General features: G+C 55.8%; 46 protein-coding genes and 1 pseudogene (1 of these 47 running past the window's edge). 23 read left to right on the plus strand and 24 right to left on the minus strand.

The window, feature by feature from the left end:
* The 6 genes and pseudogenes from repA to AC2FFA_RS19755 form a co-directional block, all read left to right on the plus strand.
* Positions 1-551, plus strand: partial view of a plasmid partitioning protein RepA gene (gene repA, locus AC2FFA_RS19730; RefSeq protein ID WP_170724940.1) — the end only. Its footprint begins 634 nt before the window's first position; the window shows 551 of its 1,185 coding nt (coding positions 635-1,185); the start codon falls outside the window, past its left edge; its stop codon occupies positions 549-551.
* Positions 536-1,519 (plus strand): plasmid partitioning protein RepB, encoded by a 984-nt coding sequence (gene repB, locus AC2FFA_RS19735; protein ID WP_496852925.1) that lies wholly within the window; start codon positions 536-538, stop codon positions 1,517-1,519. Before repA ends, repB begins: the two co-directional genes overlap by 16 nt.
* Before the next feature lie 177 nt (positions 1,520-1,696).
* Positions 1,697-2,746: a helix-turn-helix domain-containing protein gene (locus AC2FFA_RS19740; protein WP_170724938.1), complete on the plus strand. Its 1,050-nt coding sequence runs from the start codon at positions 1,697-1,699 to the stop codon at positions 2,744-2,746.
* Positions 2,747-2,887: 141 nt separating this feature from the next.
* Positions 2,888-3,172 (plus strand): CopG family ribbon-helix-helix protein, encoded by a 285-nt coding sequence (locus tag AC2FFA_RS19745; protein WP_480472954.1) that lies wholly within the window; start codon positions 2,888-2,890, stop codon positions 3,170-3,172.
* Positions 3,169-3,450: a type II toxin-antitoxin system RelE/ParE family toxin gene (locus AC2FFA_RS19750; protein ID WP_170724935.1), complete on the plus strand. Its 282-nt coding sequence runs from the start codon at positions 3,169-3,171 to the stop codon at positions 3,448-3,450. Before AC2FFA_RS19745 ends, AC2FFA_RS19750 begins: the two co-directional genes overlap by 4 nt.
* Before the next feature lie 261 nt (positions 3,451-3,711).
* Positions 3,712-3,858: pseudogene (locus AC2FFA_RS19755) on the plus strand (IS481 family transposase); the annotation flags it as partial.
* A 327-nt stretch (positions 3,859-4,185) separates the two neighbouring features.
* On the opposite strand, the gene AC2FFA_RS19760 reads toward AC2FFA_RS19755, so the two are convergent.
* The 7 genes from AC2FFA_RS19760 to AC2FFA_RS19790 form a co-directional block, all read right to left on the minus strand.
* Positions 4,186-4,758 (minus strand): hypothetical protein, encoded by a 573-nt coding sequence (locus AC2FFA_RS19760; RefSeq protein WP_496852927.1) that lies wholly within the window; start codon positions 4,756-4,758, stop codon positions 4,186-4,188.
* A 379-nt stretch (positions 4,759-5,137) separates the two neighbouring features.
* Entirely contained in the window at positions 5,138-6,259 is a 1,122-nt protein-coding gene (locus AC2FFA_RS19765) for an alanine/ornithine racemase family PLP-dependent enzyme (protein ID WP_170407663.1), read from the minus strand.
* Positions 6,256-7,455 carry an N-acetyltransferase DgcN family protein gene (locus tag AC2FFA_RS19770; RefSeq protein WP_496852928.1) on the minus strand — a complete coding sequence of 400 codons (1,200 nt, stop codon included), beginning with the start codon at positions 7,453-7,455 and terminating at the stop codon, positions 6,256-6,258. Before AC2FFA_RS19770 ends, AC2FFA_RS19765 begins: the two co-directional genes overlap by 4 nt.
* Before the next feature lie 92 nt (positions 7,456-7,547).
* A complete protein-coding gene (locus tag AC2FFA_RS19775) occupies positions 7,548-7,853 on the minus strand; it encodes a hypothetical protein (protein ID WP_496852930.1) in 306 nt (101 codons plus the stop codon).
* 538 nt (positions 7,854-8,391) lie between these two features.
* Entirely contained in the window at positions 8,392-8,745 is a 354-nt protein-coding gene (locus AC2FFA_RS19780; RefSeq protein WP_170329075.1) for a hypothetical protein, read from the minus strand.
* Positions 8,746-8,748: 3 nt separating this feature from the next.
* The gene (locus tag AC2FFA_RS19785) at positions 8,749-9,057 is read right to left on the minus strand and encodes a hypothetical protein (RefSeq protein WP_170329073.1); all 309 of its coding nucleotides are present in this window, start codon (positions 9,055-9,057) and stop codon (positions 8,749-8,751) included.
* Positions 9,058-9,503: 446 nt separating this feature from the next.
* Complete coding sequence (locus tag AC2FFA_RS19790; RefSeq protein ID WP_496852932.1) at positions 9,504-10,241, minus strand: Crp/Fnr family transcriptional regulator; 738 nt, start codon at positions 10,239-10,241, stop codon at positions 9,504-9,506.
* A gap of 149 nt (positions 10,242-10,390) precedes the next feature.
* On the opposite strand from AC2FFA_RS19790, the gene AC2FFA_RS19795 reads away from it, so the two are divergent.
* The gene (locus AC2FFA_RS19795) at positions 10,391-10,624 is read left to right on the plus strand and encodes a hypothetical protein (RefSeq protein WP_496852934.1); all 234 of its coding nucleotides are present in this window, start codon (positions 10,391-10,393) and stop codon (positions 10,622-10,624) included.
* A gap of 479 nt (positions 10,625-11,103) precedes the next feature.
* Here AC2FFA_RS19795 and AC2FFA_RS19800 read toward each other — a convergent pair whose 3' ends face one another.
* Together AC2FFA_RS19800 and AC2FFA_RS19805 are read right to left on the minus strand one after the other, a co-directional pair.
* Entirely contained in the window at positions 11,104-11,613 is a 510-nt protein-coding gene (locus AC2FFA_RS19800) for a nucleoside deaminase (RefSeq protein ID WP_496852936.1), read from the minus strand.
* A gap of 137 nt (positions 11,614-11,750) precedes the next feature.
* On the minus strand, positions 11,751-12,428 hold the full coding sequence (locus AC2FFA_RS19805) for an ankyrin repeat domain-containing protein (protein ID WP_496852938.1): 678 nt from the start codon (positions 12,426-12,428) through the stop codon (positions 11,751-11,753).
* Between the two features lie 54 nt (positions 12,429-12,482).
* Between AC2FFA_RS19805 and AC2FFA_RS19810 the strand changes: the two genes are divergently transcribed.
* The 3 genes from AC2FFA_RS19810 (at position 12,483) to AC2FFA_RS19820 (ending at position 15,239) form a co-directional block, all read left to right on the plus strand.
* Entirely contained in the window at positions 12,483-12,827 is a 345-nt protein-coding gene (locus tag AC2FFA_RS19810) for a WGR domain-containing protein (RefSeq protein WP_496852940.1), read from the plus strand.
* Positions 12,828-13,354: 527 nt separating this feature from the next.
* A complete protein-coding gene (locus tag AC2FFA_RS19815; RefSeq protein WP_496852942.1) occupies positions 13,355-13,759 on the plus strand; it encodes a DUF3768 domain-containing protein in 405 nt (134 codons plus the stop codon).
* Positions 13,760-13,979: 220 nt separating this feature from the next.
* A complete protein-coding gene (locus AC2FFA_RS19820; RefSeq protein WP_496852944.1) occupies positions 13,980-15,239 on the plus strand; it encodes a ParB/RepB/Spo0J family partition protein in 1,260 nt (419 codons plus the stop codon).
* Positions 15,240-15,487: 248 nt separating this feature from the next.
* Here the strand turns inward: AC2FFA_RS19820 and hflC are convergent, their stop codons facing one another.
* From hflC to AC2FFA_RS19850, 6 genes are all read right to left on the minus strand, one after another.
* Positions 15,488-16,507, minus strand: a complete 1,020-nt coding sequence (hflC, locus tag AC2FFA_RS19825; protein WP_010442286.1) for a protease modulator HflC — start codon at positions 16,505-16,507, stop codon at positions 15,488-15,490.
* Positions 16,504-17,571 (minus strand): FtsH protease activity modulator HflK, encoded by a 1,068-nt coding sequence (gene hflK, locus AC2FFA_RS19830; protein ID WP_496852946.1) that lies wholly within the window; start codon positions 17,569-17,571, stop codon positions 16,504-16,506. The genes hflC and hflK overlap by 4 nt, the downstream gene beginning before the upstream one ends.
* 75 nt (positions 17,572-17,646) lie before the next feature.
* Positions 17,647-18,138 (minus strand): BTB/POZ domain-containing protein, encoded by a 492-nt coding sequence (locus tag AC2FFA_RS19835; protein WP_481669115.1) that lies wholly within the window; start codon positions 18,136-18,138, stop codon positions 17,647-17,649.
* 16 nt (positions 18,139-18,154) lie between these two features.
* Positions 18,155-18,613, minus strand: a complete 459-nt coding sequence (locus AC2FFA_RS19840; protein WP_120981224.1) for a hypothetical protein — start codon at positions 18,611-18,613, stop codon at positions 18,155-18,157.
* An 8-nt stretch (positions 18,614-18,621) separates the two neighbouring features.
* Positions 18,622-19,008 carry a hypothetical protein gene (locus tag AC2FFA_RS19845; protein WP_010442282.1) on the minus strand — a complete coding sequence of 129 codons (387 nt, stop codon included), beginning with the start codon at positions 19,006-19,008 and terminating at the stop codon, positions 18,622-18,624.
* Positions 19,009-19,046: 38 nt separating this feature from the next.
* Positions 19,047-19,313: a hypothetical protein gene (locus AC2FFA_RS19850; protein WP_010442281.1), complete on the minus strand. Its 267-nt coding sequence runs from the start codon at positions 19,311-19,313 to the stop codon at positions 19,047-19,049.
* A 350-nt stretch (positions 19,314-19,663) separates the two neighbouring features.
* Here AC2FFA_RS19850 and AC2FFA_RS19855 point away from each other — a divergent pair, with 350 nt between their 5' ends.
* The 3 genes from AC2FFA_RS19855 to AC2FFA_RS19865 all read left to right on the plus strand — a co-directional run bounded on the left by AC2FFA_RS19855 (position 19,664) and on the right by AC2FFA_RS19865 (position 20,991).
* A complete protein-coding gene (locus tag AC2FFA_RS19855; protein ID WP_496852948.1) occupies positions 19,664-20,083 on the plus strand; it encodes a hypothetical protein in 420 nt (139 codons plus the stop codon).
* The gene (locus tag AC2FFA_RS19860) at positions 20,080-20,478 is read left to right on the plus strand and encodes a hypothetical protein (protein ID WP_496852950.1); all 399 of its coding nucleotides are present in this window, start codon (positions 20,080-20,082) and stop codon (positions 20,476-20,478) included. The genes AC2FFA_RS19855 and AC2FFA_RS19860 overlap by 4 nt, the downstream gene beginning before the upstream one ends.
* Positions 20,479-20,802: 324 nt before the next feature.
* Positions 20,803-20,991 (plus strand): hypothetical protein, encoded by a 189-nt coding sequence (locus AC2FFA_RS19865; protein WP_496809060.1) that lies wholly within the window; start codon positions 20,803-20,805, stop codon positions 20,989-20,991.
* 58 nt (positions 20,992-21,049) lie between these two features.
* On the opposite strand, the gene AC2FFA_RS19870 is transcribed toward AC2FFA_RS19865, so the two are convergent.
* Positions 21,050-21,784, minus strand: coding sequence for a Crp/Fnr family transcriptional regulator (locus AC2FFA_RS19870; protein ID WP_299900794.1), 735 nt, complete (start codon positions 21,782-21,784; stop codon positions 21,050-21,052).
* A 154-nt stretch (positions 21,785-21,938) separates the two neighbouring features.
* Here AC2FFA_RS19870 and AC2FFA_RS19875 point away from each other — a divergent pair, with 154 nt between their 5' ends.
* The 3 genes from AC2FFA_RS19875 (at position 21,939) to AC2FFA_RS19885 (ending at position 25,441) form a co-directional block, all read left to right on the plus strand.
* Positions 21,939-22,181 (plus strand): hypothetical protein, encoded by a 243-nt coding sequence (locus tag AC2FFA_RS19875; protein ID WP_496809062.1) that lies wholly within the window; start codon positions 21,939-21,941, stop codon positions 22,179-22,181.
* A gap of 273 nt (positions 22,182-22,454) precedes the next feature.
* Positions 22,455-23,420, plus strand: coding sequence for a fatty acid desaturase (locus AC2FFA_RS19880; RefSeq protein WP_037321711.1), 966 nt, complete (start codon positions 22,455-22,457; stop codon positions 23,418-23,420).
* A 221-nt stretch (positions 23,421-23,641) separates the two neighbouring features.
* The gene (locus AC2FFA_RS19885; RefSeq protein ID WP_496852953.1) at positions 23,642-25,441 is read left to right on the plus strand and encodes an SLC13 family permease; all 1,800 of its coding nucleotides are present in this window, start codon (positions 23,642-23,644) and stop codon (positions 25,439-25,441) included.
* On the opposite strand, the gene nhaA is transcribed toward AC2FFA_RS19885, so the two are convergent.
* The 4 genes from nhaA to AC2FFA_RS19905 form a co-directional block, all read right to left on the minus strand.
* Positions 25,438-26,793 carry a Na+/H+ antiporter NhaA gene (gene nhaA / locus AC2FFA_RS19890; RefSeq protein WP_496852955.1) on the minus strand — a complete coding sequence of 452 codons (1,356 nt, stop codon included), beginning with the start codon at positions 26,791-26,793 and terminating at the stop codon, positions 25,438-25,440. The genes AC2FFA_RS19885 and nhaA overlap by 4 nt on opposite strands.
* 351 nt (positions 26,794-27,144) lie before the next feature.
* A complete protein-coding gene (locus tag AC2FFA_RS19895; RefSeq protein WP_496852957.1) occupies positions 27,145-27,501 on the minus strand; it encodes a class I SAM-dependent methyltransferase in 357 nt (118 codons plus the stop codon).
* 60 nt (positions 27,502-27,561) lie between these two features.
* Positions 27,562-28,113 (minus strand): recombinase family protein, encoded by a 552-nt coding sequence (locus AC2FFA_RS19900; protein ID WP_496852959.1) that lies wholly within the window; start codon positions 28,111-28,113, stop codon positions 27,562-27,564.
* A 130-nt stretch (positions 28,114-28,243) separates the two neighbouring features.
* The gene (locus AC2FFA_RS19905; protein WP_496852961.1) at positions 28,244-31,135 is read right to left on the minus strand and encodes a Tn3 family transposase; all 2,892 of its coding nucleotides are present in this window, start codon (positions 31,133-31,135) and stop codon (positions 28,244-28,246) included.
* A gap of 95 nt (positions 31,136-31,230) precedes the next feature.
* On the opposite strand from AC2FFA_RS19905, the gene AC2FFA_RS19910 reads away from it, so the two are divergent.
* From AC2FFA_RS19910 to AC2FFA_RS19940, 7 genes are all read left to right on the plus strand, one after another.
* Positions 31,231-31,749 (plus strand): hypothetical protein, encoded by a 519-nt coding sequence (locus AC2FFA_RS19910; protein ID WP_496852963.1) that lies wholly within the window; start codon positions 31,231-31,233, stop codon positions 31,747-31,749.
* A 177-nt stretch (positions 31,750-31,926) separates the two neighbouring features.
* A complete protein-coding gene (locus AC2FFA_RS19915; protein WP_496852964.1) occupies positions 31,927-32,463 on the plus strand; it encodes a hypothetical protein in 537 nt (178 codons plus the stop codon).
* Positions 32,464-32,711: 248 nt separating this feature from the next.
* Complete coding sequence (locus AC2FFA_RS19920) at positions 32,712-33,320, plus strand: class I SAM-dependent DNA methyltransferase (protein WP_496852966.1); 609 nt, start codon at positions 32,712-32,714, stop codon at positions 33,318-33,320.
* 720 nt (positions 33,321-34,040) lie between these two features.
* A complete protein-coding gene (locus AC2FFA_RS19925) occupies positions 34,041-34,241 on the plus strand; it encodes a hypothetical protein (protein ID WP_170591530.1) in 201 nt (66 codons plus the stop codon).
* 470 nt (positions 34,242-34,711) lie between these two features.
* Positions 34,712-35,131 carry a ubiquitin-activating E1 family protein gene (locus AC2FFA_RS19930; protein ID WP_170510945.1) on the plus strand — a complete coding sequence of 140 codons (420 nt, stop codon included), beginning with the start codon at positions 34,712-34,714 and terminating at the stop codon, positions 35,129-35,131.
* A complete protein-coding gene (locus tag AC2FFA_RS19935) occupies positions 35,128-36,963 on the plus strand; it encodes a relaxase/mobilization nuclease domain-containing protein (RefSeq protein ID WP_496852967.1) in 1,836 nt (611 codons plus the stop codon). Before AC2FFA_RS19930 ends, AC2FFA_RS19935 begins: the two co-directional genes overlap by 4 nt.
* Positions 36,964-37,050: 87 nt before the next feature.
* Entirely contained in the window at positions 37,051-38,088 is a 1,038-nt protein-coding gene (locus tag AC2FFA_RS19940) for a hypothetical protein (RefSeq protein WP_496852968.1), read from the plus strand.
* A gap of 302 nt (positions 38,089-38,390) precedes the next feature.
* Here AC2FFA_RS19940 and AC2FFA_RS19945 read toward each other — a convergent pair whose 3' ends face one another.
* The 4 genes from AC2FFA_RS19945 to AC2FFA_RS19960 form a co-directional block, all read right to left on the minus strand.
* A complete protein-coding gene (locus tag AC2FFA_RS19945; RefSeq protein ID WP_496852969.1) occupies positions 38,391-39,569 on the minus strand; it encodes an acyl-CoA dehydrogenase family protein in 1,179 nt (392 codons plus the stop codon).
* A 192-nt stretch (positions 39,570-39,761) separates the two neighbouring features.
* A complete protein-coding gene (locus AC2FFA_RS19950; RefSeq protein WP_170520204.1) occupies positions 39,762-40,781 on the minus strand; it encodes an AraC family transcriptional regulator in 1,020 nt (339 codons plus the stop codon).
* A gap of 128 nt (positions 40,782-40,909) precedes the next feature.
* A complete protein-coding gene (locus AC2FFA_RS19955) occupies positions 40,910-42,094 on the minus strand; it encodes an acetyl-CoA C-acyltransferase (protein WP_209509591.1) in 1,185 nt (394 codons plus the stop codon).
* A partial coding sequence (locus tag AC2FFA_RS19960) for a 3-hydroxyacyl-CoA dehydrogenase NAD-binding domain-containing protein (RefSeq protein WP_496852971.1) occupies positions 42,091-43,787 on the minus strand: 1,697 nt, incomplete at its 5' end. The genes AC2FFA_RS19955 and AC2FFA_RS19960, both read right to left, overlap by 4 nt.

Below are 43,787 nucleotides of genomic sequence, written 5' to 3' on the forward strand. Positions count from 1 at the left end.
TTGAGACAGAATCTGCCGTTCACTCCAACCCGGACCATCCGTTCTTTACGAGAATACGGAATGCCTTGGCCCAGGTAGAAGGCGATTTTGACCTAGTTCTGATTGATAGCCCACCTCAACTCGGATTCTTGACAATAGCCGGGATGGCCGCCGCTAGTTCATTGCTTGTGCCACTGACACCTTCGATGCTGGACGTGTCTTCGACGGCTCAATTCCTCGAACTCGCTGGTGCTTACATGGCAGTCATTGAAGATGCTGGCGCTACGCTCGAATACGATAACTTCAAGTTCCTGATAACGCGTGACGAGCCGACAGACGTGCCGTCTCAACAACTGGCTTCGTTCATGCGAGCACTGTTTCAGGATCGCGTTATGTCAGCTACGGCCCTCAAAAGCACTGCAATCAGTGACGCCACAATGCTCAAACAATCAATTTACGAGGTCGTGCGGTCGGAAATGACACGCGCAACTTATGATCGGGCAAAGAACTCAATGGATGCGATCGGCTCCGAGGTAGAGCAAATGATCCATCAAGCGTGGGGACGCAGCTAATGGCTAGAAAATCGCTTCAGGAGATGTCAGGGATCGCAAACACCATCGCGCGCTCTAGCCCCAAGGCCATCGACAAAACCCCAAAACCCAATGCCCCTGCACTTGGTGCGCTTCAAGGCTCTCTGGCTGCAATCAGGGAAATTGACCCTGCCCTGATCGACGATTGGGGGCCAGCCGATAGGCTTGGTGAGTTTACAGCTGTAAACACTGACGAAGAAGACGATAGCTTTGAAAGCTTGATATCGAGTATCCGAGACGGCGGCCAACAAGTTCCCATTCTTGTCAGAAAATCGAAATCCGACGGTCGATACGAGGCAATTTATGGGAGGAGGCGGCTGAAAGCCTGTCGTGAACTTGGCATTAAGGTCCGCGCCAATGTTCAGGATATCGACGATGCCTCGGCGCTACTCGCCAAGGGGCTTGAGAATGCTGCGAGGCGCAATCTTTCCTTCTACGAGAAAGCACGTTTCGCCGAGGCGATCCTGACTTCCGGGCATGACTCTGCAACGGTGCGGCAAGTATTGAACCTTTCGAAATCAGGGCTGTCTCACCTGACAAAAGTTACGCAACATGTTCCTGCAAAGATTGGTGACATGATCGGCGCAGCCCCAAAATCAGGCCGCCCAAAATGGACCATGCTTGCAGAACACTTCGTTGCAGGCAAGCTGGCGGGAGATGAAGCGGCAAACCTGCTTGCAACCATTGAGCCATCAATGTCGTCAGATGATCGGCTGGAAATGCTCCTAAAAGCAGCTGCCAAACGTGGTGCACGACAAAGAGAAAGTGCAGCCGAAGTCAGCCCAATTGAAGGAGTTACAATCAAATCCACCAACGGATCACTAACTGTTTCGGTCAAAAGGACCGGAGCTAACGCTGACTTCGCTAGCTGGTTGGACAAAAACATGGCTGAAATCATCAAGCGCTCACACGCTGAGTTTACAGCTGTAAACGCCGAGAAAAAGAACTGAGGACGAGCAGAAAGGAGGAAGGCAAACAAACAAAACCCCCGAAACCGGAGCTTCGAGGGCTGCTGCGCAAAGCGCAATTCTTAGATTAGACACCTAGAATCTAGCAGCACCCGAATCGCCACACAAGAAAAAACGCTCTTGAGCGAACGGGTAATTTTTGTCTGCCGATAGATAATCATGAAAACAGTAGCAGCATTGGCTCCAAATGGAGCAAACTTGTCGGGGACGGCAGGGCAGGGGAGTAGTACGCCCAAAAAATGGATACTTCTTCGCGCCGTTGAAGAGGCCAGAGAACCTCTTGGGTTGAAATCCACAACTCTCAATGTCCTGAGAGCCATGATTTCTTTTGTGGGCGGTGATCAGATTACTGCGGACCAAGATGATCATCACATCTGCTTCGCTTCCAACGCGGCGATCGCCAAACGAACCCATGTCAGCGTGCAGACAGTTGAGCGTCATATCTCGACGCTGGTTGAGCTTGGACTTATCCGCCGCGTAATGAGCGCAAACGGCAAGAGATGGGCGCGCCGGGATCGACAGGGCAGGGTGGTCACTGCAACTGGGCTCTCCTTAATGCCTTTGTGTGAACGGCACGCTGAGTTCATCCAAGAAGCCCAGCGGCATGCTGATCGCGTTCTCGAGTTCACTGTACTCCGCGACAAGGTTTCCGCCGCTCTGGCGCGCCTTAGGGACCTCGTAGCAAATGACACCGCGATCTCTGATTTGATGACCACCGTCCGCAATGCTCTGCGTCGCAAACCAGATGCGAATGTACTCTGCGAGCTATTGGCAGAAATCTCTGTGGAAATCTCAGAAGTAACACAGACAGATACAGAAAATTTGAGGGACAGTGACAATGAAATTGAGGGGCACAAAGAGGACTCTTTGAATCCGGAAGTTAAGAAAGAAAAACTTTATCAGATTCAAGTTTCTCCAGACCAAATGGAGCGCAGTTTTCCACGGCTATGCTCAGAGCTACGCTTTGCAAAAGATCAGCACCACTGTGATCGGCTTATGGATGATATCGCCGAGTATCTACGGCTTGGCCAAACCTGGTATGCAATGAAATCAACGTTTGGCCCAGCTATTCGCTTCATCGTTCTCGGGTACATCTTTCAGCGTGCTGAGAACATACAGTCTCCAGGGGCTTATCTGATTTCTCTGATGTCAAAGATCGATCGGGGAGACATGCAGCCAACCGCATTGTTGGCGCAAAACTCAAAATAACCGCGGACGAGCAGGCCGTACTTATGAATTCCCATCTCGCTTATGAGTTCAGAGCAACAGATGAAGTTCATCCCATCGATCTATTGTGAATAGAATGCGGATGTATTACATTGTACTACACAGCGGAAACAGGTGATTGCGATGAGAACCAGCCCATATTCAATCCGTCTTGATGAAGACTTGAGAAAGTCTCTGGAACGAGAAGCTGCGATAGAAGATCGGCCGCCTGCGCAGCTCGCTGTACGAGCAATTAGAATGATGTTGGAATCCAAGGCCGCAAAGCGAGCAGCCATTGATGCAGCTGTCGAAAAAGCAGATCTAGGTAAGTTCATCACGGCAGACGAAATGAATGCCTGGATAGACAGCTGGGATACCGAGAATGAGCTCTCTGCTCCGGTCGCAAGCGGGCAATCCAATAGCCAATGAAAATTGTATTTCTCGAAGATACGGCCCGGGACATTCAATGGTTCCGCTACTACTACACGTCAGTTTTTCCTGAAGGCAGCGAAAAGGCACGAGCACAGCTCAAAGCCATTCAGCTTACTCTTGCAGCAAACCCGTATGCAGGTCACCCAAGTGACACACGCCAAGACGTACGGGAGCTTTCAGTACCGCGAACCCCATTTACGCTAATCTATCGTGTAATGCCCACTCAGATAGAAATTCTGCGTCTCTGGGATACCCGGCAGGGCGCAGACTATTAAAACCCGGAGTCTAAACTGGCGGCATCAGCCAGGCAGCGTAGGGGGTAAGAAATCGAACTTATTCTGCTATTCGACCTCTAGCTTCTGCACAGAGGGCGGGATCCGGCCATTCGCCGCCAGTGCGATGAGATGGTGCCAGGACAGTGAGAGCGGACGTTCAGAATGGCCTGAAACTGAGCATCTCGCCGCACGACCGCATGGCAACTCCGAGTCCAACTCGGACATAGCATAATCGTTTTGCGTGCGCTCGCGGCGCAGATTTCGCTGCAAGCCGATCTGGAAGAATGGCTGCACCACTACAACCAAGAGCAAACTCATCAGGGCAAAATGTGTTGCAGAAGAACGCCCTTCCAAACCATGATCGAGAGCAAAGAGATCAGGAAGGAAAAGATCCGGAACCAAACTTAATCTGGCATACACCACGGGAAAAACGGCCAACTGTCAGATCACATCGGAACCACTACATGTCAGTACATCAGCGACGCCGAGCAAACCCAGGGCTTTCCGATACGCCATTTCGCCACGCGTTCAACCCCTTGCAGCGTTGACAAATCCGCTCTCCGAACCCTTCGCTCCAGAATGGAGTTCTGCAACGAAGACACGGGCGTTCTTGCGGCACGTCATTGTGGGCGCGAGCCATGATCGTATCTGCTTCGTTGTCGGAGTCTTCCATCAGTTCTTAGCCTCGATTTCTGTTTTGGTTTATACAGCGACTGGAAAAGAAAGTTCCGAGCCCTAAGCCTTGAGATTGAAGGAACTGCCTGGTTCAGACTGTCCGATGGGACGGCCTGTAATCCGAGGGGTTTTATTAGGACGAACCGGCATTCCTTCGTTCTCAGCAGCTTGGACAGCGAAAGTATACCGAGAACCGTTTCCGCATCCCTGCGGTAGGGCTCGTTGATCTGATGATCTGTCGTCTGCCTCAGAGATGAGCGACTCCGAGTAGAGGTGCCGAAGTTGAGTCTCTGAAACGCCATCCGCTTCCATAATCAATTGCACCATGGGATCGGCCAAAAGTTGGTCGAGCAAGAACTGCGACAACTGCTTTGAAGACAATTTATCCTTTGCGCGGGCTCTCTCCAAATCAGTAAGAGAAACGGTCAAGGTACGCGCCAGACCGGGTTGAGATTTCCGTGGATGCAGAAAGATTAGCACTGATGCTTTCCAGGCTTCTGGATCCAAATAATCTGGTGGTGCGGAAAGCTCAGTTTCTATGTCGTATTCGCCTGCCGGGAGTAATTCGTCGAAGCCAGGGAAAGTAAACGGCCTGGAAAAGACTGCGATTGTCTTGCTGATTAGTTGGTTCATTTGGGTAGTTCTCCTTTGCTGATACCGCTCGCTCGGAGATGTAAACAAGAACAAGCCACCCGCTCCCGGCAGGGTATTATCAGTTTTGAGGTTTAGGCTTTGGTTTTTCGGGGACGGTGTCCTGCCCTTTCGACGTCACTTCTTTTTTTGACGCGTCCGCATCGTTTTCCTTCAGTGCGGCAGCCGCTCTGGTCGTCAGGTCTTTGAAAGACATCATTTTGATCCTTTGATTGTCCGCAACACTCACGAGCCCAGATGGGGTGTGAAAAGTAAATGCGGCTACATCCAATATAGGGATTGGGTGCCTCATTTACTACGTAAAGCCGTAGAATAAGACGGGTGGCTGAAGCAGAACCGAGGCGGCGGCAACCCTGGCGCGCTACTTTCGCTTCGAATATGGGCGATCAGTGTTCGCTGCGGTGCAGTCAACCAATGCGCCATCACCATGGAAGACTTTTGCTACATCGGGTGCAGCCATGCCGCGCGAGAGCGCGCTATAGTTCAATTTCAGCTTCACCTCGCCACCGGGGCGAAGCAGACAATTGGTGTTTTCAACAACGATATGATCACTGGTGGCTCCGACGAACGTGACGCCAGCAGGGAATATTAGACCCGCCGCATCAGTGTCCTGGAGTCCAATCGCAAGGATCGACCGAGTATTCGAAGGACTGTCTAAAGTCACACACTGCATTGAAGGTATAGGATAAATCATTTGCAAGGGATTTGGATTTGATTTGGTCTTCGTTTCGATCACTTCCGCCCAAAGCGTAAAAACATCTGTGTAAAGCCCGTCGATCGCGTACCCCGAAACGGGATCGGTACCCAGCAGGATGGCCTCACCCAGACGCAGGTTGTTGATCTTTCCGGTCGCCCCCTTGCCAAGCGCCCATGGCAAACTGGCAGAGCCGCCGCCTGACACTGTTTCCAGAGCGGGTCCACTTGCAAGTTCGGTGTCGGCGGCAAGCGACGAAAGCAATTCCATTGCTCCTGCAGAGGGTGCCACATGACCCAGACAGGCAAAATTTGCGCCAATCCCCTTCAGAGAAATCCCTTCCATTCTAAGAATTTGAGACACAGTGCTTTCAAGGTGTTCAGGCAAGATGCCATCCCGCATATCCCCCATTTCCACCATCAGGATAATATTGTGAGTAATGTTCTTCCCCAGCGCCTCGATGGCCAGGCTGGCGATAATGTCCATCTCAGTGTTGAAGCTGACATCGCAGTTATCAAGGACTTGCGCGACCTGGCTCAGCATGGGCGTTCGGATCAAGGATATGGAGCACGAGATTCCAGCATCGCGCATACGCATGATATTGCTGATCCGCGCGTCCGCCAGCCCTGTCGCGCCACCTTCAAGCATAGCATTCGCAATCTCAGGATGACCGCAAACGGCTTTTGTCACACCTGTCACCGTAATTCCGCGGGGTCTAAGGTGGTCGACCAGGAACCGTGTGTTGTACCGAATTTTGTCCAGATCAACGTCGATACGCAGCTTGCTCATTCAATCGTCGTAGCACGTACGGGTTGCAAGCGCGGAAAGGCAGATAGAACCATATTCACCAAGTTTTTTGGAGGACGGTTCAATGCGTCAGTGACCGGGAGATACAATTTGCAGTTGTAGTCTGTGATGGCCTTTGAAATCTCAACATCATTCATTCCTTCATGGTTGATCGTCATGCCAATTACCTCTGTGTTCGCAAAAGCCTCGATCAGGGTGATTTCATCGCAAGGGTCGGGCATAGTCATGTTGGGGAAATCACATCGACGTTTTCGTTTAGGCGCGTGTTGAAGAATAACTGCATGTGGCTGACTGCCTCGCAGAATGAAGGCTGATGTGCAAAAAGCCGGATGGCTTAGCGCGCCCTGGCCCTCGATCACTATTACATCCGGGTGCTCACCCTCGGATGCCGCAACGACAGCGCGCTCAAGTTCGCCACAACAAAATTGCGGCGGCACCGAATCCATCGCGACACCATACTTGGCGCCCTGCATCAAACCAGTTTGGCCGGTGCCGACCAAAACTGTTTTGATCCCATGCGCGTTAAGTGCGCCTGTCAGGATTGTCGCTGTTGTACGCTTTCCAATTGCACAATCGGTGCCGAACACCGCGATGCGGATCGCCTGGACGTCTCCAATACTGCCATCTAACAGGCGCAGGTCGGGATTTGGCCGCGGCTTGCGAATGTCGCGTATCGTGACATCTTGAATTTTGGCAAATCCGGCGAGCTCCTTGTCATCGCTAAGAAATTCATGCAGCCCACTGACGATGTTCATTCCGAGCGTTATCGCATCCACAACAACTTCGCGATCCTCAAGGGACATTCTGCCGCTGGCCGGCGCCATTCCGTAAATAAAAGTGTCGGGGATCGTAGCTTCATTAGCGACGGCGGCATCAAGATCATCGAAGATGGGAACCTGATTTGCGAAATTATCAAGCACTTTGCCACTGTCACAACCGCCATACGTGCTGTCGATCACCGAAAGAACGCGATAGGCCTGTGAATGTCGAACGAGACCATTAGCCGTCTTGCCATCGATCTTTGCGAAGTTTCCTTCGCAATACACAATTGCAGTCGGTGTATCTGTCACGAGTGTCTTGCGGTGAAGCTCTGGAAAAATTGCTTGTTCAGGCGCCAGCTTTTGCGCATCGCTGGCAATGAACTGCTTGGCATCCGACGCAATGGGTACGGGTTTCATATTTGTTCCTTTTTAGAGTGTGAAACGCGCGTCCTTGGTAAGGACGGGCAAAAATTGTGAAGTTTGGGAAAGTGGGCTTTCTGTCTGAATTCTCACTGGTTCAGAACACACAGCCCTTCTGATCGATGATAGTTTTTGTGGCATTGCCACCCATTGCCGGATCGGTCGATATGGGCATTTGCGGGTAGATCGATTGCATCGCAGTGATCACCGGACGCCTCGTAGCCACGTTCGCATTTCCATCCAACTCCATGGATCGTGTCATCGTAGAAAGCGTTTTCAGGCACGATGACGGCCTCGCACCTTCCGTCGCGCTCAAAATATCCGCGCTCGCATGTCCAGGGACGCCCGCGGGTTGATGCGTTCAGAAAAGCGTTTTCCGGCACTGCTATTGCCACGCATGCTTCTCCGTCGATTTCGTGGCCACGGTTGCAACGCCATGCAGATCCATAAGTGCTGTTCGTCAGGTAAGCATTATCCGGCACCACGATTTTCTGGCAGCTATCGTCTACTCTTGTGTATCCACGCAGGCACCGCCACCTCTCACCTGATGGATCGAGATATCCACCTTCAGGCACAATCACTTCAGTGCATGAGGTGCCGCCAACTTCAACAAAGCCATGCATACATGCCCACCCTGAGCCATAGGTTCTGTTTGTGGGGTAGGCATTACCCGGCACGACAATGGCCACGCATTCTTCGCCTTTCAACCGATAGGACAAATCGCATTCCCAACCGTCGCCATACTTTTTGGGATGCGCGTTATCCGGGATCGAATTTGTTTCGGCCGATGCGGGACTTGATGAGATAAAGGAGCCCGCCAAACTGCTGAAGACGACAACAAACAACGCAGCCATTAAGTGAGCGCAAAACCGGTACTGATTTTTTCGATTTGCCCTGATGCAAACGGCGTTGTCCGAATGTTGAGTGATTGAGTTACGATCCATCCAGGTTCAGCCCCTCGATACAGGCCTGCGCCAGGTCTTTGTTAGGAGTTTGGGATCCCGGCACCGTTGCCCAGCCAGCCGCCATGACGGCATCCTTCTGTTTGAAAGAAGAAGCCTCTTTGATCGTCGTTATTTTTTCGGCGCGTTGGGCGTCAGTTCTCGCCATGTCGACGCAGACCGGAACCAACGCAGCGATTACATTGTCGCGGGACATGGCGTTGGCCATCTTGTCCGCGCTACCGCCGGTCATCCATCCACCCCATGAAAATCCAACGACGCCTACGAAAACCCCGCCGATCAGAGCACCGTAGATTCCGGGTTTAAGCCATTCGGGCGTGTTCATAATCTATTCCTCCTGCGGGGAAAGCGCCGCATCGCTGTCATTGTTAGATGTGGCCAAGGTCTGGTCGTGCTTAAGCGCCAGTTCAAAATCTTCTGGGTCAATTGGGCGCATTTCCGTGCGGCCTGGCTTGCTGCCTTTGCCCCGAACTGTCAGGTAGGTTCCGGTTCTGCGATATGCTTCGAAACTCAGGCCCTGCAGTAGCTCTTCTTCGACAACTACTTCATACTCGCCTGCAGGAAGTACATCCGGGTAGCCGGACAAAGAGAACGGATTTGAAAACGTCACCAAAGAACTGGACGATCTTGTGCTCACCTTTGTCCTCCATTTAGTTTGTTGGATCTTCCCCGCGCAGTCTGCCGCGGTACACGCTCGTAAGCGCCGCGGTAGTACTGGCGTTGAAATTTAGAATAATGTGCAAATGGCAGGCGCGCGCTGATCGATGTTAGTCGGCGGCCAATGACTTGAGATTTTATTGGAATCTCAAATACACTTGGTGCGCGAGGACCAGGTGACGCCGAAAACGAACTAACCTGCGTCAGTGCAACGATGTTTGGATTCCGGCAACGTGATGTGTGTTGGCGGGATATTTGCTAGCGTGTTCTTAACGAGTATTTAAGAAGCGCAGGAAATCCAGTACCGCAATCGGACTGTATTTGTCTTGCGCTTCTTTTTCAGTGAAATCCCAAATCTGCCGAAGCGACATCCGTCTTTAACCAGGCAACTATCGTCAGAATACCGGCATCGCCGAAGGGGTGAACCTACTGCTTCAACAGTGGCCCGGCCTGATCCAGGTAAGTGGGGTCAAAAGCGGCCAAAGTCACCAGTCCGCCGTAATCATCAAACACCACGTGCCCGGATTGAAAAGTAACCAGCCCCTTCTCCCGCAGTTGCCGTAGGACACGATTAACATGTACGGCACTCAGTCCCAGTGCATCGGCAAGGTGGTATTGTGTCAGTGGGCAGGTGTATCCCGTCTTGCTTGCCATCCCGACCTGAGTCAGCCTCACACCAAGTTCCAATAGAAAATGCGCCATGCGCTCACCCGCATCTCGCCGTCCTATGTTGACCAGGTGCTCAACCACCATCGCTTCATCTCGAGAGACCGCCCAAAGAATTGCTGTCGCCAGCCGGGGCGTTTGCGCAAATGCTTCCAGGAGATCATCCACTACTACCTCAATAGCTTGGACTTCCATGATAGGTTCTATGCTGTGATCCGAGGTGTGCAGCAGAACGCTTCGCAAGCCCAGAAAGTCACCCGGTATTTGGAAATCGACGATCTGACGAGACCCGTCAGTCTGGGTTTTGTAGGAACAAACCCAGCCCGAGGCCAGAATGTAGGCAGCCTGCTCTGATTGCCCTTGATGCACAAGGTCACGTCCGGCTTCAAAGGTTCTGCGACGCCTGTGCAGGCGTGCCAATACCGCAAGTTCAACTTCAGTCAGAGCGACGAAGTTTGAGAGCTTTCGGGTGAGCGGGCTGTTATTGATAGTGGGCAAAATGTTCTTCCTTCATCAATGAGCCGTCCGCAAAACTATCCGACGCAAAGACTGCTTTCGATCAGTTAAGTATACTGCAATCCATGCCAGAATGGTCAATTCATCGTGGCGCTTCCTTGCTTGGACGCCTGTCAAAAAGGACGTCAACCATGGCCGACCGGCAAGACTACTCAGGAATAGCCGCACTCTCAATCTGTGAAGCGCTTTTGCTTGCAATTAAAGATCGTGAGCTCCTGCCCGAACATGAGATTGTGGGAGTTCTCCGTGACGCAGCCGCTGCCCACGACGCAGCGGTCGGCAATAACGATGAAAAGGATATGCACCATGCCGCCGCTGTTCTCATTAACCGGATCATTGCTTCCGGCTATCGGGTTCGGCAGTAGCGTTAAGCCCCGTTTCGGAAAAACAAGACTATGCTCGTCAAAATAGCTTAACAGCAAGAAGACACAAATTTGGCGTCTCGGTTCTAATCAGTTCAAACACGAAGCAAAAATCAATGTTTCAATGCTTGCCATATCCCGCGTCTTGCTCGTCCGACCGAGCTGCGGCGAAGGTACGGTTTCCGTTAACGCAAATACAACGGCTGCGAATGACCCGATTGGTGACACTTGCCGCGACGCAACAATAAGTATGCCGCGACCGCGAGCAAGTGCTGCTTTAGCGAAGGCTTCAGATCGAAAGACGGCAAAGCCAGCTTACCGTGAGTTCACCAAAGCCCAGATTTCGCTTGCGCAGCGAACGGCAGGAACGCGGGCAGCAGCCGCAGCATCCGAGGGGTGCACTGGATGTCTCCTTTGGGCCGAAGGTTTCCCACCGTGGGATGCGAACGCGAAAGGAACTTCGCTGGTGGCTGACAACCTGTCTAACCGCAAAGCTTCGGAGAACCTGCGCTCCTGATTTCCCGGCCATAGAACATGTGACCGACTCCGGCCCAGAAAGCCGCGGCTTCACACATGGGGCACGGCCGGGAAGATGAGTACATGACCGCTCTACTCAAATTTCGGTTATTGAGACGGCGCGCCGCGTCCCTGATTGCGGCCATTTCAGCGTGGCCAGTGGGGTCTTGATCCAAGAATACCCTGCTCCATGATTGGCCAATAATTACATTGTCGCGCACCACAACTGCGCCATACCCTTGATCTCCATGATCAATCGCATACTGACGCATTTCGAAAGCGCGCTCCATGAATGTAGCATCCTTGGGATCACTAGGTTGAGGTATTGCGTCGTCCGCCCTTGTAGAAGTTTGGCCTACAGCGGAGCCACTCAATCCAATTGTCAGTGCGCTAAAGACTGATGCGCCAAGAAAACCACGCCTCGCTAAAACGAGTTCCCTGTGGCAGTCCTGTTCACTTTTTCTGATCTTGTCCATTGTGCTGTTGCCCGTGAGATGTGTTCAACTCTGTCACCGCTCCGCTACGAGAGGAATTTGATTTGAGGTTGGTCTCATCCAAGCTGCCATCGGCACCTGTGAGGTGGAACGCTCCGCTTCAGCCTGCTGGACTGGTCTCAGTCCTCTTTTCTGAGGCGCTCTGCCATCTCAGCAAATCCGTGTAGTTCGGCGTGTTCGAGTGGCGTAGTTCCGTTTCGATCGGCAAGCGATCTGTCAGCACCCGCTGCCAACAACGCATCCAGAACTGCAAGATGATCCGGGCCGCCGTCACCAAGCACAACGGCTTCGATAGCTGCTGTCCAGTGCAGATTGTTCACATGGTCCAGAGGCGCGCCAGCAGCGATTAGCCGTCTGACAATCTCAACATGACCGAGATGTGCGGCCGCAATCAGTGCCGTTCCTTCATACGGACTGGTCGTTAGGCCCGGATCATTGCCTAACTCGATTGCGAGCGTCATCAGTTCCGGATCGTTTGCAACGGCCGCAATCGTGACCACGTCGTAAGACTGACCTTCAAGCGCGTTCATGTCGGCGCCAGCCTCAGCGAGTGCACGCAACGCCCCGTCCTCTGAAGCAAAGGCTGCGACATGGGCTGGTGTGCGGCCTCGCGAGTCCCGCGCGTTGACGTTTTCCCCCGCCGCCACGAGCTGCCGGATCATTTCTTCATTGCCGGTGTGAGCGGCTGCGAAGAGACCGTCGTATCGCGCGGCCTCCGTAGCCGAAGGTGGTGTCTGCGCCGTGCCTGCGCTGGCGGCAAGACCCAACACGAAGGCAAATAGTAGAAAACGAAACATGGCCGATCCTATTACCTACATATTGGTCAGCTATAGTAGTAGCGAATGCATTCGATGTCATTTTCCATTCAGGATCAGAATCCTTTCCCGGGAATTGATTTCGCAATGTCATTGGACAGACGGGCTGAGTTTGCCGACAATCGCGTCATGGAACTGACGGCAACCACACCTGTCCACCTGATCCATGTGGACCCGGACGTCAACATGGCGCGGTTCTATGGAATAGAGTTGCAGCCAACGCTGTTTGGGGAAGTGTCCGTCTTTCGTACCTGGGGACGTATCGGCACAAACGGGCAAGCCATGATGGTGACGTATGATGACGAAGCCGAGGCTGCCGACGCGCTCCAAAAACTCGACAGGCAAAAACGCCGTCGAGGGTATGTCCCGGTGGGTGAATAACGTCGAGGTTCATTCTGTCTCTTTCTAGCAAATCCCGAGCCTGTCAGCTCGTGACCGGGCTCTAGGTTCCAGCCGGCATACCGGCTTCCACCCAGAACACCCCAGCATGATCTCCCTGTCCCAGTAGCCCCTGATCCGTCTCTTGCGCGCCGGGGCAGGGGCTTTGGGTCATGGTCGCTCCATGCCGTGGTGATCTGCCCGTTTGGGTGACGATCCCTTTTGCACTCCCGCAGGATCGAAGATCCTTTGGCTTTTTTTGTTGGTCAGGCGGGATTTGGACAAGCCAAACGCCACCCGACGTCAGGGGGAAGGCGCGGCCTCCCCCCTCGGACAAGACAAATAGACAAGACCGTGTCCTCGCGCGCTGCGCTGCGGGCCGCACCACTCTTGTCGATTTGTCCTGTCTCGCCCCTCTCCGCGTTCGCCACGGGGCAGGTTTTAGAGACGACGCCCTTTCAGGGCTCGGCTCAAAACCAGCACCAAAGGGGATCACCCCCGGAGGCCACACCACAAAAGGAGAGACGGTTTTGAACACCCAAGCGACAAAAGACATCGAAAATGACACCAGCCTTCAGGCAGCAGAGATCGCAGCCCAGAATGATCTGTTCCGGAAAGCCCTGATCGATCCGACTGCGGCGATTGAGATGCACTCCAAGGGCATTCAGGGTCAGGTTTTTGTCACGCCCGGCGTGTCAGGCGAAGGCGTGGAGCTTCAGACTGCTGCTTTGAAGGCGGTGGCATCACATGACCAGTTCGACGAGGACAATGACCCTTATGGCGATCACACTTTTGGAACAGTGACGGTCAGCGGCCAGAAGCTGTTCTGGAAAATCGATCTCTATGACGCGGATTACACATACGGGTCCGACCGCCCGTTTGATCCCGCAGTCACGCGTCGCGTTCTGACGATCATGTGCCCCAGCGAATACTGATCCCAATCCCAAACCAGAAAGGAGGTGAGTTCATGAACCCATACACCCTCGCGCGTCAACGCCAGTTGGCTTGGAGCAATCTCAAGAAGGGCGGCTTATCCGGCAAGATCGCCCGCGCCTTCTTGAAACAACACGCAGCCGTCTAAGCGGCCCCGCTCTACCCCGGAAGGGGTAGGGCACCCTTAACACGAAGCAAAACACTCAAACAAGGATTTGCCCCATGAGCAAAGTTGAAACATTCACCGCACCGGAAACCATCGAAACCGTCGCCTTGTCCGATCTGTACCTGTCAGACATCAACCCGCGTCAGGAGGTCGCCGAGGAGGGCATTGCCCTGCTGGCCGATAGTCTGGTCATGTGCGGCCTGATCCAGAACCTCAGCGGTCTGCGCGATGCGGATGGCAAAGTCGCCATCGTCGCCGGTGGTCGCCGCTTGCGAGCTCTGAACATTGCCGTGACCGAACGTGCCGATCTGGCACAGGTGCCGGTCAAAGTCACGGATAACCCGTTTGTGGCCGAGCAATGGGCCAACGCCGAGAATACCGCGCGTGAAGAACTGGACCCGGTGGACGAGGTCCGCGCCTATGGCAAGATGGCCGCGAAATCCCTGTCTGTTGCCAAGATCAGCAACGCATTCGGCGTGACCGAAGCCCATGTGCGCCGTCGCCTCGCATTGGCCGGTCTGCCCGCTGCCGTATTGGACGCGCTCAAAGCTGGTGAGATCAGCATGGGGCTGGCCAAGGCCATGACAGTCTGCAGTGAGGACGAGAAAATTCTGGTGGTGCTGGAACAGGCCAAGGAGTGCCGCTGGTTCAGCGAACATGATGTCAAACAGGCTCTGACGTCGGAGGCCGTCAGCAGCACCAACCGCAAGGCCGTGTTTGTCGGGCAGGAGGCTTATGTTGAGGCGGGCGGCACGGTTACCGCTGATCTGTTTGCCGATGAAACTTTGTTCAATGAAGGCGCGCTACTTGATCACCTGTTTGCTAAAAAGCTGGCGGCAGAAGCAGCGAAGCTGCGCGAAGCGGAAGGCTGGGACTGGGTGGACACCCATGATGAAAGCTACATTCCCTATGGGTTCACAGGCACTGAAGGCATGCACCGTCTGGAGATGGTGAACAGGGAGTTCTCCGAAGAACAATCTGAGCGGTATGACGAACTGGCCGAACTCCATGAGGCTGAGGCTCTGGATGCGGAAGGCGAAAAGGAACTTGCAGCGCTCGAGAACTATGCCGCGCCGTTTTATTCTGACGATCAGCGCAAGCTGTCCGGCGTGTTTATCTATGTCGGCAACGATGGTGAGATCAAAACATCATCTGCCTATGTTGCGGCGGAACATGTACAGGCCGCCATTGAGGCCGGTGTTCTGGCCCCAGTCAATGAGCCCGCGGCCAAAGAGAAACCAAAACCTGCCTATTCGGCCCAACTGACCCGAGCGTGCATATTTGGGCGTCATGAAAAACAAATAGTGAACATGTAAACCAGTTGCCATTCGTTGTGCCCTATGCGAACCGATAAGACGCGGACAAACTGGACTTTTGCGTTTGCGGCGGATGCACGTGCCGAAAACCCAAAACTTTGAACCTATTAAACGCGGATGGAGTGGATGGCGTCTGCTCCCAAACGCCGCGTTTGCGGCAACGGGTGTCGGTCGCAATCTGGCGTTCGGCGCTTCGCGTTTCGTCTAAATCCACCGGTTCTTCCGTCATCTCTTTGTCCTCCGATTCATCAGCGTTCGGCCGCAGCCGTCAGGCCGGGAGGGGGAGGAGACGTACTCCCAGACGGCTCTCCGGCCTCCATTCCTCTCAGAAACCTGAAAAGTTCGCTATCGGTTGTCAGGACCAGCGTCGTTCCGCCTGAAATCATGTCCTTGTAGGCCTGCATTGTCCGGGTAAACGCATAGAATTCGGCTGCTTGGGCGTCGATGTTGTAGGCTTTTGCGTAGATCGCAGCCGCCGAGGCGTCAGCCACGCCGCGGATTTCCTCGACGGCGCGATACGCTTCGGATTGTATCTTGTTCAGATCGCGAACCCGGTTGCCGCGAATTCGTGCGGCTTCGCCATTGCCTTCGGAAAGAAAACGTTCAGCGATCTGGCGACGCTCGGAGATCATGCGGTCATAGATCTTCGGACGCACACTCTCATTGTAATTGATCCGCTTGAAACGGATATCGAGAAGCTCGATCCCAAATACACGAACCTTCTCTGAGGCGGCTGCGAAAATCTCCTGTTCCACAAGTGCGCGGCCTTTCTGGATAGGAACCAGAGAACCTATGTCCTGCGCACGCTCCTCATCGGTTAGAAGCGTGTCCCGCAGCGGGATCCGGCCTTTCGTAGTCCGGATAATCTCTATCAACTCGTGTTTGGCGACGGCATTGCGGGTTTCGCTGCCGAGAATATCGTCTAGTCGGGATTGCGCGCTGCGCTCATCGCGCAGCCGCAGGAAATATTGCAATGGGTCGGTGATTTTCCAGCGGGCGAAAAGATCGACGGAAATGTAGAGCTTGTCCTTGGTGGGCATGTCGGACGGATTGCCATCCCACTCAAGAACCCGGCGGTCGATCCGGTTGACTTCCTGAACGATGGGCAGCTTTAGCTTTAAACCGGCCGTTATAACTGGTTCTCCCACGGGTTTGCCGAATTGGGTGATAATGGCCTGTTCGACTTCGCCAACTGTGTAGAGGGAACCGGAGGCAATCACGCCAACTGCAGCCGCAATCCCTGCAATGAGACCCAGTCTGATGCTCATGACGGATCCTCCTGAAGCCTGTCGAGGTTCAAAAGCGGCAGGATGCTCGCAGTCGATCCTTCGACAATGATTTTTGACAGGATTGTGGGCAGAACATCCTGGAGGGTTTCTATGTATATCCGCCGCCTCGTGACCTCAGGCGCCTTGACGTATTCGGCCAAAAGCGCGGTGAACCGAGCAGCGTCGCCTTCCGCCTCGTTGATGCGTTTCAGGCGATAACCGTCAGCCTCTCGAATCCGCTGATCTTTCTCGCCCTCGGCCAGCGGAATGACTTTGTTGTACTCGCGGCGCGCCTCGTTGATCAGGCGTTCCTTTTCCTGCTGTGCCTGGTTGACCTCATTGAATGACGCCTGAACAGGCCCCGGCGGGTTGATGTTCTTCAGCTGCACCTGGTCGATACTGATGCCCATGGCGTATTTCGTGGACAGAGCCTGCATCTTAAAAAGTGCCTCGCTCTCAATCTCCTGCCGGCCGATGGTGATGACCTCGTCAACCGTGCGGTCTCCAACGACCTCGCGCATCACGGACTCAGAGACGTAGCGCAAAGTCGCGCTTGGCTCGCGTACCTCGAACAGAAACTTCAGGGGATCCGAGATCCGGTATTGCACCACCCATTCCACAAGCGCGGCGTTCAGATCTCCCGTGACCATTTCGGTTTCACGTCGGCCGTCTGACGGGCTTTGGAAGGGATCACTCCTGCCCGGCGTGGTGAATCCGAATTCCTGCTTCAGTTGCCGTTTCACGGGCACCAGTGTGGCAACGTCGATGCCAAACGGGAATTTGAAATGCAGGCCAGGCGAAACCTCAGCAGTGTATTTGCCAAAACGCTGGACAATGGCGACCGAGTCGCTCGGGACTGTGTAATAAGAAGACCAGGCTGCAACCGCCGCCAAGACTATCGCTCCTGCAACCAGTACCCCTCTCAGAGGCGGCCGCCCTTCAGGGAGTAATCCGCTCAGGCGGTTGCGGCCTTGACGAAGAAGATCGTCAATCTCGGGAGGATTGCTCTTCTGTTTGCTTTGCCATGGCCCACGGTCTTCCGGGCCGCCGTTCTGGTCGGGCATATCGTTTTCTCCCTTGTTCGTGCGAACCGGCACCCGGCGCAGACCCTGGCGGTCGGCGGGGTGGATCCACGTGTCTTATTCCCCCTGTGTCGGCATTCCTTCGTTCTCCGCAGCCTGTATTGGTGAATTTTCCTGTGGCAACTTACCTGCTGGAGCCGCATCCGGCGCCTCTTTGTCCGTCTGGGATGCGCGCCCGCCCGCGTAGAGATGCCGAAGCTGCATCTCGGAAACACCGTCGGCCTCCATCACCAGCCGAACCATCGGGTCTGCGAGCATCTCTTCCAGGAAAAGTTCTGCCAGATCTTTTCCCGTCAGCTTGTCCTTTGCCAGGGCGTCATCGAGGTCCGCCAGTGAAACGGCCAAGGTTCTCGTCAGACCGGGGTGGGATGCCCGGGAATGCAGTCTCACCGCTACAGATGCTTTCCAGGCTTCAGGGTGCAGATGGTCGGGCGGTGAGGACAGTTCCGTTTCAATATCGTATTCTCCTGCCGGAAGCGTCTCGTCGAAGCCAGGCAAACTGAAGGGCCGGGTGAAAACCGCAATGGACTTTCTGACTAGCTCGTTCATAGGAGAAGTCCTTTCATCAAAGCGACAAGCGGGCCAAGGCTGCGGCCGCCAGAGCAATGCCCTTGTCGTGGTAGTCCCCGTGGAACACACCATCCACCTTGACCTCCCAGATCCCATTCCTCTCTCTGACACGGACACGATCAGCTTGCGCGGTTGGATAATAGGGGTGTGCCGAAGTTTGTCTTTTTTTCGGTTGGTGTAATGGCTTCTTGAGATCCCTGGAGCTCGCCGCCTTTGGCAATTGCGTTTCTCCAAGGGCCATCACGGCGCGAATGAACTCCTCCGCGTAATCATCCGCGTTCCGGTGGTCATGCTCGTGCCGCACCATGGCCATCGGCTCAACAAAACGCTTCTTCAGGTGCTCAAGGAAACGCGGTTCTGTGTGGGACATGTAAGCAATAAGCGACTGGAGAACCCGTTCATGGGCTAGAACGCGCCGTTCAAGATCGGTTGTTTCAGGCAGAGGTGGTGACATGGCGCTGCTCATCCTTCATTGATCGTGTTTTCCGGACGCTCCGGTGACTTGTTTACGTCAAGGGCTGCAAGGCAGGCGTGCGCGATGTCCCGGTTCGGGGTCTCTGTGCCTGGTACCGTCGCCCAGCCAGCCGCCATGAGGGCCTCTCGCTGCCGGAAGGTAGAGGCTGCCCGGATCGCCGCCATCTTGGCAGCCCGTTCCGGATCGGATCGGGCCATGTCCAGACAGACAGGCACCAATGCGGTGACAACATGTTCGCGGGCCATCGCCACGGACCTGTCGTTCGAGGTTCGGTCGGTTACCCAGCCGCCCCAAGAAAATCCAGCTACACTAACAAGTACCGCGCCGATGACGGCGCCGTAGAGGCCAGGTTTAAGCCATTCGGGAGTGTTCATTGTAGTTCCTCCAACGGCAAAGCGCCGCCTCGCTATCTTCAGGTGTCATATTGAATGCCGCGGCCAAGTGCCGTTTCCAGGTCGGTCCAGGTAATTGGCCGCATTTCTGTTCGGCCCAGCGAACGCCCTTTGCCGTTTATGGTCAGGAAAATCGCTGTTCTGCGGTAAGCCGGGAAACTCAGCGTCTCGATAAGTTCTTCCTCAACCAATACTTCGTATTCACCGGCAGGCAGCTCGTCCGAATATCCGGATAGGGTAAACGGGCGCGGGAAGGTCACGGTGGATCTGATTGAACGCAGCGCCATCTCCGGTCTCCGCGATGTATACGTGCCTTCCGCACTGCCTTGGCTGCAGCATACCGATTGCACAGTGGCAACCGAACTTTACGGTCATCATACTTATATCCCAGAACCGGGCGGTACGCGCTGACCCATGTTAGCGCCGCCGGGACCCGGGCCGCGCTGGCGAACCCTGGAGCTGCCCTGATGCTTGACTTCAGAAGTTTGGACACCGGCTGATCTGCGTCAGCGCATGCTCCAGGCGATGCGGGTATGATCAAAACAATCCGAAACATTTTGATCCTGCCAGAGGAGGCCCCGGTCATTCGGCACGTTCGCTCCCAAGATCCGAAAACATTGAAAAGGAGGAAACGGTGATGCCCGCAGGTGGCATTCTTTACCCGCATAGCCCTGAGTTCGATCGTTTTTTGCAGGCCTTCGTTGGTGAAGACCGGAAAGGCAATGCTGTTACGGTACTTTCGGCCCTTGCAAGGCTAAAACTCGAACCTTGGGAAGAGGCAGCCGCGCTTGCCGCTTTGGAGGAAGAGGCCGCTGGTTCGCGACTGGAGATGCTGTTGTCGCAATTCCGTGACGTGCCCGAACTCAAACAGGATAGCGGAACGCTCGCGCGGGAACTGACCCGTCTTCTTCCCAAACGACGTAAGCGTTTAAGGGCTGATTCTGCTGGTGTGGAAAACCGGCCGGCAAATTTTCCTGGATTGATATGGGCGGTACTGACGATCTTCTTTCTGATTGTGCAATTAATACTCGCTGGCACTCCGGGAACGGGCCAATGACCTTGGGCAAAGCACAGGACGGCGACCGCAGGCAGGGCGGCACGCCCGGTCTGGACAATGCGATCCTCTGGGATCTGGAGGCGCGGCACTGGACCAGCGGCGCGGACAGCGCTCGCACGGTGACTGCAACAAATGCAGTGATGATACTTCCCTATCCGCCAGGCATCCTTCAGGGCGGACAGATCCCGGAGCATATGAAGAAAAACACGGGCTGGCGAACCGTGGAAATGAGAGACCGCAGCCAAATCAGGCAAGGAGCCATTGCCGTGCTCGCCTATCGCGTATTCGCTGAAAAGTCGGGTTCACCAATCTATGAGGCGCTCTGCGCGTCCACATATTTCCTGGACAACGGTCGGTGGCTGCGGCTGTCACATCAGCAAACCCCCACCACCTGACTCCAGCAGGGTGAATCTTCACCTTGGGGCGAAACCTCTAACGAACTTATTGACATGTGAACCGGCCCCTGGGGTCTGGATTCAGAACCAGAACTTGACCACTACAGCCGATGCCCAAGCGGACAGTACAACTTTCGAGTGTCCCAGGCTAACCTGCGTCAGTGCAGCGGAGCGGAGAAGATGAGTACATATATTCGTGCCTGCCGAATCTCCGGCGGCACTCAGTTCCGAGCGAAATAGAAGCGCGTGAAGCGTGCGGTTCTTGAAACGGGCTGCATTGCCCAGCGTCTCCTACTCTCGGAATGTCCAGGAAAGGACATTCTAATGACACCTGAACAAACCAATGCCACCGAGAAGATGACCTCGGTCAAAGCAGCTTGTGACAAAGCGCCTGCCGGTCCCAGAAAGGATCGGGCGCTGGAACACTACCAGGCTGCCGAGAAAGCGCACGAGGCGAATAACTACGGCGAGACGAACAGGGAACTCGACGCGGCTGCAAAAGCGATTAGCTGACTTATCTCGTCTTAGAAGAAAATCAGGCCGCCCCAAGTTTAGCGAAGGGCGGCCTCCTTCATTTCAAAAGTGGGTCGGTCTGATCCAGATACGCCAGATCGAAACCCGAAAAGCCCACCAATCCGTCATAGTCGTCGAACGTCACGCGGCCGTCCTGAAAGGTCAGCAGACCGCTTTCGCGAAGCTTCCGCAAAACACGGTTCACATGGACAGCGCTTAGGCCGAGTGCATCAGCAAGATGATACTGTGTCAATGGGCAGGCGTACCCTTCCTTGCTCCCCATTCCGACCAACTTCAGCCTTGCCCCCAGTTCCAGAAGAAAATGCGCCATGCGCGCATCCGCGGCGCGTCGGCCAACTCCAACGAGATGCTCGACCACCATGGCTTCGTCCCGTGATGCTGCCCAAAGAAAGGCTGCCGCCAGGCGAGGGGTTTTCGTGAATGCATCCAGAAGGTCGTCCGCCAGAACCTCCACCGCCTGAATGTCCGTGACCGGCTCGAAACTGTGGTCGGAGGTGCGCAACAGCACGCTGCGCAATCCAAGAAAGTCCCCTGGTATCTGGAAGTCCACAATCTGGCGGGTTCCGTCCGGCTGAAGCTTGTAGGAACAAACCCAGCCGGCAGCCAGAATGTAAGCGGCCTGATCAGACTGCCCCTGATGCACGAGATCACGCCCCGCCGTGAAGGACCGGCGGCGCAGATGCAAACGCTTCAAAACGTCCAATTCGTCGTCAGACAAGGCGACGAAGACTTGCAGCTTCCGTGTCAGCGGGCTTTCTAAGATATCCGTCATCAGGGCCTCTCAAGCCGGAAAAGCTCCAGACGCAATCGTGCAGAGACTGCTTTCGGTTAGCCCAGCTTAGCCTTTTTTCTGCGAAGATGCTTGTGATAAGCGAGGCCGCCCGGTCGCGCGCTACTTTAACCGTTACCTGGAAGGAAGCCATAAAATGCGTAGCGAGCAGGACTTCTCGGGAATGGCGGCCCTCGCAATCTGCGAGTCCATGCTGCTGGCGATGAACGATCACAAGCTCCTCGCTGAACGCGAGATCATGGGCATCCTTCGCGATGCTGCAAAGACGCATGAAAACGCAGCTGCAACTGATGGAGAGATAGAGGCGCATCGGGCCGTGGCGGTTCTCATCAACCGGATCATTGCTGGCGGGAACTCCGTTCGGAGGCCGCCGGGATGACACATAATTTCAGCGAGATAAATATCGTCCATGCCGTTTTCGTCCAACTTGAATAATGCACGGGGCCAACAGCCCGGCCAGCAGGACATGCCGGGCGGCATCCAACCTGACAAGCAGAATGCCGGATCTGCATCGACCGCGCGGCAAGCGCGGGTCCAGCCAGGACCCTTGCCCGTCACGGGTGGGGCACCCGGCGCGGGATACCCCTCCGGTGTAACCGGTCCGAGACAGGAAGAGGCGCAGCTGACCGCATCAGACTGGACACGAACCCTGATGAAGTACCGGCAGCCAATCCCCTCCCGCAGCATTTTCGAACTGACGGTCACGCTCGTGCCTTTCGTGGCAATATGGGCGGTTGCCTGGTGGGTGCTCTCGATCAGCACCGTGTTGGCACTGGCTCTCGCGTTGGCGAATGCAGCCTTCCTGCTCCGGCTGTTCATAATCCAGCACGACTGCGGACATGGTTCCCTGTTCCGCGACCGGCGTCTGTGCGATTGGATCGGTCGCGTGATCGGCGTTATCACGCTGACGCCCTATGACGTCTGGCGCAAGACCCACGCGATCCACCACGCCACGAGCGGAAACCTGGACCGGCGGGGCATCGGAGACCTGCCGGTGCTGACAGTCAGAGAGTACCGCGGGAAGGGATGGCCCGGCCGTACGCTTTACCGCCTGTTACGCCATCCGGTTTTCCTGTTCGGGGTGGTGCCGTTTTACACGTTCTTTCTGCACAACCGGCTGCCCGTCCATCTGATGCGGTCCGGCTGGCGCTACTGGTTGAGTGCGATGGCGACAAACGCTGCCATAGGCCTCACTCTGACAGTGATTGTCTTGCTGGGCGGGTGGGAAGTACTGCTGTTCGTCTTCCTGCCGACGATGCTTCTGGCCGCAATAGCCGGCATGTGGTTTTTCTACATGCAGCATCAGTTTGAGAAAACCAGCTGGCGGCACGAGGAAGACTGGAACATCCGGGACGCGTCCCTTCACGGCAGTTCGCACTACGCTCTGCCCGGCATCCTGCGCTGGATCACCGGGAACATCGGAGTCCACCATGTGCATCATCTGGCCAGCCGCATCCCCTTTTACCGTTTGCACGACGTAGTCAAGGATCACGACGCCCTGGCGCAGACCAGACGCATTACGCTTTGGGAAAGCTTCCGCTGCGCGCGACTGCACCTTTGGGATGAGAAAAGCCGCAGATTGCTATCGTTTGCAGAGGCCCGGGCACTTCCCGTCTGAGCCTTGCGAAATATTGCCACTGGTCAGTGAATTGGTGCGTTGGATAGGAAACTGGGGGCACCTAAATAGGCCATTTGTCGCTCCACGGACGGCCACGTCTGTGCCAGTTGGGTTTCTTTCTGAGCCAGTATTGTCGGGACAATTGGGCTGATTATTCAGTTGTCGCTCTAATCAGGAAGGTGGATGCTGCGACCGCCATATCGTCAGCGGCAAAGGTATGAATGAAGGAGGGCGGACTGATTGATCTCATCGCCGACTACGAACCCTATCTTGCGCTCGCAGTTGTCGTCCTTCTGTTCGCAGCATTTCTTTCCGAGCGCTTCGAACCGGACGTAACCGCTGCGGGGGCCGCCGCGCTGTTTGTCGTCTTGGGGTTTGTCCCCACGAATGAAGTTCTGGCAGCGTTTTCGAACCCTGCACCCATAACGATCGCCGCGATGTTCGTAATCAGCGGCGCGCTGGTCCGAACCGGGCTTCTCGACGCACTTGCGAACAAGGTTGTCGCCGCAGGGAGCAAGCGCCCGGTCGCCGGTATAGCGGCGTTTCTCATCGCGACGCTAGTCGCCTCGGGTCTGATTAACAACACGCCGGTCGTCATCGTCCTCATACCGGTGGCCATTCGTTTGGCGCAGAGCCTGGGCTTTGCTGCGACACGCCTGTTGATTCCGCTATCCTACATGTCCGTCCTGGGCGGGACGTGTACTCTGATCGGCACGTCGACCAACCTTCTGGTGGACGGCGTTTCCCAGGCGTCTGGCTTGGAACCGTTTTCAATTTTCGAGATCACACCGGTCGGTCTGGTGGCCGCGGCCACAGGCGGTGTGGCGCTCCTCCTGCTTGGACCTGTCCTGCTGCCGGACCGAAAGGATATTGCGGAACAGGGCGGCGACGATGAAGCGACTTTTTTGACCGAGGTACGCCCGCGAGAGGACTACCCGAATATTGGTCGAACGATTCATGAAATCGCCGCCCTCAGCCGAAGAGGTGTTGAAATCGTCGGCATCCGTGCGCGTTCTGGAGTCAAGAGAGAGGGATTGAGTGAACACATACTCGAACCGGGCGACAGGATCATTGCCAAGGTTGCGACATCAGAACTGCTCACCCTCAGGAAACTTGAAGGGATCGAAGTCGGGTTGCGCCAAGGGCCAGCGGCCGAAAACACCTCGGAGCTAGTCGTCGCCGAAGCTATCGTGACGCTTTCACGCCGAAGCCGCGGAGTGCGCATTGCCCAGCTTGCCATGGGGCACCGATACGGCATGCGTGTTCTTGGCGCCCACCGACATGGGGAAGTGCTTGGACCCGACCTGTCGACGGCGCTTTTGCGCCCCGCCGATACACTGCTTTTGGAAGGAACGCCTGAAGGCTTTGCCCGAATGACCGAGGCGGGCGATCTTGCCGCGATCACGGATGCCGGGGGGCGCGCCTTCCGCCGCGGGAAAGCGCCGCTAGCTCTGTTCGCGCTTTTCGCGGTTGTGGCGCTCGCCGCAGCCGGGTTCGCCGAGATCAGCGTGCTTGCCCTTGTCGCGGTCGCTGCCATCCTCGTGCTTCGGTGCATCGACAGCGGCGAAGCCTGGGCGTCCATCGACGCCAGCGTCCTTGTGCTGATCTTTTCCATGCTAATCGTCGGCAGCGGTATGCAGAATGCAGGAGCAGTCAACCTGATCGTGGAGACATTGGTGCCGACTCTCGTAGAGTTGCCCCTAATTGTCACGCTCGCTGTGATCTACATACTGTCTTCGGCGCTCACCGAGGCGGTTACCAACAACGCCGTAGCCGTCGTCGTTACACCTCTCGCGATCGGTGTTGCGGAACAACTCGGTGTCGACGCCAAGCCGTTCGTCGTCGCTGTGATGTTTGGCGCAAGTGCAAGTTTCGCCACTCCGGTCGGCTATCAGACCAACACATTGGTATATGGCGCTGGGAACTACAAGTTTTCCGACTTCCTCAGGATCGGCGTTCCGATGAATCTTATCGTCGGCGCAGCCGTGGTTGGGGTGATCCCGGTATTCTTCCCATTCTAGGGTACCCGGTCTTGTTCTGCGGTGCTTGTGGCGCTTTTTGTGCGCGCTGCGTGAATTGTCAGCAGGAGCAGCATGAGGATCCCGGCCGTTGCGGCAATAGCTGATCCTGAGAGAATTCCAAGCTTTGCGGCGTTCAGCGTCGCCGGATCGAAGGCCAAGCCCGCTATGAACAGCGACATCGTGAAACCGATACCAGTGAGAAACGAGCCGGCCAGAATTAACGGCCCCGACAAGCCCGGCGCTAACACTGCCAGGCCTGATCGGACAGCTAGCCAGCTGAACCCGAAGACGCCGATCGGTTTTCCTAGCACCAGACCGACAATTATCGCCAAGGAGACCGGTTGTTCGAAATCGGCACCCTGAACCGTGATGCCGGCATTTGCCAGCGCGAAAATCGGCATGATTGCAAAGCCGACCCAAGGGTGCAGCATTGTCTCGAGCCGTTCGACTGGCGAGAGTGCCTCCGTGACCGCTCTGCTTGCTTGACGCAGGTTATGGCGGGTTGCGGTATCTCCCTGCTGCCGATCGCCGGCCGGAACGGCGCGTAGGCGTCCAAGGATTGCATGCAGCCGGGCATCGCTTACCCATATGCGCGTCGGCGTCATAAGGCCCAGAATGACCCCTGCGATGGTCGCATGAACGCCGGAGGCATCGATGCATAGCCAGACTGCCGCACCGAGAAGAAAATAAACCGGGACACTTCTGATCCCGACGCGCGAGGCGCCTGCGACGACACCAATTCCCAGCAGACCCAAACCGAGCGCCGACCAGTTCAACGCTTCCCCGTAACCGAAGGCGACGACGAGAATTGCGCCGACATCGTCAAAAATGGCCAGAGAAAGAAGGAACAGACGCAAGGTGGACGGGATCCGCCTTCCGAAAAGCGCCAGGCATCCAATCACGAACGCCGTATCGGTTGCCATCACGGTTCCCCAGCCGTGCGCCCCGGGCTGCCCGGACATCAACAAATGATAGAGCCCGACCGGCACCACCATGCCACCCAAAGCGCCCGCGAACGGCAGGGCGGCCTGTCGCGGGTTTTGCAATTCGCCCAGTACGATCTCGCGCTTGAGCTCCAGAGAAAGCACGAAAAAGAAGAGGGTCATCAGCCCGTCGTTGATCCAGTGTCGCAGCGAGCGGGTGAAATCGAACGAACCGAATGTCAGGCCAACAGGGGTCTTCCAGAAGCCCAGGAAGCCTTCTTGCCAAGGCGAGTTTGCCAGCGCCAAAGCCAGCAGAACAGCCAGGAACAGGAGCCCACTCGCGGCCGCTTGGATCTCTAGGAAGCGTGCGAAGGGTTTTGTTATTCTATCGGCGGACTCTTGGGGCAGGCTTTGATGATTGTCTATCATGGGACAACTACGCCAATTCGGGTGAAAAGAGACTACGCCATTGAAGCGTGGACGCAATGACCACGTGGATCAATGTCTGGCTATGCAGGAGCCATCCACGCAGGATATTCACCAGCAGGTTTTTCAGTTTCTGAGAAACGGACAATGCGGAAACGGTTGATTAGGCTTCACAAATTAAGGAACAGGTTAGCATCCGGCATTCATGAAGCCCCGGAGTTGGTTCTTTGTCATTTCCCCGGGGACCGGCTCCGAACAATAGCTGGATCGTCACCAGAAGTCGTTTGTCAGGCTTCGGTGCTTCGGCTCTTTCCTTGAGCCAGATGTGACTTTCCAAAGTTGAGTCCGCTTCACTCAGAATTTTGAAACCAGCGGCCAATAGATGCGTGGACATTTCCTCGGGTGTCGCGAGATGACTGATCGAAGGTTCTGAAGCCTAAGGTGCCGGATACAAAACTCACCGCCTTCTCCCTGCAAAATGTCATAAATTCTAAACCTTGCGCCGGGTTTGAGAAAACGTCGCGCCTCGGCATAGACCGTAGCCTTTTCCGGGACGTTCATAGCGACGTGAACTGGAACCGCACCATCGAAATGGTTGTCGGGAAAAGAAAGGTTTGTTGAATCACCCTGAAGGAACACGGTTTTGTCGCTCAAGTTGACCCCTTCCGAAATCTCGTTTGCCGCATCGTATAACTCTTGCGTCAAATCCATCTTCCTTGGCCGGTATCTTCGATCCGAAGACTTCCGCCGCGCGAAACACGAAGGGCTGGTTCAGACGTCTGTATCAGCAAGCGCCCGGTATACGGTCATTCTTGAAATCCCTAGTTCACGCGCGATCTGGGCTTTTGCGGTGCCCTCGCTCGCCAATCGCAGGATTTCCTCATCATCTACGGATTTCCGCCGCCCCTTGTAGACACCCTTACCTTTGGCGGTGTCGATCCCAGCACGCTGACGGTCGCGGATAAACTTCAGCTCCATATCGGCGACCATACCGAGAACGGTGATGACCATGCGACCCATATCTCCGGCGGTGGTTACGTGCGGTTCAAGAACACGAAGTGATGCGCCCTTGGCGTCCAACTCATATACCAAGTTCAGCACGTCACGCGTGGAACGACCGAGGCGATCTAGGCGATGAACAACCAGCTCATCCCCTTCGCGCAGAAATTCCATCACTGTAGCCAATTCAGAACGGTCATCACGGGAAGCACCAGAGACTGTTTCGGATCGGACGATCTGACAGCCTGCTGCTCTCAGCGTGGCTTTCTGGATATCAAGATCCTGGCTTGATGAGCTGACGCGGGCATATCCAATCTTGGGCATAGCAAACTGTCACATTAGGGTGGTTCCCATTCTGATAATGTAACAATATGCTGTTGACTACTCATTTGTGACATCTTGGCGTGCCACATCACCCTGTCTCCTGCGGGTGTACCCTTTTGTGACGCACAGATCACGCGGCCATTGCCCCAAAGTCGATCCGCTTTTCCAAATCGACATCGAACCGACCATACGGATTGATGTGGGAATAGATCAATGGAGTGAGGCCGTGGTAATCCCGCTCGGACAGGCGAGTTGCCCATCCTGGTTCCGACAACACGGATTGCACCATGCGTGTGTTCACATAGACAAGGGATGCCTGAAGCAGATGCAAGGCATGGGCGGAGATTTCCTGATCGGCAATCCGGTTGCTGGAAATCTCGCCGCCTTTGCCAAAGAACACGAAGCCATTGGCGCTGTTCCAGTTCTCCACTACATTCAGTCCTTCATGAATCTCGCGGCGGAAATCTTCGGATCGTAGATACCTGCACAGAAAGATAGTCTTGATCGCCCGCCCCAGTTCAGCGAGTGCCTTGTATGTTGGATGCATCACATCGGCGCGTGCAAAGCGACGCAGGATGGCTTCCGGATCGGCCGTGCCATGCTGCATGGCCGAAGCGTATTTGACCATTTCATCGTACTGTCTTTCGATCTCGGCCCAGTCAACAGTGCCGGACAGGATCGGTAGCAGGTTGGGCAGTTGTCCCCGCATTGCGGAATTCGGTAAGGCCAGCTTTTGTCGGGCGATGGCCTTCAGACGTGGGGCCAATTCGAATCCAAGAAGATGACAGAAGGCGAAGCCGATGGCACTTTGGCCGTGGCTATCAACATACTGGCGCTGGATCTCCATGTCGGTGCAATGACGCAGAACCCCTTCGATCATCGCAGCCACTTCAGATGATGAGCAGCGTTTCAGCTGGGAATAAATACAGGTCGCCTGCCGTTCGACATGCCAATAGATCATGACACCGCGCCCGCCATAGCGGGCATGCCATTCGGTCATCAGGTTGCGATCCCAGGCTCCGAACTTGGTGGAATCTGCCGCGCAGGCGGTTCCCGCATTGCCCCAAACTGACGGATTGCGCACCGCCAACGTGGCATCTGCAACCTTGACCGCCGCTGCCCGAAGAGAAGCAGGATCGACATAGCGGCGTCGGATATGCAGCAACTCATCATAGCTGATTTCAGGCGTGCCAGCAGCTACACGTTTCAAACCGGCATTGGTGCCCAGGCCGTAGAGGCAAAGCAGCAGGCGTTGATCCCGGATATCACGCGGCAGTGCTTCCCGGCTGGCTGACGTTTCGAATGCTCCCAGAAAGCCTGTCTCCAGCGCTGTCTCTTTCAGCGTATCCAGCAGTCCGGTCATCGGCCACCGCCGACCAATCTCTGATTTAAGGCCGATCAACCCTTTTGGCTCTGGTGCCGGGGTGAAAGGTGTAATGCTAATGCAGTTGTCACCAGACCAGCGCAGCCGCACCTTGTCACTATTGGGCAGCGAGCTGTTCAGTTGACATAACTCATACTCCAACTGCTCCCGAACAGATCGCGAAAATTCCCGTGCATCCTGGGTGAGCTTCAGGCCAGCATAGTATACGTCGCGCTTCTCAGGAAAATCCTTCGGCAGATCATCGTCCGGGTTGCGATAACGATCAGCCCCTTCGACCCAGATCTCTTTTGACCTGATACGATCCCGCAACTGGGTCAGGACACAGAGTTCATAAGAAATAACATTCAGCCGCCCGCGTGTGTCGATCACGGTTTCCTGCCATTTACGCGGAATTGAGCCCTCGGGTGCCAGCGCAGCCGGGGCGTAACGCCGTCCTTCCTCATTCAGGCGGATTATCAGAACCAACGCATCCAGGATCGGTCGCCACGTCTCATTATTCGAGCGGAATTGTAAGACAGACAACAAGGACGGCAGCATTCGACGATAGTGGCTGGCATAGGAACCCCGCATTACAGTCTGAATCCGAACATTCAGTGTTCCCTTGGCCCTGTGTTCATCAATGATGGCTTTCAGCTTGGCCGCGCCCGCGATTGGAAAGATCACATCCGAGACTTTGCCGTTCGGGGCCATCATCGCCGCCGTCGCAATGTCCACCAGTAACCGTTCCTTGCCGTGAACCTTATCGATGTCAGCGGCAATTTTGCTGATCACCTTCCGTTTGGAGCGTGTGCCGATGCGATGAACAACGTCGATGAGCAGGTCTACAAGACCATCAATCAGCTGCGATCTGCGCGACATCAGATAGATCGCCAACAATCCCAGGCGCTTTTCCCGGCTATGCCGCCGCATCTCTGAGGCTGTTTCCCCCTCAACCCGGCGGGTCAATATCCTGATCCATGTGGGATCAACCTCGTTGACCAAATCGAACGGCAGATCAAGAGCATGAATAAAGGCCAGCCGGTCAGCTGCGTCGAGTACATTGTCCAGCGTGGCTGCGCCAACATCGTCTTTTAGGCTTTGAAAGCCATGATCGCCGCGTGGGTTGGCTAAGCTGGCTTCCAGTGCTGCAATGGTTTGCAATGACAACCGGCTGGATGCATGCTCCAGAAGTTCTTCCTGAAAACTATACTGCGCGGAACGCACCAAGCGTTCCATGATCTTCCGGGATGGAATGAACACTGATTGGCCCAAGGCCCATTGATAGCCGAATTGAACGAGATCTTCCGTGGAGGGCCCCAAAGTCGAAACCTGCGATGCAAGTGCTTCGCGCAGTTTGGCTCGATCCCGGTCATTGGCGCGGCGAATGCCGAGGAAGCGTAGAATCTCCAACCGGTGGCGGCGCGCCGTGTCACTACCGATGTCATAGTTCGACACATGCGCGACATCCTCACCAAGCTGTTCAGCGAGATAATCCAATGATTCCGATGGAAGATCCTTCAGTCGCTTTGGGAAATACCCGAAGCGCCGAAAGTGCGCTAACTGGGCAGCCAACCCAATCCGCATTGCGTGCCGATAGCTGTTTATAAACTCAAGATCAGCGTAAGACAGACTCCAGACAGCCAGAAATTCTCGTTCCAATACAATACCCTCCAAACGAAAGGGCAAATTGGGTAAGGATCAAGATCTCGTCAAGCCGGACGGCGTTCCGCTATTGTTCTTCATAACGCCCAAATATGCACGCTCGGTCCAGTTGGGCCGAGATCGACGATTTGTTCATCCTCGACCCGCGCCTTGGTGGGGAACGGGACGCGGCTGCTGAGGCAACCTTTGGCCATTTCCACGGGATGGCCGCAAATGGCAGCGTGGATGCGTTCAAAGCGTTTCGCGAACTGGGCAAGAAGACCCGTAATGGTGAGATCACAGCCTTTCTGACCCGAAGGTTCCTGACCCAACGCCCGGAGTTTATGGCGGAGATCGAGGCTGAGATTGGTGCCGACATGCGCGCGGTCTGGACTCCGTCTGCGGAGAATTGCTTCAAGCGTCTGAAAGGCTGGCAGCTGGATGATCTCTACAAAGACCTTCTGGACCTGCATGTCGACACCGACATGTTCAAGGCCTTCGCGAAATCCAAGAAAGGTGCGAAGAACGAAGCGATGCACAAGTTGTTCAACGACAGTGAGCATCAGGCGGCACTGGGTGTGACCGAGGCACAGAAAGCCCGGATCGATGCGTGGGTGCCCGATTGCTTCTGAACCCAACAGGGCAGGGCGCGTTGCGCCCTGCCTATCAATCTCTGGCTGTGTCAGCCTCAATGATGAAAACTCAAAGTGGCATTGCGCGAACACCCCGTCGAGCATAGCTTTCAAAGGCCGGTCACCCGGCTCATTTTCTAAAGCGATCACTTGATCAGAACGGATTTGGAAAGACCCATGGACACCTCATCGAACAAGCTTGAGAAAGCGGCCCGCCGCGTTTGGAAATCTGCGCAGATGTTTGTCGGGTTTCACACGGATCAGAAGGGCAAGCCGCGCGAACAGCCAAAGCTCTGGCCGCCAAAGAACGGGAGCGCCTCGATCCATGGTGACCCGAGCGCTCAGGAAGCGATTGTTGTTGTCAAAGCTGCTGATCAGGAGGCGGCACAGGACGTGCAGATCAAGCTGCATCCAAACCGTATTGTTGTGCGTCGCGATGCAGACATGTGGTGGCAGGGTGTTGCGATGGATGAGCATTCCGTGACGGTCCGGATGGCCGATAACACGATCATTGAAATCCGGCATGACGGTTCGGTGAAACGCCGCTCGGCGGAAGATGAAACCCATGTTGAAGCCGATGGTAGCATCTTCAAGTTCACCGAGTTTGCTGAGGCGCATATGACGGGCGACGGTGTGGAAATGACAAGGCGCACCGAGGATCGGATTGCCACGATCACAGCCGACGGTGTTGTCGATCGCGTGCGCAAGCGCTAGCCTGGTTTCAATACCTCAAGACTTTCTCCGTGGTTTGATAGTGCTGGCCAAATTCGGTGGGCCTTTTCTTGCGTGCAGGGCTGTTAGCAGAGGCTTGCCGAGGCCGCCTCATTTTCCTCCAAAGGTCGTCTCAAACCCGTATTGACTGTTGTTGCGATCGTCGCCAATGTCGCGCGTTCCCATTGGCGCATCTGCCTCAGCGCAAATGTGTTTGAGCCGACCCAAATCCATAAGGAAACGCAAGCGATATGACGGACGACTGGAACGACTACGCCGATGATTGGGACGACCATGACGACGTCAGATATTACGCCGGTTGCGCTTTTGCGTCGCTTGACGCGCATCTGGATCTTCGTGGGGAGAATTGGCGCTCAAAGTGTGTGCTCGACTTTGGATGTGGCACCGGATTGCTGGCGGAGAAAATCGCACCGCACGTGGCGGAAGTTGTCGCGGTTGATACCTCGGAAAATATGATTGCGATCCTGAAGGCAAAGAACCTGTCCAATGTTAGGGCCGTTCACGGAGATATGCTGGCTGGAGATGTTCGGGACTTGGAGGCCGGGTTTTCAGGTTTCGATTTGATTTGCGCCTCTTCCGTTTGTGCTTTTCTCCCAGACTACAGTGGAGCCGTGGCAGTGCTGGCGGGTCTGCTCAACAAAGGTGGACAGTTCGTGCAGTGGGATTGGCAGGCGTCAGATGATGACGGCTTTGGATTGACGACCCATCAAATGAAAACTGCGCTTGAGGCGGCACGGCTTGGTTCAATTCGGGTCGAACAAGTATTCGAAATCAATTCGGATGCGCGGACTATGCCCGTTTTGATGGGAGCGGGTATTCGCAATCCGGAACGAATTTGAGTGTGGATGCTGGAGCATCCAGTGCGTCCGCTAAACCGACCATTAATATTGCTCAAGTGCGTTCAAGACTTTCGGATGAACAGGTACCCTTTCCTTGAAAGCTCCGTGCTCCAGTTCGACCGATGAGCCTGGATCTGGCAATCCTGCTTCTGGCAGCGAAGCTCATGTCTGAGTGGTGGCGGCAGTTATTTGGTCTTATATTGCCGGTTCAAATTGAGTCCGGCTGATTACCTGGTCCGCGCAAGCGCGGATCAGGGCCGGACCGACCGGTCTTTGGCTTCCGCCAATTGGAAAAGGCGGCTTGCACCGCTAGTAGTCCTCCATCCTTCAACACCAGGGTCGTACCGGCCTAGAAATGCCACCCCACTCGGAACTGAGCACGCAGCCTGTGTCGGACCGAGGTGATGTTGCCGCCCAATATCGCATCGCATTGTTCAGACGTCCCGCGCGCAGCGTTCACAAAAGTCTTTCCCTTCATCCTATCTGACAGTTTCAATCCCGTTGCCAGAACAGATCGGCGCCAATGCGTGTTTCTGAAGTGATGAACATAAGCGGGCAGTCAGGGAAGACGCGCGGTGCCCGGACCGGGCACCGCGCTTCAACAGGTAATTTCCCCTGCGCCTGCGGCGCATTCCGCGCGGCACAAATTACCTGCTGACATCCCCTTTTGTGCCCGCTTTTCCCATGTTCATCGAAACACGCCAAAGCGAGGATCAAACAATGGCAACTCAAACTCTGAAACTGAACGTCAAGACCGGTGAAAAAGAAGGCAAGACTTTCTGGGATCGCTGCGGAGTTCTCTTCGTCAACACCGATGAGACCGGCAACATCACCTCGATCCAGGTCAAGCACAGCATGTTCCCCGGCGTCGAGATGGTGGCCTTCCCGAAGCGCACCGATGACGAGCCCGTCACCGAATGACGAAAGGGCAGGGCGGCGCAAGCCGCCCTTTCCATTGCTCCGGCTGAAGAGCCGGACGACATACGCCACCCGTGGCGCGCGGCCCAACGGCCGGGCAGGCGCACCGTCCGGCCGCAACGCGGCAGTTCGCACCCCTGCCACACCCGCCGCGCAAGCGGCGGGAAACAGAGCGCGCTGAGGCGCGCGAAAAATGCCATACTGAACTTGAACGTGCCGGAATGTGACGGGCGCTGTTCGGGCAGCCCACGCTTCGCGTGATTGCCCTGCGCCGGTCCACCGGCACCCACGCCTGCTGGCTGGAAAAGGGGCGGAACCCTTTTCCCGGCGTGGAAATTGCCTCCAAGAGCAAAACTGTTCCGAGGGCAATTTGAGAAAATGCGGATTTCTAAATTACCCCCGGTTTCCTCTTGGAGTGTATGACAGGATAAGGTAGTTGTGTTACAAACTGAAAATACAACCAGAGGTATGCATTGAGCAAGCCCGCCGATACCACTGTCTTTTCCGTACGCTTGCCAGTGGATGCGCTGGAGCGTTTGGAGGCAGCTGTAAGTGTGCTGGGAGCCAAGAGCCGCAATCAGATCATCCAGCGTCTGATCTATCGGTTGATCGGTTATCTCGATCCCGACCCTGCTGTTGTGGATCTCTGGCAGAAGCACTTGCGGCAGGTTCAGGGTGGATACACCAACCTCAATCAGCTTGCGAAATCGGCCAAGCGCGGCACGGTCATCTGGACGGATGACGACCGCCGCGACGTCGAAAATCTCCATCGTGCGATCATCCAGCACCGGCAAGACTTGAAGGCGATGATCACTGCCGCCCGCCGAAGCCGAGAGCCTGAATCCGCCATTCGCCGGATCTTGCGCGACGACGATTGGACACCAGAAAAATGAACGCCGCAGCCCGTGATCTGACAGCCGGAGACTTCCTGGAACTTGCCTTCCGTGAGGCTCAGAAGGGTGTCGATCGTTCCAAGCGGATCAATCAGCAGCTGCAGATCGCAAAGCGCATGAAGTTCATGGTTTCGCGGTCCTCATCCATCAAGGCGCGGCTTGGTGCCGTGGTTGGAAAGCCCGAGGCGGTTGTGAAACACGTCCGCAAAGGCGGCGTGAACAACGCGCATGAGCTGCGCCGCCAGATCAACTATCTGACCGTCAGGGCAGAGGGTGTGTTGGACATCCGAGACAATGGTGTGACCCCGCTCGATGCGGATCAGGTCAGTGATTTGATCGAGACTTGGGCCGAGGATTTCAACGGGAGAACCAACTACGGTTACACCCGTCACATGATCGTTTCTTTTCCCGAAGGCACCTATCCGGACGCCGCTCACGAGGCCGGTTTGGAGTTCGCGGATCGCCTGTTTGGGAGCGGTGATTTTGGCGATACCTGGGACTATCTGACAGTGTTTCACAACGACACCGATAACCCCCATGTCCACATCGTTGTGAACAACCGAGGCGTCGAGCATGGTCAGTGGCTCGCTATGGGCATGAGCAGCGAAATGAACATCGACGTTCAGCGCTCTATCCAGGTCGAGGTTGCAGAGGAATACGGTATTGAGCTGACCGCGACGACCCGCCTTGAGCGCGGTTTGCGGCAGGAAGTTGAGACCGATACGTGGAAAGTTCAGGCCGGAATGTCGGTTGTTGAAAGCACCCTGGAAGTCGAAGTTACGGCCCGCGACATGGCCGGTGATGTGATGACCCTATCCATCGCAAGAATGTCGGATCTGTTTGATGAGCGCGCCAACGCCGTCAAAGACCGGATCGAAGAGTTTGCCATCCAACTCGTTGAAAGTGAGGAACCTATGGTATCGAGAATGGAACATCTACTAGATCAGGCCCATCATTTTGATGACTATGGCGAGCCTGGAGACCCGTCTTATGTGTCGCCCGAAGTCATGAGCAATTTGCGGCGACACATCGAATTAGGCGGTTCTGAGGAAACGATTACACCCGAGCTGAAGGCGCAGGTTGTTGCCCATATCAGCGACGTCCGGGACAACGAGCAGAGCCATCCGCACCTGTCTGCCCTTGCTGATATTGTCGATGACAAGGAGTTCCAGGCGTCCGCAGATTACGCCCCGGCATCACGCCGCTACGAGGTCTATATGCAGGATACCTTGGGCGAGGGGGCCTATGAGGACTTCCAGACTCAGACCAAAGAATTGCTGCAATCCATCGACAAGATGGAAGGGCTGGCCCGTGAGGTTGACGACCCTCATCTGCGTGTCGCAATGGATATTCAGATTGGTGAGCTGAAGGGCGACGTTGCGGATCTGCGCACCAACGATCCGGACCTTCAAGCATTCATCCTCGAGGACCGCCGCTATTCAACGATGATGGGAATGGGCACCGCCGAAATGGATGTCTTGGATTATCCAAAGGCCGAACAGTGGGCGGCGATCCGCAAGGAAGTCACCGACACGGCCAGCAGCTACGGCCTCGATGGCGAGGCATTTGTTGCCCGCTTTGGCGATCATCACAACGTCACTTTGGGTACTACAATGGGATGGCGCAGCGACGACATTTTGACCGCAACGGCCCACTTCCAGGCTCAAGGATTGTCGGACAGCCACGACCGCGCGGAGGCCGTTGTTGACGAGCTGCACCAGCTTGCTTCTTCCAGGATCATCGCAATCTCAGAAGAACTCTCGGATGTTCACGCCCATGCCACGCACCCGCTCTTGCAAGGGCGCGGCGACGATGACGGACACAGCTTGTAAGGACATAGCCCGGTCTGCCTGATGAGCGCGCCAACGCCCCAGGCAGATCCATCACAGAGTTTTCCATCAACTCGCAAAGGAAAAACTATGGTTTCGCGTACAGACTATCTTTTGAACGAAGTCGAACACTTCGCACCCTATTCCCAATTCGATCAATCCGCCCCGCGCGAGGATCGCGTTTCAGAGCAGATCGACATCATCATGAAAGAGCAGCAGGCGATGGGCTATGATCGTGCCGCCATCGCTTCAAAGAGCTTCGACATCGAGGACCAGGCCAACCGCCGTGTTGACGAACATTCCGCGCAACAAGATCTGGTCGGAGAACTGAAAATCGAATTGGAGGCTGCGGAGCGGTCGGGGGAGCCGGTTGATCTGACCGATATGCAGGCTTTGGTTTCTCAGCACATGACCGATGCTCAGGAATACGACCTGTATCATCCCTACTATTCGTCCCTTGCGGATCTGTCCGGCGACAAAGGTTTTCAGGATTCCGACGACTACCAGTCGCCCGGTGATCGCTATGTTCAGTATATGCAATCCGCTCTGGGTCAGGCCGGTTTCGAGAACTACGAACAGCAGACCAAGGACATTGTGAACTCCATCGAGAACATGGAGGCTCTTGCACGTGAGGTCGAAGATCCGCATCTGCGTGCCGCAATGGACGTGCAGATCGGAGAGCTGAAGGGCGATGTTGCCGAGCTACGCCCATACGACACCGACCTGCAGGCGTACACTGTTGCTGACGACAGTTACACCACATCCATGAATGCGGCCGAGTTGGACAACTTGGACCCGACAGAAGCCGAAAAGTGGCTGGCTGTGCGTGATGACATTGTGGCGACCGCCAACAGCTTCGGTCTCGACGGAAACAAGTTCCTGGCCCGCTATAACGATCATGACAGCGTTTCAGTCGGCACCACGGCGACTTGGAAAGACGCGGATATTTCCACCGCTGCTGCCCACTTCAACAGCCAAGGCGTTCCGGACAGCTACGAGCGCGCCGAGGCCGTTGTCGGTGAGCTGCACCAAGTTTCATCCAGCAAGATTGCCGCCGTGGTGCAAGAGATTGCCCATACCCGCGAACAGGCCACCCACGTTCATGAAGATGATGGTCACAGCCTTTAACGACGGAAGACATTATAGATTATTGTTCGCGCTGGTGAATGTGTTGCCGGGAACAGCGAGACCACCGGGTTGGAGTAATGTGGGGTCTGTTCCGATTGGGACGGACTCTTATCGTTGGACATTCCGGGCTTTCGCTGCACCACGTTTGAATAGGCAAGAAGCGGACAAAGGGTGAATCCGCTGCGTTTGCACCAAGGTCTGCAATCTCGAGTAACCGGCCGCACATGTGCGGCTGGTCTTTCGACTTTACCGATCTCAGAGGAGATTTTCAGGTTGGTTCCGCTTCACCGGGGGTGGGACGTTCAGCCGGTTTCACCAAATCCTTTCGGTACTGGCAGGTCAGGCAAGGTCGCCGCTCGCCTTTGCAGGGCCCGCCCAATGACCACCCGGCTGATTTCGGTCGTCCCGTCCACGATCCGCAGCATTTGTGCGAGGCGGGACAAACGATCCAGACCATAGGGCTGCAACAGCCCCATACCGCCCAACACTTGCGTGCAGGTGTTCGCAGCCTTCACTGCGGCATCTGGCACAAACCGTTTGGCATGAGCGGCCATCAGAGGGCCTTCGGGTGTGCCAAGGGATTCTGCCGCCCTTCGATAGAGCAGCTTGGAGGCTTCAAGATCGGTTGCAACCTCGCCGAGCATCCACTGGATCCCGTCCAGATCGAGGTTCTTGCCACCGAACATCTTGCGGTTCTTGGAATAGGACAGCGCCGTGTCCAATGCGGCTTGCATCAATCCACAGCATCCTGACGCAATCGAAACGCGGGCGATATCGATCGCCATGAGCGAGCCTTGCAAGCCCTGACCGATCGGTAAGATGATGTTGTCGTCACTCACCACGACTGTGTCCATGTACATCTCGGCCAGCGGCAGGAAGTTATAGGACGGGGTGTCGTAGAGCGGACCAAAGCTGAGGCCCGGCGCATCGGCTGGAATGGCGATCATCGCCATATCCTGGTGGCCGGGCTCATTGCTGGTCTTGACCACGGTGAAATAGATATCAGCCTCGGTCGCCAGGCTGACCCATGCCTTCGCACCGCTGATCGTCCATGTGCCGTCGTCATTGATCACGGCCCGCGAATACATGTTTGTGGCATCCGATCCGGATTGCGGTTCGGTCAGTGCAAAGTTCGCCAGTTTGCGGCCAGAGGTCAGGTCTCGCGCCCATTTTTCCTTGAAGGCTTCTGTGCCATAGCCGCAGCCCGCGAACGTACAGATGTTATGCATCGACAGGGCAAAGGCATAAGCGCCATCTCCGAGCCCTAGTTGTTCGTAGACCTGAATGCCCTCTGAAAGTGGCAAGCCCTGGCCGCCAAACTCCTCGGGGGCGTAGAGCCCCGTCAGGCCAACGGCCCCGGCCTTGTCTGACGCATCACGGGGCCATGTCTTCGTGGCGTTCCAGGCGTCCACATTGGGCAGGATGACCTGCTCGGCGTGGTCGCGTGCGGCCTGGAGTATGGTGGCGAGTTTGTCTGACATTGATGGATCCTTTCAATGGCGATTGTTCTCAGATGACGCCACAACCCGGCAATCGTGGATGGCCGGACTGATGAGCTATGAAGGCGAAACTTCAGCTGAAAATGCTTCTCTGCGGCAAGACTTAGCGAGCCAGCCCGTTAAGCTCTATCTCGTGTGCTGACAGATAATTGTCCAAAAGTGACAAATGGCCGCTTATGTATGTGATTTGCGATATGCGCTGGGTGTACTGCCGGTCCAGCGTTGAAAGGCCCTGTGGAAATTGGCAGCCGAGGAAAAGCCGACATCATGTGCGATGGCCTCAACGCTTTTGCGTCCCGCTTGTAGATCGCGGATCGCGATGTCGCGCCGCAGGGCATCCTTGATCGCCTGAAACGACGTCCCATCCGACTGCAACCTGCGGATCAGGGTGCGCGGGGTCATGTGCATTGCGGATGCTGTCTGGGTCAGGGTCGCCGCGTCCCATCCCGTTTGGCCCAGATAAGTGCGCACCCGCAGCGATTGGGTGTGTTCACGCGAAGAGGTGAAGATCCAGTCCCGGGGCGCGTTTTGCAAAAACCGGTCAAGATCAGCTGTACTTCGAGTCTGCACTGGACCCAGTGCATTCGGGTCAAACGCGATGGCGGTGGCGGGTTGGCCAAACCGTAGCGGTGCGGGAAAGATGATCGCGTAATCCTGATCAAAGTCCGGGCGGTCAAATGCGAAATCGACGCCCCTGACCGGAACCTCGTGCCCTGCCAGCCAAGACATGAGCCCGTGGGCAAGTTTGAGGATCAGCATATGTCCAAACCGCTGAAGCGGCACTTCGCCTTGTGGTTTCAGGGTAAGCACCAACGCGTTGTCGGCGTCCTCCAGATCAAACTGATAATCATCCAGCAACAAGTTCCAGAACGTTGAAAACCGGTAGAGCGCCGATGCAAGAGACGTGGCTTCCCTGACAGTGGTCAGAAGATGTTGTAGGGCCCTCGGCCGGACGGGTCTGCTCCAAAGCCCCATCATCTCATCACCGGTCTCAACTGCGGCAAGTTGATAGAGGCAAACGATCTGATCCAGCGTGACGCGACCATTCGGCGAGCGCGTATCCGCGTTCAGACCGGACCGGCTAAGCAGCGACGCCATCTGCGCCTCTGGGCACAGGGCACGCAGCGCCGCCAGCCAGTCATCGACAAACTGGCTGGAAACCGTGGAAAGGATCGTTGGCGTGACATTGGTCATAACGCCTCAGGAGGTATCACCAATTCCGGTCGACATGAAACGCAGGCTTGCAGATGGCGGCCTTCGCAGATGACAGAATGTCAATGTCTCAACCAGATAACGCTCTGCTTGAACTCATTTCAGTGGGGTCAGGCGACTTCGAACAACGCTGCGGCCCCCATGCCTCCGCCAACACACATGGAGGTCACCACGTATTTTACGCCACGACGCCTCCCCTCAAGCAGAGCGTGCCCGACTTGTCTCGCACCTGTCATGCCGTAGGGGTGGCCAATCGATATCGCACCGCCGTTCACGTTGTAGATTTCGGGATCAATCCCAAGGTGGTCGCGGCAATAGAGAACCTGGCAGGCAAAGGCTTCGTTAAGCTCCCAAAGGCCGATGTCTTCGATGCGAAGACCTGCATTCTTAAGCAGCTTTGGAATGGCATAGATCGGGCCGACCCCCATCTCTTCCGGTGCGTTTCCTGCAACAGCCATGCCGCGATAGATACCTAGCGGTGTGAGACCCTGTTGCTCAGCCATTTTGCCTTCCATGAGCACACAAGCCGAGGCCCCGTCAGAAAGCTGGCTTGCGTTTCCGGCAGTGATCAGTCCTCCTTCGACAACCGGGTTCAGCTGGCCAAGTGTTTCGGCCGTCGTACCCGGCCTGTTGCCTTCGTCTTTTGACAAGGTCACTTCTTCCAGGGTTTCCTCTCCGGTTTCGCGATTCTTGCCCCGCTTTATCGCAGTGATCGGGACAATCTCGTCATCAAAGGCGCCAGCAGCCTGAGCCCGGGCCGTCCGACCTTGGGAAAGTGCAGCATATTCATCCTGGGCGTCACGACTGATCCCATATACCTGCGCCACATTTTCCGCCGTCATCAGCATCGGCATATAGGCATGTTCAGATTGGGCGATAACGTTTGGATCTTTCTCATCGCCCGCCCATTTCAGATAGGCATTCTGCAGGATGGAAATATTTTCCTGCCCGCCTGCCACGGAGACATTCTGACCATCCACAATGACCTGCTTTGCGGCCGTCGCAATGGCCATCAATCCCGATGAACATTGCCTGTCGATCGTCTGTCCTGCCACCGTATTGGGAAGGCCCGCCGCCAGCGCCGACAAACGCGCGACATTCATGCCTGCGGTTCCCGCCGTAAGGACCGATCCGATGACGACATCTTCGATCGAACCGGGGTCCACGCCTGCACGTTCAACAGCGTGTTGAATGGCGTGCCCCATCATGGTAGGGGATTTGATGTTGTTCAGCGAACCTTTGAAGGCAACCCCAATAGGGGTTCGTGCGGTTGAGACGATAACGGCTTCTCTCATGATTTTTCCTTTTTGGCATCAAAATGCGCGGCAAGTGTTACGCCCGAGGTTGCGAGTTCTTCCAGCAAAGGCGCAGGCGTGAACCACATCTCACCATAGGCACCAAGCGACTGCCGATAGTGGTTCATGCGTTCCAGAATCTGGCTTAATCCAAACTCGTCGGCATAGTGCATTGGGCCGCCGCGCCAGTTCGGAAAGCCATAGCCGTTGGTCCAGATCAGGTCGCAATCACCCGGGCGCGTCGCAATGCCCTCTTCAAGGATCAAGAAGCCCTCGTTGATCAGGGGGAACAGACAACGCTCAAGGATTTCCTGATCGTCGATTTCCCTGCGCTTCACGCCATGCAAGTCTGCCAAATGGGCACTGATTTGAACAATCTCAGGGTCTTCGACCCGCGTCCGCCCCTCGTAGACATAGCTTCCTCGCCCGGTTTTCTGACCCAGTCGGCCTAGTTTAAACAACCTGTCCTGCACAGCCTGGTATGTCGGGTCATGCGCGATTTCACTACGCCGCTCCTGACGCACGCGGGCGCCCACATCGACTCCCGCCAGATCTGCCATCGCATGAATGCCCATGGCCATGCCGAAGCCTTCAAGGACGTCATCCACCTGTTTCGGCGTCGCCCCCTCTAGAAGCAGACGGGATCCTTCGCGGAAGTATGGCTCCAGCATCCGGTTTCCAACAAAGCCGTAGCACACGCCAACCGTGACAGGGAGCTTCCGGATCTTCTTTGCGACCGTGATTGCCGTTGCAATGACATCGGGAGCGGTCTTGGCGCCGCGCACCACCTCCAGCAAGCGCATGACATTGGCCGGGCTGAAGAAATGGAGACCAATCACATCCTCCGGGCGGGATGTGACTGCGGCGATTTCATCAACATCCAATGTCGATGTGTTTGAGGCCAGTATCGCGCCAGGTTTTGCGTGTCGGTCCAGGGCTTCAAAAATCTGGCGTTTGACATCCATGCTTTCAAACGCCGCTTCAATGATCAGGTCGGCCTCTGCAAGGTCGCCGTAGCTGAGTGTCCCGGTGGCGTTGGCGGAGATTGCCTCTGCCCGATCCGCACTGAGCCGCCCTTTTTGAGCCGCACGCTGGAAATGCTCCCGGACCTTTTCCAGCCCCTGTTCGAGCGCACCTTGCGTGGTTTCCAGAAACGTGACCGGATACCCCGCCTGCAGAAAGGCGATGGCAATGCCGCGCCCCATTGTTCCGGCACCGATCATAGCCACCGATGAAATGCTACGTGGTTGGTCAGCACGGGTAACGCCGGGAACCTTGGTGCATTCACGCTCTGCAAAGAACAGATGCCGCCCCGCCCGCGATTGAGGTGTGTCGAGCAGTTCAGCGAAACCTGCCTTCTCTTGTGCCAACCCCTCGGCCAGCGGCATTTCGCACGCGGCCTCGATGGACACCAAACATCGTTCAGGGGCGACAAGGTTTTTGGACGTGTGCGCTATCTGGTCTCGGAAACCCGCGAGATAACCCTTCGGATCAGGATGTGTGACGGTCATATCCGCGCAACTGCGTTTCGGATCGCCCTCATGGCTGACACGGGTGGCGAAACCCAAAACATGCGCGCGAAAATCCTGGTCGTTCTCAAATAGTGCGTCGACCAGCCCACAAGACAGGGCATAATCGCCTTTCACGGGGTCACCGGAAAGGATCATTTGCGTTGCCACTTCCAGACCGGCAA

The sequence above is a fragment of the Ruegeria sp. YTSB088 genome, assembly GCF_059609825.1.

What these genes read in the sequence shown, in the direction of transcription:
- AC2FFA_RS19740 (WP_170724938.1), top strand. Translation starts at nt 1,697, where the DNA reads ATGAAAACAGTAGCAGCATTGGCTCCAAATGGAGCAAACTTGTCGGGG.
- AC2FFA_RS19745 (WP_480472954.1), top strand. Translation starts at nt 2,888, where the DNA reads ATGAGAACCAGCCCATATTCAATCCGTCTTGATGAAGACTTGAGAAAG.
- AC2FFA_RS19750 (WP_170724935.1), top strand. Translation starts at nt 3,169, where the DNA reads ATGAAAATTGTATTTCTCGAAGATACGGCCCGGGACATTCAATGGTTC.
- AC2FFA_RS19760 (WP_496852927.1), bottom strand. Translation starts at nt 4,758, where the DNA reads ATGAACCAACTAATCAGCAAGACAATCGCAGTCTTTTCCAGGCCGTTT.
- AC2FFA_RS19765 (WP_170407663.1), bottom strand. Translation starts at nt 6,259, where the DNA reads ATGAGCAAGCTGCGTATCGACGTTGATCTGGACAAAATTCGGTACAAC.
- AC2FFA_RS19770 (WP_496852928.1), bottom strand. Translation starts at nt 7,455, where the DNA reads ATGAAACCCGTACCCATTGCGTCGGATGCCAAGCAGTTCATTGCCAGC.
- AC2FFA_RS19780 (WP_170329075.1), bottom strand. Translation starts at nt 8,745, where the DNA reads ATGAACACGCCCGAATGGCTTAAACCCGGAATCTACGGTGCTCTGATC.
- AC2FFA_RS19795 (WP_496852934.1), top strand. Translation starts at nt 10,391, where the DNA reads ATGGCCGACCGGCAAGACTACTCAGGAATAGCCGCACTCTCAATCTGT.
- AC2FFA_RS19800 (WP_496852936.1), bottom strand. Translation starts at nt 11,613, where the DNA reads ATGGACAAGATCAGAAAAAGTGAACAGGACTGCCACAGGGAACTCGTT.
- AC2FFA_RS19805 (WP_496852938.1), bottom strand. Translation starts at nt 12,428, where the DNA reads ATGTTTCGTTTTCTACTATTTGCCTTCGTGTTGGGTCTTGCCGCCAGC.
- AC2FFA_RS19810 (WP_496852940.1), top strand. Translation starts at nt 12,483, where the DNA reads ATGTCATTTTCCATTCAGGATCAGAATCCTTTCCCGGGAATTGATTTC.
- AC2FFA_RS19820 (WP_496852944.1), top strand. Translation starts at nt 13,980, where the DNA reads ATGAGCAAAGTTGAAACATTCACCGCACCGGAAACCATCGAAACCGTC.
- hflC (WP_010442286.1), bottom strand. Translation starts at nt 16,507, where the DNA reads ATGAGCATCAGACTGGGTCTCATTGCAGGGATTGCGGCTGCAGTTGGC.
- hflK (WP_496852946.1), bottom strand. Translation starts at nt 17,571, where the DNA reads ATGCCCGACCAGAACGGCGGCCCGGAAGACCGTGGGCCATGGCAAAGC.
- AC2FFA_RS19835 (WP_481669115.1), bottom strand. Translation starts at nt 18,138, where the DNA reads ATGAACGAGCTAGTCAGAAAGTCCATTGCGGTTTTCACCCGGCCCTTC.
- AC2FFA_RS19840 (WP_120981224.1), bottom strand. Translation starts at nt 18,613, where the DNA reads ATGTCACCACCTCTGCCTGAAACAACCGATCTTGAACGGCGCGTTCTA.
- AC2FFA_RS19845 (WP_010442282.1), bottom strand. Translation starts at nt 19,008, where the DNA reads ATGAACACTCCCGAATGGCTTAAACCTGGCCTCTACGGCGCCGTCATC.
- AC2FFA_RS19850 (WP_010442281.1), bottom strand. Translation starts at nt 19,313, where the DNA reads ATGGCGCTGCGTTCAATCAGATCCACCGTGACCTTCCCGCGCCCGTTT.
- AC2FFA_RS19855 (WP_496852948.1), top strand. Translation starts at nt 19,664, where the DNA reads ATGCCCGCAGGTGGCATTCTTTACCCGCATAGCCCTGAGTTCGATCGT.
- AC2FFA_RS19860 (WP_496852950.1), top strand. Translation starts at nt 20,080, where the DNA reads ATGACCTTGGGCAAAGCACAGGACGGCGACCGCAGGCAGGGCGGCACG.
- AC2FFA_RS19865 (WP_496809060.1), top strand. Translation starts at nt 20,803, where the DNA reads ATGACACCTGAACAAACCAATGCCACCGAGAAGATGACCTCGGTCAAA.
- AC2FFA_RS19870 (WP_299900794.1), bottom strand. Translation starts at nt 21,784, where the DNA reads ATGACGGATATCTTAGAAAGCCCGCTGACACGGAAGCTGCAAGTCTTC.
- AC2FFA_RS19875 (WP_496809062.1), top strand. Translation starts at nt 21,939, where the DNA reads ATGCGTAGCGAGCAGGACTTCTCGGGAATGGCGGCCCTCGCAATCTGC.
- AC2FFA_RS19880 (WP_037321711.1), top strand. Translation starts at nt 22,455, where the DNA reads ATGAAGTACCGGCAGCCAATCCCCTCCCGCAGCATTTTCGAACTGACG.
- AC2FFA_RS19885 (WP_496852953.1), top strand. Translation starts at nt 23,642, where the DNA reads ATGAAGGAGGGCGGACTGATTGATCTCATCGCCGACTACGAACCCTAT.
- nhaA (WP_496852955.1), bottom strand. Translation starts at nt 26,793, where the DNA reads ATGATAGACAATCATCAAAGCCTGCCCCAAGAGTCCGCCGATAGAATA.
- AC2FFA_RS19895 (WP_496852957.1), bottom strand. Translation starts at nt 27,501, where the DNA reads ATGGATTTGACGCAAGAGTTATACGATGCGGCAAACGAGATTTCGGAA.
- AC2FFA_RS19900 (WP_496852959.1), bottom strand. Translation starts at nt 28,113, where the DNA reads ATGCCCAAGATTGGATATGCCCGCGTCAGCTCATCAAGCCAGGATCTT.
- AC2FFA_RS19910 (WP_496852963.1), top strand. Translation starts at nt 31,231, where the DNA reads ATGCACGCTCGGTCCAGTTGGGCCGAGATCGACGATTTGTTCATCCTC.
- AC2FFA_RS19915 (WP_496852964.1), top strand. Translation starts at nt 31,927, where the DNA reads ATGGACACCTCATCGAACAAGCTTGAGAAAGCGGCCCGCCGCGTTTGG.
- AC2FFA_RS19920 (WP_496852966.1), top strand. Translation starts at nt 32,712, where the DNA reads ATGACGGACGACTGGAACGACTACGCCGATGATTGGGACGACCATGAC.
- AC2FFA_RS19925 (WP_170591530.1), top strand. Translation starts at nt 34,041, where the DNA reads ATGGCAACTCAAACTCTGAAACTGAACGTCAAGACCGGTGAAAAAGAA.
- AC2FFA_RS19935 (WP_496852967.1), top strand. Translation starts at nt 35,128, where the DNA reads ATGAACGCCGCAGCCCGTGATCTGACAGCCGGAGACTTCCTGGAACTT.
- AC2FFA_RS19940 (WP_496852968.1), top strand. Translation starts at nt 37,051, where the DNA reads ATGGTTTCGCGTACAGACTATCTTTTGAACGAAGTCGAACACTTCGCA.
- AC2FFA_RS19945 (WP_496852969.1), bottom strand. Translation starts at nt 39,569, where the DNA reads ATGTCAGACAAACTCGCCACCATACTCCAGGCCGCACGCGACCACGCC.
- AC2FFA_RS19950 (WP_170520204.1), bottom strand. Translation starts at nt 40,781, where the DNA reads ATGACCAATGTCACGCCAACGATCCTTTCCACGGTTTCCAGCCAGTTT.
- AC2FFA_RS19955 (WP_209509591.1), bottom strand. Translation starts at nt 42,094, where the DNA reads ATGAGAGAAGCCGTTATCGTCTCAACCGCACGAACCCCTATTGGGGTT.